Raw genomic sequence first — 56,607 nt, 5'->3', positions numbered from 1 at the left:
ACCCGCGTGACGATGCCCTTGTGGCCCGCACCCAGGGTGTAGGCGGCTTCCACCAAGTCGCGCCTTGCGCTGCCCACGGTGACGGCCACCATCAGCGTGATCTGGAAGACCGAGCCGATGAAGATGACGAGGATCTTCTGCGTCTCGCCAATGCCCGCCCACAGGATCAGCAGCGGGATGAAGGCCGAGGCTGGCAGATAGCGGCAGAACGAAATGAAGGGCTCAAAGAACGCCTCGATGCCCTTGTAAGCACCCATGGCAATGCCCAGCGGCACGGCGATGACTGCGGCCAGGATGAAGCCGCCGAACACACGCCACACCGTCATGCCGATGTCCTTGTGAAAGCCATACTCTGCAAACAGCAGCCAGCCCTCCTTGGCCATGGTGACAGGGCTCGCCAAAAACGTGGGCGACACATAGCCGCCCAGCGTGAAAAACGCCCACACCAGCACAAACAACACAAAAAAACCAAAGCCCAGCAACCAACGGGCGCGGGCACTCACAGGCTCCAGTGGAGCCAGTGAACGCCGCCGCACAGGGGCTTTTGGCGCGGTAACGGACAGGGGTTGCACGGCAGACATGGCGCGTTCTTCTTCCAGTTTCTTACTTGATGAAGCTCGCGTCGAAGGTGACCGCCAGGTCTTCATTCGCCTTGCGAATGATGCCGGCCTCCAGCAGGATGGCCGTGGCGTCCTTCATGAAGGACTGCAGCTCGCCCGCAAAGAACTTCTGGTTGGCGGCCTTGTCCTGCCAGCGCAGGAAGGACGAGGACTTGGCAAACTGCTCGCCCGTCTGCTTGACGGCGGCGCCCATGATTTCGTTGGACTTGGTCGGGTCGGCCTTGATCATGTCCAGCGCCTGGAAGTACGAGTTGGCCAATGCCTGCGCGGCCTTGCCGTTGGCCTTGAGCCAGGTGGGGTCGCAGCCCACGGTGTCCATCACCATGGGGTAATCGAGCGTGGTTGCCAAAATCTTGCCAGCCGCAGGGTTGTCGCGCACGGTGGACAAATAGGGCTCGTAGGTCATGGCGGCGTCGTTTTGCCCGGCCACGAAAGCCTGCGCGGCCGCCTGGGGCGACAGCGTGGTGGTCTTCACGTCCTTGAGGCTCATGCCGTTCTTGCTCAGCATCCAGGCCAGGCCGAAGTACGGTGCGGTGCCGGGCGCATCCACGCCGATGGTCTTACCCTTGAGGTCGGCAAAGCCCTTGATGTCGCCGCGTACCGCAATGCCGTCGGCGCCGTAGGACTTGTCCATCTGGAAGATCTGCACGATGGGCACGCCGTTGGCGTTCCAGGCGACATGCGTCTCGACCGTGGTGGCAGCGCACTGGATGGACTTGGAGGCGAGGGCCAAATGGCGGTCCTTCTGCGGAATCATCTTGATCTCTACATCCAGGCCGTTCTTCTTGAAGATGCCTGCCTTGTCGGCCAAGGTGAGCGGCGCAAAGCCCGTCCAGCCGGACATGCCCAGCACGATTTTGGTGTCTTGCGCCTGGGCCGGTGCGGCCAGCGCCATCATGCATGCCGTTGCCGCTGCCAGCGACGTCCAATTCACAACCGATCGAGTCATCATCTGCTCCTGTTTGAAGAAAGTACCTTGGCCCAGCCCACCGGAACGCACCTGCGTACCGGGTCTCATGATGACAGCGTCAGCATACCTGTATATACAGGGTAAACACTGAAGAATCCGACTCATGCGAGGGGGTGCCGATATTCAGCAAGAACGGGGCCAGGGAGGATGGCGACTTCTCCGGTGGCCCCAAATGACACAAATCACTCCTGATTTAATAGCTGCCGAGGCAATAAATAAAGGCGCTACCGAGCAAAAAGACCATGAATTTTTCGTGGGAGACTGGACATGCCCCCCGACATGGCCACTTCCCCGTTGCACCAGGCCTGTGCGCTGGACTGACCGCACAGGTGCGACACAGCCTGCCAGCACGGAAGCCAACCTGTCTATGCCTCCGACTGGCGACCTATTCCACCACCGGCAACCGCACGGTGACCGACAGGCCAGGCTCTGCATTGCGCATGTGCAACTGCCCGTCGTGCGCCTGTGCCACCAGGCGGCACAGGTACAAGCCCAATCCCACACCACCGGTAGCGCGCTGGCGTGCAGTGTCAGGGCGGTAAAAGGCCTGGGCCAGGTGGGGCAGGTGTTCGGGGGGCACGCCCCGCCCATGGTCACGCACCTCCAGCTCAAGCACCCTCCCCTCATCCTCCAGTCGCAGATGCAGCTCAGGCGGGAAGACGCCTGACTCACTGTGGCGCAGGCTGTTGTCCAGCAGGTTGCGCAGCAGCAGCCGCAGGCGGGACCGGTCGAGCCGCACTGCAGGCAAATCTGGCGCGACATGCAGGGCAATGTCTGCAGCCCCGGCATGGCGCGAACACAGATCAGCCACCACCTCGCGCGCCAGCTCGGGCACGTCGGTGGGCTCGCGGTGCAGCGCTGCATGGCGGCCCGCCAGCCGCTCGCTCTCAAGCAGGTCGGTGATGAGGCCCGCCATTTCACCCAGGTCGCGCATCAGCGCCAAGCGCTGCGGTTGCACATCGGCCGTCTCGGGCAGCAGCTCGGTATTCAGGCGGGCCCGTGTGAGCGGGCTGCGCAACTCGTGGCTCATGGCCAGCAACAAAGCACGCTTGGCCTCCAGCATCTGGTGGATGTCATCCCCCATGGTGTTGATGGTGCCAGCCAGCTGGCCCAGCTCGTCCGGCCGGTGGGCATGCCGCACCGGTATAGGCTGGGCAAAGTTGCCGTTGCCAAACCGCTGTGCTCCTTGACGAATATCGTCCAGCGGCCGCAACAGATGCCGCACATACACATAGGCCAGCGCCGTGAGCAGCAGCAGCACAGTGAGCGTGCCCCACGCAATGCGCGGGCGCTTGTCCCACGACAACGCATTCAGGCCGAACTCTATGTGGTGGCCATCTGCCGTCGTGCGGCGTAGCAGGCTGTGTCCGTTGTCGTCCCCGGCCCAGCGGTCTTCCTGCCGGAACTTGTCGCTCATCCAGTCGGGGCCTTGCTGGTCGGGGTGCGATGTCCACCGGATCTGCGGGCCGTCAATGCGCAATGTCAGCGGCAGGCGGTTGGCAATGGCCTGGGCACGCTCAATGCTGGGCGGGCTGCCAATCTCGGCCGCCAGGCGGTCCACATAGTCCATCAGCAGCGGCCGTGCAGCCTCGCGCCAGCCCACGGATACAGCCTTTTGCACCCCCCCCATGAAGGTCACAGCAACCGCCACCGCCAGCGCCATGAACACCAGCACCAGCCGAATGCGCAGCGAATGCCCAACCGCGTGTCGCGCCCGGCGATGCCAGGGACACTTCGGATCGGGGGGAGGGGAACAAATTCCCTTCATGGGGCGGCGCGGCGCAAAGCCAAGGAGTAGCCCACGTTGCGCAGTGTCTTGATGCAGTCAAGCGGCTCCAGCTTCTTGCGTAATCGGCTCACCACAATGTCCACCGCACGGGTGTACAGCTCAGCCTCATGGCCGCGCAGCTGGTTCAGGATGTCGTCACGGCTGAAGACCTTGCCAGGCTCGCGAGCCAGAAGGTGCAACAGGTCGAACTCCGTACCGGTCAGCTCCACCAGCACACCCTGGCGCTGCACACTGCGGCGGGCCGCGTCGATGGACAGGCCCTCGAACTCCAGCGCGCCCACGGCAACGCCCTGCCCCGGCGCCCTGCGCCGGCGCAACACCGTCTGCAGGCGCGCCACCAGTTCACGTGGCTCGAAGGGCTTGGGCAGATAGTCGTCAGCCCCCAGCTCCAGCCCCACCACCCGGTCCATCACCTCGCCGCGCGCAGTCAGCATCACGATCGGCAGGTCACCCTGCTTGCGGATGGTGCGGCACAGCTCAAACCCATCCATTTCGGGCAGCATCACATCGAGGATGGCAGCGTCGAAGCCGCCCCCTGCCAGTTGGGCCAAGCCGTCGCTTGGCCGAAGGGCATGAACCAATTCCAGTTCAAAACGCTGGAAATACGTGGCCAAGGGGGCGCCCAATTGCGCGTCGTCGTCAATCAGCAATATGCGGTGCATGAGCCATTCTCACACCGTCAGGCGCGCTCCCCATGCGCCGCCTCGCTCGGAGAACCCACCCCGCACAATGCGCGGTGTCGCACGATGAGTCGGCGCAAACGGCCCTGCGCGCCGGCATGGAGCGCATCAAAATGGTCGGCCGCCGCCAGCAAGGCGGGCAAGGTGTGGGCTGCCAAAGCGGGCTGGCGGGCCACCAGCCCCATCGCGTGCTCGCGGTCAAAGCGCGGCCCCCACACGAGCGACATCAGCTCATCATGGGGCTCCGGGATCCCCGACAGCAGCGCAGGTCCGTGCACACGCACGCCCTGGGCCAGGCGGTGGATAGGTTCCAGCGTGGGTGACATGCGATGCTCCTCTCCCATCACCCGCGGGCCATCCAGCCCTTGCGTCGCTGCATGAGCTCACGCACTTTTTGCTGCTGGTCCAGGTTCAGGCTGTCATAAAAGTCGGCCATCGCGTTGACCACTGCGGGGCTATGGGCCTGCACTGCACGGGTCTTGTCTTCGAGCAGCGATTGCGCCCGTTCGCGATCAAACTTTTCGCCCGCCACCATGGCCTGCACCTCGGCACGGGGGTCTGCGGTCTTGCCAATGAACGCCGCACGCTGGGCTTCCAGTTGATCGGCCAGCGCATTGAGCTTGGTCTTTTGCGCCTGGTTCAAATCCAGCTTGCTGCTCACCCGCTCCACCACTTTGCCGCGCACTTCCGCCATCTTTTCCGCAGTCATCGGGCCGCGCTGATGGTGCCCGCTGGAGCAGGCCGTCAGCCCACCCACCGCAATGGACGCACCAAAAATGCCCATCAGCGTTTTCTTGATCCAGGGTTTCATGATGCAGTCCTTTCAAAGACGGTATGGAACATGACCCAGATGGTGCCCGCTGGCGCTTGAGACGTCGTCTCGACCCAGTTTCGGTTTATTTCATTTTGTTTCTTGCCAGGCCTGGCGCGAGGCACTGGCTGGCAATGGAATACGCCGATGGCAGTGCGTTGACCGATCTCGCCGGGGATTGAGGCGTGAGGCCATGGATAGGTGCCATTGCACCTTTCCGGTCCGCAAATAAAGCATGTGTCGCCCGCCTCTTATAGAAAACGCGCAGACGGGGCATCTGGCGATAAAGCAAAAAGTGGCCGACCGGAATCCGGTAGGCGCTGGCCTCAAAGTATGAAGAAGCCTATAGCCCCCCTACCGAAGTACGGCGTAGACTGCGCCCTCATGGAAAAGCCCACCGCCCGTCGATATCGAGGTGACTTCGTCGCCTGGACAGGCGTATGCGGTTTCATTGGCGAAGGCGGTGACGGCGCCGCCATCTCCCCCCATTCGCACTACGCGATACAGCTGGCCATAGGCGCCCCGTCAGGCCTGCGAATTCAGTTTGGTCGCAACGGCGAGTGGCAATCCTGTGTGGCCGCGTTGATTCCCTCCAGAGCGATTCACACGATTGACGTGAATGGCTGCGATATGAGCATCGTTCTCTTCATCGAGCCCGAAACGCCTACCGGGAGGGCCCTGTCTGCCCGGCTGCAGGGTGGACTCGAACTGCTCGATGCCGGGACCGTCGAGGCTGCAGCCAAGAGCCTGGACCGCGCCTGGCGGGTCGAGAAAAGCCACGACGCCGTCAAGGCGGTCTGTATGCAGCTGGTCCAGGAGATTTCACGCACTGAACCTCGTCAGCCATCGGACCCACGGGTGCTGGCAGCCGTGGAGTATCTCCGCCAGCGAGTGGGCGAGGCTGTGACACTTCCGGAGGTCGCAAAGGTTGCGAACCTGTCCCCTGGTCGGTTCAGGCATCTCTTTGTTGAAGAGACTGGCATGCCCCTGAGAACCTACGTCTTGTGGCGTCGGCTGTTGCACGTGTGGACGCTCCTTATGCGAGGCGAAACGTTGTCGGCGGCAGCCCACGCAGCAGGCTTTGCGGACTCCGCACACCTCTCCAGGACCGCGCGAAACATGTTCGGCCTCGCGCCGTCTACCCTCCAGATGACAGGACCGCTCAGTGCACAAACCCGTGGCCCGGAGCATCACTTGGGCTGAACGACCGGGCCTGTGAAGGCATGAAGGAAAGCGGCCAGGTCTTGTATATCGGTAGCCGATAACCGGATGGTCTGGCGCTCAGCATGCTTCTCGCCAGGGCGTGCAAGTTCACTGTGACCAATAGCCGCCTTCGGCGATGTGGCGTAGTGCTGCAGCACCTGGTCGAGGCTCGCGAACTGGCCCGCGTGCATGTAAGGCGCTCTGGCCGCCACGTTGCGCAGGCTTGGTGTACGAAACGCACCGAGTTGGCCTGCGTCGTTCGTGTTGAGAAACTGAAGTTCTCCACACTGCTCCGGCTTTGCGTCGCTATAAGGTCCAAGACAGTTGAATTCATCCTTGAGCAGCTGCTTGAGCCCGTCGATGCGGCCGCGGTCGGGGTTCTTGGGGTCTACCGGTGGCACGCCCGTGTTGTGGAACGCATGGTCTGTCAGCAGCGGTCCGTTGTGACAGGTGACGCATTGCCCCTTGTTGAGGAATGCGCGCAGCCCCCTTACCTCCTGGTGCGTGAGACTTTCCTGACCTCGTGCATCGCCGCGGACAGTAGCCTCTGCGTACTGGTCGAAGCGCGACGCTCCGTAAGCGATGTTGCGCTCGTAGGCGGCGATGGCCTTGCCCATGTTCGCAAATACCCGGTTCACTCCATCCCGCGTCTTCGCAGGCAAGGCCGCCCAGGCTGCACGCTCTGCGTCGCTACCATTGGGAGTAGCATTCTCTGGTAGCTGTCCGAGTGCAGGTGCGGGGCCGAACGCGGCCTGGTATTGGGCCTTGTATTGGCTGAGCACGAGTTGCACGAAGGCCACGCGGTTTCCACCGTGCTCAGCGGGGTCCTCCAAGGGGCCAAGCGCCTGAGACCAGGCACTGTCCTTGCGTCCATCCCAAAAGAGGAATGGCGCGTGCGCTGCGCCCATTACCGGCATGGTCCGACGCTTTCCAGTTCCAACACCTTGGCCGAACTGACGACCGTCTTCGAACTGGCCAGCAGCCGAATGGCAACTGGCGCAGGACACTTGACCGTTCTTGCTGAGCCGCGTGTCATTGAACAACGCGCGCCCCAGCGCAGCCGCCTCGGCCTTTTGCTCGTAGGCGTTAGAAAAATCGGCAGGTCGCTCGCCAGCCACTTTGAGGCGCATGGACGCGATAGTGGCGACTTCGTCAGCCGTCCACTTGTCGCGCAACGGCGCACTCAGTTCCTGTGCAGCGAAAACGGAGGCTGTGAATGCGGCTACCGCAGCAAAAGCCCATATGACACGCGTTTTCATCAGCAACCTCAGCGCGCGCTCGGGTTGTTCACCACGGTGTTGAAGGTGACTTTGTCTGCTCCCTGGGGTCCGTCAATGGACAGCTTCATTTCCCACCAGCCTGTCATGCTGAATTTCATTCCATCCAGCGTGTAGGTACCCGCTTCCCTTTCCCGTGTAACGCGCGGCTGTGTGGGCAAGCCATGACCGTGCTGGGGCATGCCGCCATCGACCAAGAACTTGGCGCCCTGAACAGGCGCGCCGTCGGCTGTGGCCAGCTTCACCGTCCAGCTGTGTATCTGGTTGATGGCAGACGCTTGCACTGGGGGGAGGAGCTCTACGTAGTAGACGCCGCTGGCAGACCTCTTTGCGAGAGACAAGTCCAAGTTCTTGGGCGTTGCCATGCAGCCGGCGGTCATGAGTGCGGCCGTTGCTAGCGCGACCGAGATAGTCATTCTTTTGAGCATGATTTCTCCAGAGTGGGTTGTTTCAGGCCCGCGCAGCGTCGATGGCTTGCTTCAGGTCGTTCGGTACAGGGAGGCGGCGGAATCCACTGACGGTCGTGCCACCGGTATTGCCTTCGGGCACAAGCCCCAGCGCAGTGAAGATGGAAGCGGCAAACATTCGCCAGAACTGGCCACTGGCTTGGCCGTGGAACCGGTTGCGCAGCGCAAACCGAAACATGCGCCAGTGCACGCGTACATGCTCGACGGTCGTTGCTTGGCCGAGCACATGGGCTCTTTCAAGGTGCTCAAAGGCGGTGTAGAACTCGCCGCGTTGCTCGGCTAAAAAAGCAGCGGCCAGTTCTGCTTGCACGGCCGGCTTGATGCGAATTGCGAAGGTGTTCATGAGGTGCTCCGGGTAGATTCCGATTCACTGAATTGTTCGCAAAACGAGGTTTTTTGAATTGAACGCAGGGGCTGGGTTGGCAGCCCTTTCATTCAACACAAGAGATACCTAGCAATGACCGCACGCGGAAGAAATCGATCGACTGGAAGTGAAAACCGGCATGAAAAGGAGTAACTGACGACGACCGCGCCTGGGCAGGCTTGCGTCAGTTAAGACCGGCGAGGCAACATGACCCTTCCATCGCTTCCATCGTGAGAATGCTGCGCGAACTCAAGATGCACGGTAGGGCCCGGCGGTTGCGGAACTGGCTGAGCAAGGTGCGCCTGCCTTCGATGCAGCGCAGCCCATCCTGTCCCGACTGCTCAAGGCTGAGACTGCCGAGCGCGAAGTGCGATCGGTGGCCTACCAGCTCAAAGCGGCCAGGTTGCCGGTGTGCTGAGATTTGGCTGGCTCCCGAGCTAGCGAAGAAGCAAACCGACGGCCCGCAAACCAGCGCCAACACACGACTTCAGGCCTCGAATGCTCAAGAGGGCAGCAGAGAACAAAGAGAGAACAAACGGCAGAAAGCGCGCCGGAACCGCGACTTCCTGAGGCCCGTGCTCAAGAGGCCAAGGCACTAGACCGCCCCGACACTGGGGAAACGGGCAAAAAAAATCCCAACCGGATAAGGGTTGGGATTTCACATTATGGTGGAGCTGGCGGGAATTGAACCCGCGTCCGCAAGCCTTCGTCAGGCAGATCTACATGTTTAGCGGTCTGATTTGGATCTCGCTACCCATGTCGCGCAGTCGCACGCTACATGAGCCGCCAGCACCCTATTTTCTCGCTCCCATCCAAGGTACCCGGATAGAAGCCAGCCCATGTAATTATCCTTGCAGCCGGGAGGCACTGATTGCTCAGAACCCCCTTGCCCAGCCCATCGGCCAACTGTTGCAAGGCTCACTGGCAATTAAGCAGCGAGTGCGAAACGTTCGTCGTTTGCAGTTAGTTTGTTAAATCGAGATTTACGAGCGTGACTCAAGCTCGACATGCACCACACTGATCCCGAACCCACGTCGAAACCAGGACAGCCCCAAGGATTCCTATTTTAGGCGCTAGCGAGTAATTGCAAGAGCTCGCTGGGAGATTTAATTGCAGCGTGCGCGCCCCACTCCGCAGGGTCGGTCTTGACGCCCAAGTAGCCGTAGGTGGCGGCCACTGTACCCATGCCTGCCGCCAGACCTGCCACGATGTCCCGCTCGTCGTCACCCACGTAGATGCACTGTTCCGGCGGCACACGCAACCGCGCAGCCGCTTCCAGCAAGGGAGCGGGATGGGGTTTGGCGTGCGGAGTGGTGTCGCCACTGACCACGGCCAAGGCGGTGGCAAACAGCGGAATGGCCTGGGTCAGGGGTTCGGTAAAGCGGGCCGCCTTGTTGGTTACCACGCCCCACGCCATGTTACGTTCGAGAATCTGACGAACCAATTCAGGCACACCTTCAAATATGGTGGTCTGCTCGGTCATGCGCGTTTCATAGTTCACAAAAAACTCTTCACGCATGACGGCAAAATCAGGGTGGTCCGGCCCCATGCCAAAGGCTTCTGCCAGCATGCCACGTGCCCCTGCTCCCGCCATGGGGCGATATCGTGCCGGGGGCAGCGAAGGCAGGCCTCGGTCGTTGCGCATTTTGTCTGCGGCCGCCCCCAAGTCAGGGGCACTGTCGATCAAGGTCCCGTCCAGATCAAACAGGACTGCGCGAATGCCATGAAAAACGGTAGCCATATCAGCCCAGGCGACGCGCGGCAAAAAGGTAATTGACGCTGGTATTGGCGCTGAGCCAATATCGACGCGTCAGGGGGTTGTACTCCAGCCCCCGCGTGTGCAGAACGTCCAGCCCCGCACTGCGGCAATACCCTGCCAGCTCACTGGGGCGGATCATCTTGGCGTATTCGTGGGTGCCGCGCGGCAGCATGTTGAGCACGTACTCCGCGCCCACAATGGCCAGCAGAAACGCCTTGGCATTGCGATTGATGGTGGAGAAGAAAACCCAGCCCCCGGGTTTGACCAGTGTGGCGCAAGCGCTAACGACCGAGGCAGGATCAGGCACATGCTCCAGCATTTCCATGCAAGTCACTACGTCAAAACCAGCGGGTTGCTCCAAGGCCATCGCCTCAGCGCTGATTTCACGGTACTGCACGTTTTGGGTTCCTGCCTCCAGGGCATGCAACTGCGCCACGCGCAGCGCCTTGGTTGCCAGATCAATACCAAGCACATCTGCACCCTTGCGCGCCATGGAGTCGGCCAGAATGCCACCGCCACAGCCCACGTCCAGCACGCGTTTGCCAGTCAAGGCACTCAACCCGTGAATCCAATCGAGCCGCAGTGGGTTGATCTGGTGCAAAGGGCGAAATTCACTATCGGGGTCCCACCACCGGTGGGCCAGTTCAGAAAACTTGGCCAGCTCGGCCGGGTCTGCATTGACGGTTTCGATCATGTCTCTGATTGTCCATGAAGGCATGGGTACGAAATTCTCCAGACGCAAAAAAGCCCCGCGAGCGGGGCTTTTTTGTGAAGCAATCCGAAGATTACTGAGCGGCGCGGGTGCCAACCACTTCGATTTCCACGCGGCGGTTTTTCGCACGGCCTTCGGCAGTCTTGTTGTCAGCCACGGGTTGCTTTTCGCCCTTGCCTTCGGTGTACACGCGGTTCTTTTCGATGCCCTTGGACACCAAATAAGCCTTCACGGCTTCAGAACGACGCACCGACAGCTTCTGGTTGTATGCATCGGAGCCTACGGAGTCGGTGTGACCCACGGCAATGATCACTTCCAGGTTGATGCCCTTGACCTTGGAAACCAGGTCGTCCAGCTTGGCCTTGCCTTCTGGCTTCAGCACCGACTTGTCGAAGTCGAAGAAGGCATCAGCAGCGTAGGTCACCTTGGTGGCGACGGCTGGTGCTGGTGCTGGTGCGGGAGCAGGAGCAGCAGCAGGTGCGGGAGCAGCAGCTGGAGCAGGTGCGGCGGCAGGTGCGGGGGCAGCGATAGCGCCATCGCAGCCAGCGGCAGCCGTAGCAGGCGTCCAGTTGGCATCACGCCAGCAGTATTCGTTGGTACCGTTCTTCCAGACCAGTTGGCCAGAAGCATCGCGCCAGTTGTCAACGGTTTGTGCGCCAGCGGCGGTTGCGAGCGCTGCAGAGGCAAACAACATCGCCACTTTGTTCAGTTTCTTCATGGTTCTCCTCTTGGGGAAAAAGCCGCAGCCGCGCTGCGAATCAGGACGCCTGGGGTGACCACCACCCTAAGCGTTCAAACGATTGTGCCATACGTAACAGGGCAAAAGCTGCGCCTGCTGGTCGGGGCCCGTAGGACAAAACCTGAATTGCTTCGATATGTTGCGCCGTCGCTACACGGTCTTACGCCTAAAATGGCTCTCCTTTGCCGCCCCCGCCGTCCCAATGACCCAGTTTGCCAAAGAAACCCTGCCGATCAGCCTCGAAGAAGAGATGCGGCGCAGTTACCTCGATTACGCGATGAGCGTGATCGTAGGTCGTGCACTGCCCGACGCGCGTGACGGCTTGAAGCCTGTGCACCGCCGCGTTCTTTTCGCCATGCACGAGCTCAATAACGACTGGAACCGGCCTTACAAAAAGTCGGCCCGTATCGTGGGCGACGTGATCGGTAAATACCACCCGCATGGCGACTCTGCGGTGTACGACACCATTGTGCGGATGGCGCAGGACTTTTCGCTGCGTCACATGCTGGTGGATGGACAAGGTAATTTCGGATCCGTGGACGGCGATAACGCTGCGGCCATGCGATACACCGAAATCCGTCTGGCCAAAATTGCGCATGAAATGCTGGGTGACATCGACAAGGAGACTGTCGATTTCGGCCCCAACTACGACGGCAGCGAGAAAGAGCCGCTGGTATTGCCAAGCAAACTGCCCAATTTGCTGGTAAACGGATCGGCGGGTATTGCGGTGGGTATGGCCACCAACATTCCGCCACACAACCTCAACGAAGTGGTCGATGCGTGCCTGCACATGCTGCGCAATCCCGAGACGACCATCGATGAGTTGATGGAAATCATCCCGGCCCCAGATTTCCCCACCGCCGGCATCATCTACGGCATCAACGGCGTGAAGGATGGCTACCGCACCGGGCGCGGCAAGGTGGTGATGCGTGCCAAGTGCCACTTTGAGGACATCGACCGTGGCCAGCGCCAGGCGATCATCGTGGACGAGCTGCCCTACCAGGTCAACAAAAAGACGCTGCAGGAGCGGATGGCCGAGCTGGTGCACGAGAAAAAGATCGAGGGCATCAGCCACATTCAGGACGAGTCCGACAAGTCGGGCATGCGTCTGGTGATCGAACTCAAGCGCGGCGAAGTACCTGAGGTGGTGCTCAACAACCTGTACAAGCAGACGCAGCTGCAGGACACATTCGGCATGAACATGGTTGCGCTGATTGACGGCCAGCCCCGCCTGTGCAACCTGAAGGATCTGATCAGCGTCTTCCTGCAGCACCGCCGCGAAGTGGTGACACGCCGTACGGTGTTCGAGCTGCGCAAGGCACGCGACCGTGGCCATGTGCTGGAAGGCCTTGCCGTGGCCTTGGCCAACATTGATGACTTCATTGCCATCATTCGCAACGCACCCACGCCCCCCGTGGCCAAGGCCGAGCTGATGGCCCGCCCCTGGGACAGCAAGCTGGTGCGTGAGATGCTCACCCGCACGCGTGCCGACGGTGGCGTGATCAATGCCGACGACTATCGCCCCGACGGCCTTGAAAAAGAATTCGGCATGGGCCAGGACGGCCTGTACCGCCTGTCGGAAACGCAGGCCCAGGAAATCCTGCAGATGCGCCTGCAACGCCTCACGGGCCTGGAGCAGGACAAGATCGTCGCCGAATACAAGGAAGTCATGGCGGTCATCGAAGACCTGCTGGACATCCTGGCCAAGCCCGAGCGCGTGTCGGTCATCATCGGCGACGAACTCACCTCCATCAAGCAGGAGTTCGGCCAGCACAAGCTGGGCGCACGTCGCTCCATCGTTGAATACAGCGCACAGGATCTCTCCACCGAAGACCTCATCACCCCCACAGATATGGTGGTGACGCTCTCTCACACCGGCTACATCAAGAGCCAACCCCTGTCCGAATACCGTGCACAAAAACGCGGCGGACGTGGCAAGCAGGCCACCGCGACCAAAGAAGACGACTGGATCGACCAGCTCTTCATCGCCAACACGCACGACTACATCCTGTGCTTCTCCAACCGTGGCCGCCTTTACTGGCTCAAGGTGTGGGAAGTACCAGCCGGTTCGCGCGGCTCGCGTGGCCGACCCATCGTCAATATGTTCCCGCTGCAGGACGGCGAAAAGATCAACGTGGTGCTGCCACTTACCGGCGACATGCGCAGCTTCCCAGCGGACCGCTACGTGTTCATGGCCACCAGCATGGGCACCGTGAAGAAAACGGCGCTGGACGAATTCAGCAACCCGCGCAAGGGCGGCATCATCGCAGTGAACCTGGATGACGGCGACTATCTGATCGGCGCTGCCCTGACCGACGGCAAGCACGACGTGATGTTGTTCAGCGACGGCGGCAAGGCCGTGCGCTTTGACGAAAACGACGTGCGCCCACTGGGCCGTGCGGCACGTGGCGTGCGCGGCATGATGCTGGAAGACGGGCAAAGCGTGATCGCCATGCTGGTCGCCGAAGACGAAACGCAGAGCGTGTTGACCGCCACAGAAAACGGCTACGGCAAGCGCACCAGCATCACCGAATACACCCGCCACGGTCGTGGCACCAAGGGCATGATCGCCATCCAGCAAAGCGAGCGCAACGGCAAGGTCGTAGCCGCCACCCTGGTGCATGCCGATGACGAGATCATGCTGATCACCGACAAGGGCGTGCTTGTGCGCACCCGCGTGAGCGAGATCCGCGAACTGGGCCGAGCTACTCAGGGCGTGACATTGATCGCACTGGACGAAGGCTCCAAGCTCAGCGGCTTGCAGCGCATTGTCGAGAACGATGCCAATGTGACGGATGCGGAGACCGATGGCGAAGGAAGCACGGACAGCGGAACCCCATCCGCACCCGACACCCCCGACGCCTGACCACTGCAGCGCGTAGGTGCGCGCTGCAAATGCTACGAAAAGAGAAGCATCAGGCGCTTATTGAATAAGCGCCTGATGCATTTTGAGCCCCTATCATGACACGCCCCTACAACTTCTCCGCAGGCCCCGCCGCCATCCCCTCCGAAGTCCTGGAACAAGCCGCCGCCGAAATGCTGGACTGGCACGGTAGCGGCATGGGCGTGATGGAAATGAGCCACCGGGGCAAGGAGTTTCTGTCCATCTACGAGAAGGCAGAAGCCGATCTGCGCGAACTGCTGGCCGTGCCTTCGCATTTCAGGATCCTCTTCATGCAAGGCGGTGGCCTGGCCGAAAACGCCATCGTCCCGCTCAACCTGTCGCGTGCAGGGGTGGTCGATTTTGTGGTGACCGGCAGCTGGAGCCAGAAGTCGCAAAAGGAAGCACGCAAATACGCGTCCGAAGTCAACATCGTCGCCACGGCTGAAGACACGGGCTTTACCACCGTGCCGGACCCAGCTTCCTGGACAGTCAGCCGGGGCGCGAGCTACCTGCACCTGTGCAGCAACGAAACCATCCATGGCACCGAGTTCCACCAGCTACCCGACCTCAAGGCACTGGGCAGCGATGCGCCGCTGGTGATCGATTTCTCCTCGCACGTGGCATCGCGGCCCGTGGACTGGAGTCGCGTGGGCCTGGCTTTTGGCGGCGCGCAAAAGAACCTGGGCCCCGCAGGCCTTACGCTGGTGATCGTGCGCGAAGACCTTCTGGGCCATGCCCTGCCCACCTGCCCCAGCGCCTTCGACTACAAAATCGTGGCCGACAACCAGTCGATGTACAACACACCGCCCACCTGGGGCATCTACATCGCCGGGCTGACCTTTCAGTGGCTCAAGCGCCAGACCGAAGGCGGCCTGACCGGTATAGCCGCCATGGAGCAGCGCAACATCGCCAAGGCCACACTGCTCTACAACGCCATCGACCAATCGCAGCTGTACGTGAACAAGGTGGCGGCCAACTGCCGCTCGCGCATGAATATCCCGTTCTTCCTGCGCGATGAAAGCCGCAATGACGCCTTCCTGGCCGGCGCCAAGGAGCGCGGCCTGCTGCAGCTCAAGGGCCACAAGTCCGTGGGCGGCATGCGCGCCAGTATCTACAACGCCATGCCTTTGGCGGGCGTGCAGGCTCTGGTGGACTACATGCGAGAATTTGAACAAAAGCACGCCTGAGCGCGCACCCCACACGACAGCAACAGAAAACGGCTCCCACAGCACGCATCGCTACCCCACCGTCCATGAACAATCCGCAAGCCTCACCCGACCTCGCCAGCCTGCGCGTGCAGATCGACAGCATCGACCAGCAACTGCTCACGCTGCTGAACCAGAGGGCGCTGGTGGCAGAACAGGTGGGTGAAGTCAAAAAGCGCGAAGGCACGCCCTTTTTCCGCCCCGACCGTGTGGCACAGGTCATCGACAAGATCACCAACGCCAACCCTGGACCGCTCAAGGGTGCACACGTGGCGGCCATCTGGCGCGAGATCATGTCCGCCTGTCTGGCCCTCGAATCGCCCCAACGTGTAGCCGTTCTGGGCCCCGAGGGCACGTTCTGCGAGCAGGCAGCGATCGAGTTCTTTGGCGGCGCGGCCGACCTGATGTATTGCGCCAACTTCGATGAGGTGTTCCACGCCACGGCAGCGGGCAGCGCGCAGTATGGTGTGGTGGGCGTAGAGAACTCTACCGAAGGCGTGGTCACACGTTCGCTGGACCTGTTCCTGCACACCCCCACCCACGTGGTAGGCGAAGTCAGCCTGCTGGTGCGCCACAACCTGCTGCGCACGACCAATTCGCTTGATGGCATCGAAGTCGTTCTGGCGCATCCGCAAGCGCTGGCGCAGTGCCAGGCTTGGCTGTCCAAACACCTGCCGCATGCCGAGCGCCGCCCGGTGTCCAGCAATGCCGAAGGCGCGCGCCTGGCCACCACCAACCCTGCCTGGGCAGCCCTCTCCAGCGAGCGAGCGGCTACCCAGTTCGGTTTGCACATCGTCTCCCACGCCATCCAAGACGACGCCTACAACCGCACCCGCTTCGCCATCATCTGCCTGCCACACACGCTGCAGACGCCACCCCCCTCGGGCAAGGATTGCACCAGCTTGGTGGTATCGGTGCCCAACAGGCCCGGCGCCGTGCACGACCTGCTAGTGCCGCTCAAGACGCACGGCGTGTCAATGACGCGTTTTGAGTCGCGTCCAGCCCGCACAGGCCAGTGGGAGTACTACTTCTACATCGATCTCGATGGCCACCCCGCCCAGCCTCACGTGGCTCGGGCCCTGGAAGAACTGCGCAGCCTGTGTGCGTTCTACAAGGTCCTGGGGACCTACCCTGTCTCGTCATAAGGAGCCATCGCCATGTTCGAACAATTGGGGCTGATCGGCTGTGGACTCATGGGAGGCTCGTTCGCCCTGGCCATGAAAAAGGCCGGATTGGTCAAGCGCGTGGTGGGCTACAGCAAGTCACCCTCCACCACCGACCGCGCCCGCCAGTTGGGCGTTATCGATGTCGAGGCGCCCTCCGCACTGCTGGCAGTGGCGGGCGCCGACGTTGTGCTGGTGGCCGTGCCTGTGGCAGCCACTGAGGCCACCCTCAAGGCCATCAAGCACCTGGTCACCCCGCAGATGCTCATCATGGACGTGGGGTCGACCAAGTCAGACGTGGTCCAGGCCGCGCAGCGCTCGCTGCGCGACCAGGTGGGGTCGTTTGTGCCGGCGCATCCCATCACGGGGCGCGAGGTATCCGGCGTGGAACACGCCGAGGCCGACCTGTACAGCGGGCGCCAGGTGATCCTGACCCCCACCGAGCGCACTTTAACGGCCCAGTTGCAGGACGCCGAAAAGATCTGGACTGCGCTGGGTTGCCGCGTGACCAGCATGTCGCCCGAATCACATGATGCGGCCTTTGCCGCTGTCAGCCACCTGCCCCATTTGCTGGCGTTTGCGATGATGAACGGCATCACGGGCCAGACCCACGGCGACGACTTTTTGTCGCTCGCAGGCCCTGGATTCCGCGACTTCACGCGCATTGCCGCCAGCGACCCCAAGGTGTGGCGCGATATCCTGCTGTCCAACCGGGACGAAGTCATTGCACAGTCCAAGCAGTTCCAGCAGGCACTGCGCAACATCGAGCAAGCCATGGAAAAAGGCAACGCCCAGGCGCTCGAAGACATGCTGACGCTGGCAAGCGAAACCCGCGCGCACTGGCGCATGGGCGCAAAACGCAAGTAACCCCCGACATTGCCCCCCCTTGAGTCGCCTGCGGCGCCTTCCCCTCAGGGGGACGTACCCGATGGCCTGGCAACGCCAGTTCCACGGGAGCACGGGTTGTTGGGGCGCGCCAGTTGCGTAGGCCGCTGGCTGCACGAACGCCCTTTGAGCTGCAATTGGACACACCAAAAAGATGTACAGCACCGCATTCCTCGATCTCCCTCCCCTGCAAGCCGCCGCTGGCGAAGTCCACCTGCCGGGCTCCAAGAGCATTTCCAATCGCGTGCTGCTGCTGGCGGCGCTGAGCAGCGGCACTACCACCGTGCACGACCTGCTGGCATCCGACGACACGCGGGTGATGCTGGACGCGCTGCGCCAGATCGGCTGCGTGGTTGACGAGTCTGGGGGCAGCACGGTACGCATCACGGGCCTGGGTGGCAGCACGCCGCTGTCGCCCGCGAAACTGTTCATGGGCAACGCGGGCACCGCCATGCGCCCGCTGACGGCGGCGCTGGCGCTGCTGGGTGGCGAGTTCGAGCTGTCGGGTGTGCCGCGCATGCACGAGCGCCCCATCGGCGACCTGGTCGATGCGCTGCGCCAGCTGGGTTGCCAGATCGATTACCTGGGCAATGACGGCTACCCACCGCTGCACATTGCGCATGGCCAAGGGGTTCCCGCCCTGGCGCTGGCAGCGCCCATCCGCGTTCGCGGCGATGTGTCCAGCCAGTTCCTGACAGCCCTCCTCATGGCACTGCCGCTGGCCACCGTCCATCAGCCCGTCGTGATCGAGGTCGTGGGCGAGCTGATCTCCAAGCCCTACATCTCCATCACCCTGCAGCTGCTGGCGCGCTTCGGCATCGCGGTCGAACACCAGAACTGGCAGCGCTTCACCATCGCGGCGGGCAGCAGTTACCAGTCCCCAGGAGACATCCATGTGGAGGCAGATGCGTCATCTGCTAGCTATTTCATAGCACTTGGAGCAATCGCAACTAGCGCTACCGGACAAAAAGACGCCAAATCCGGCATCAAGATACAAGGCGTGGGCCTCGATTCGATCCAGGGCGATATTCGCTTTGTCGAAGCGGCCCGGGCCATGGGCGCGGTGATTACCGGGGGCCCCAACTGGCTGCAGATAGAACGTGGCGCGTGGCCCTTGCAGGCCATTGACCTGGATTGCAACCACATCCCCGATGCAGCCATGACCCTGGCCGTGATGGCGTTGTACGCCGACGGCACCACCACGCTGCGCAATATTGCAAGCTGGCGCGTGAAGGAAACCGACCGCATCGCCGCCATGGCAACCGAACTGCGCAAGCTCGGCGCCACGGTCGAGGAAGGTGCCGACTTCATCCGCGTGACCCCACCCGTGCGTGTGCAAGACTGGAAACCCGCCAGCATCCACACCTATGACGACCACCGCGTGGCCATGTGTTTCTCGCTCGCAGCCTTCAACGCCGCTGCCCAGCCAGTCCGCATCGAAGACCCCAAGTGCGTGGCCAAGACATTTCCGGACTATTTCGAGGCCCTGTTCTCGGTGGCCCAGGTTGCAGCACCACAGATTCCCGTGATCTGCATTGACGGCCCCACAGCCTCGGGCAAAGGTACCGTGGCAGCGGCGGTGGCACAGCGGCTGGGCTATGGTTTCCTGGACTCAGGTGCGATGTATCGCATCACCGCCCTTGCAGCGCTGCGGGCGGGCCTCGCCATCGACACAGACCACGAAGCCCGTATCGCCACCCTGGCCCAGACGCTGCCGGTGCGGTTTGAGGGCGGCAAGGTGTGGCTGGGCAGCGACGACGTAACCGAGGCCATCCGCACCGAAGAAGCCGGTATGAACGCATCCCGCGTGTCCGCTCTGCCTGCCGTGCGCACGGCGCTGGTAGACCTGCAACACAGCTTCCGGCGCCTGCCGGGGCTGGTGGCCGATGGCCGTGACATGGGCACGGTGATCTTCCCGGACGCTCCTTTGAAGGTGTTTTTGACCGCCAGCGCCGCCTGCCGCGCCGAGCGTCGTTATAAACAGTTGATTTCAAAGGGTTTTTCGGCTAATATCGAAGACCTTCGCGCAGATTTAGAGGCGCGCGACGCCCGGGATAGCTCCCGCAGCGTTGCACCCCTCAAGCCCGCGCAAGAAGCTCTGGTCCTGGACAACTCCGATTTGACGATTGAACAAGCCGTCGAAAAGGTGCTTTCATGGTGGCAGGAGCGCCAGCCCTTCGCAGCATCTGCGCAGCGCTGACAACGTGGGGCCCTCGGGCTCCAGGCAGTGCCGAAAGGCATTGCCACAGGCCCACGCAGCCCCCCTCGCGCGCCAGCGCACAGGTTGTGTGGATCGATAACCTAACCCGCGGTCGTACCGCAAAAAACCACCGCAAGCAGCTATAAAAACAGTAGCAATGGTGCTACTGGAATCCTGTTTGTGGCAAGGAAACACATGTCCGAATCTTTTGCCGCCCTTTTTGAAGAATCCTTGCAGCGCACGGAAATGCGCCCAGGCGAAGTCATTACCGCTGAAGTCGTGCGCGTTGAGCACAACTTCGTGGTCGTGAACGCTGGCCTCAAGTCCGAAGCCTACGTGCCGCTGGAAGAGTTCAAGAACGACAAGGGCGAAGTCGAAGTCCAAGTGGGTGACTTCGTGTCGGTGGCCATTGGCTCCATCGAAAACGGCTACGGCGACACCATCCTGTCGCGTGACACCGCCAAGCGTCTGGCCTCCTGGATGAGCCTGGAAAAGGCCCTGGAATCTGGCGAATTCGTCACTGGCACGACCAGCGGCAAGGTCAAGGGCGGTCTGACCGTTCTGGTCAACGGCATCCGCGCATTCCTGCCCGGTTCGCTGATCGATACCCGTCCGATCAAGGATCTGACGCCGTACGAAAACAAGACCATGGAATTCAAGGTCATCAAGCTGGACCGCAAGCGCAACAACGTGGTGCTGAGCCGCCGCGCTGTGGTGGAAGCCTCCATGGGCGAAGAGCGCGCCAAGCTGATGGAAACCCTGAAGGAAGGCTCCATCGTTCAAGGCGTGGTCAAGAACATCACCGAATACGGTGCGTTCGTGGACCTGGGCGGCATCGACGGCCTGCTGCACATCACCGACATGGCATGGCGCCGTGTGCGTCACCCTTCCGAAGTGGTGACCGCTGGTCAGGAAATCACCGCCAAGATCCTGAAGTTCGACACCGAAAAGAACCGTGTCTCGCTGGGTCTGAAGCAAATGGGCGACGACCCATGGATGGGCGTGAACCGCCGCTACCCACAATCGACCCGCCTGTTCGGCAAGATCACGAACATTGCCGACTACGGCGCGTTCGTCGAACTCGAACCCGGCATCGAAGGCCTGGTGCACGTGTCTGAAATGGACTGGACCAACAAGAACATCGCTCCCGCCAAGCTGGTTTCGCTGGGCGACGAAGTCGAAGTCATGGTTCTGGAAATCGACGAAGACAAGCGCCGTATCAGCCTGGGCATGAAGCAGTGCAAGGCCAACCCATGGCAAGAATTCGCACAGGACACGAAGCGCGGCGACCGCGTCAAGGGTCCTATCAAGTCGATCACCGACTTCGGCGTTTTCGTGGGCCTGGCTGCCGGCATCGACGGCCTGGTGCACTTGTCCGACCTGTCGTGGAACGAACCCGGCGAAGCCGCAGTTCGCAACTATAAGAAGGGCCAGGAAGTCGAAGCCATCGTGCTGGCTGTGGACGTGGACCGCGAGCGCATCTCCCTGGGCATCAAGCAGCTCGACGGCGACCCATTCACGACCTTCGTGACCGTGAACGACAAGGGCCAGACGGTGACCGGCAAGGTCAAGACCGTGGACGCCCGTGGCGCTGAAATCGACCTCGGCGAAGACATCGTGGGCTACCTGCGCGCTTCGGAAATCTCCCGCGACCGCGTGGAAGATGCCCGCAACGTGCTCAAGGAAGGCGACGAAGTCACCGCTGTGGTGGTCAATGTGGATCGCAAGACCCGCAACATCCAGCTGTCGATCAAGCAAAAGGACATGGCTGACGAACAAGGCGCCATGGCCAACCTGAGCCAGCAATCGAGCCGCGAAAGCGCCGGCACGACCAGCCTGGGCGCCCTGTTGCGCGCCAAGCTGGACAACTCGGAAAAGTAAAGCGCTGACCCGTTAAACGGTCAGACAGCGGGCGCCTCGGCGCCCGCTCTTTTTTCAGCCAAGACTGCCTATGTCCCAAGATTCCATGACCCGCTCAGACCTCGTCGAAGAACTGGCCGCCCGTTTCGGCCAGCTCACCCACCGAGATGCCGAATACGCCGTCAAGACCATTCTGGACGCCGTGGGCGAGGCCCTGGTGCGCGGGCATCGCATCGAGATCCGGGGCTTTGGTAGTTTCTCGGTCAATCACCGCCCACCCCGCATGGGCCGCAATCCGCGCAGCGGCGAGGCTGTGGCCATTCCCGAAAAACGCGTCCCCCATTTCAAGCCAGGCAAGGCACTGCGCGAAGCCGTGGACAAACGCACGGCCGAAATGGAAGAAAAGACCCAGCCCACGACGGGCGGCGCGGGCAGTTGATATCAAATTGATAGCTGCAGGTGCATGATTTACGAGCGCCTGCTGCCTTTTTTTGCCTGTTGGTCGGACTGCAGACACACGCGGGGCCGCAGCGCCAAGCTCTTAGAATCGCCCCACCACTGGGGAGACCGATGAAATACCTCCTGTGGCTGCTCAAGGCAGCCATTTTTTTTACGCTCTTCGCCTTCGCGCTGAACAACCAGCAGGACGCGACCGTGCATTTCTTCTTTGGCACGCAATGGCGCGCGCCCTTGGTGCTGGTGGTGCTGACCGCCTTTGCTGCAGGGCTGGTCGTCGGGGCGCTGGGCATGGTGCCGCGCTGGTGGCGGCACCGCACCGCTGCCCGCCGCGCGCAGGCGGCGGTCGTTGCTCCCGCTCCCGTGGCGCCACCTGTCGCCAGCGCCACACCCACAGCGCCCCCACCACCTCCTGACCTGCCTTCGATCCATGGAATTTGACCTGAGCTGGATACTGCTGGGCCTGCCCCTGGCCTTTGTGCTGGGCTGGCTGGCTTCGCGTTTTGACCTGCGCCAGCTGCGCGCCGAGAACCGGCGGGCGCCCAAGGCGTACTTCAAGGGCCTGAACTTTCTACTCAATGAGCAGCAGGACCAGGCCATCGACGCCTTCATCGAGGCCGTGCAGAACGACCCCGACACCTCCGAACTGCACTTCGCACTGGGCAACCTGTTTCGTCGCCGGGGCGAATACGACCGCGCCGTGCGTGTGCACGAGCATCTGCTCTCGCGCGGCGACCTGAGCCGTACCGACCGCGAGCGCGCCCAACATGCGCTGGCGCTCGACTTCCTCAAGGCCGGGCTGCTCGACCGCGCAGAAGACGCGCTGCAGCGCCTGGAGGGCACTCCGTTTGAGGCCCAGGCCCGCCTGGCACTGCTGGCCATTTACGAACGTTCGCGCGACTGGCCCCATGCCGCCACCATTGCCCGCAAGATGCACGATGCCGATCAGGGCGACTTCAGCACCCGGCAAGCCCACTACCTGTGCGAGCAGGCACTGGCGCTGAGTGCGCAAGGCGACCTGCCGGGCGCGCAGGCCCTGCTGGATCAGGCTGTGGCCGCCGCCCCAGAGGCTGCACGCGCGCGCATCGAACTGGCACGCCTGCAACGCCTGATGGGCCAACCCGCAGCGGTGCTGTCTACTCTCAAGGTCCTGGGCGAGCGCAACCCCGCAGCGCTGCCCCTGGCCGCCCCGCTGATGGTCGAGGCTGCCACCGCTACCGGCCGTACACAGGAAGTCCACGCCCTGCTGCAGGCCCACTACGCACAAGCGCCCTCGCTGGACGTGATGGAAAGCATCGTGGCCATGGAAGCTGCCGACGAGGCCACCCGCCCATCCGCCCGCCAGCGCTATGTGGAGCACCTGGACAAGGAGCGCTCCCTGGTCGCTGCGGCCAAATGGCTGGCCACCGAAAAGCTGGAACACGAAGAATTCCACCCCCAGGTTCAACGTGCGCTGGACCATGCCGTCAAGCCCCTGACCCGCTACCGCTGCGCGGCCTGCGGCTTCGAGGCTCGCCAGCATTTCTGGCAATGCCCCGGCTGCCAGACCTGGGACAGCTACCCCGCGCGCCGGGTCGAAGAACTCTAAGAGCCTTCATCCTCAACACCGTAAGACCCTTGCCATGCTGAAGAAACTGCTGACCCTGCTTGTTGCCATGCTGCTCGCGACCGCCACCTGGGCTGCCGTGGACGTGAACACCGCCACCGAGGCCGAACTCGACGGCATCAAGGGCATCGGGCCCGGCCTGTCGGGCCGCATCCTGCAAGAGCGCCAGAGCGCGCCCTTCAAGGACTGGGCGGACTTCATCGGCCGTGTGGGCGGCGTGGGCAATAAGAGTGCCGTCAACTTCTCCAAAGAGGGCCTCACCGTCAACGGCAAGAAGTACAGCGCAGCAGCAGCCGCCAAGGCAGAAGCCAAAAACAACAAAAAACACAGCAGCTCCCAGACAGCAGACCGCAAGGCCCGTGGCAGCGCTGACAAGGAGGCAGCAACGGCAACCACGCCAGCCACACCACCCGCCACGGCGACTGCGGCACCGGCCGCGTCAGCACCAGCCCCATCAGCAAGCGCTAGCAAAAACTAAGCACGCTTCACAAGCAGCAAGCCCGCTCCAGCGGGCTTGTTTTTTTGCGGCAGGGGATGCGCGACAGCAAGGGGCGGGCAGGGTTTTTAGGAGCTGCCCCTAAAATCAATCGCGCATGCCCCTGATCACGCTCATCCTTCTCCCCTTCATCGGCAGCCTGCTGGCAGCGGTTCTGCCCTCCAACGCCCGCAATACCGAGTCCACCCTGGCAGGACTCATCGCCCTGTTCTGCACCGTGCAGGCGGCGCTCTACTTCCCGGAGATTGCGGACGGCGGCGTGATCCGGCAAGAGCTGACCTGGCTGCCTGCGCTGGGCTTGAACCTCGTCATCCGCATGGATGGCTTTGCCTGGATGTTCTGCATGCTGGTGCTGGGCGTGGGCAGCCTGGTGGTGCTGTACGCGCGCTACTACATGTCGGCGGCCGACCCCGTGCCGCGCTTCTTCTCGTTTTTTCTGGCGTTCATGGGCGCGATGGCGGGCTTGGTGCTCTCGGGCAACATCATCCAGATTGCATTCTTCTGGGAGCTGACCAGCCTGTTCTCCTTCTTGCTGATCGGCTATTGGCACCACCGCAAGGATGCGCGGCGCGGTGCGCGCATGGCGCTGACGGTGACTGGCACGGGCGGGTTGGCGATGCTGGCGGGCATGCTGGTGCTGGGTCACATTGTGGGTAGCTATGACCTCGACCATGTGCTCGTCGCGGGCCAGCTCATCCAGAACCACCCGCTGTACACCACCGCGCTCGTCCTGATTCTGCTGGGGGCACTCACCAAAAGCGCACAGTTCCCGTTTCACTTCTGGCTGCCCAACGCCATGGCGGCGCCTACGCCCGTGTCGGCCTACCTGCACTCGGCCACCATGGTCAAGGCCGGTGTATTCCTGCTGGCGCGCCTGTGGCCGGCGCTCGCGGGCACGGAGCAGTGGTTCTGGCTGGTGGGTGGAGCGGGCCTGGCCACGTTGCTGGTGGGCGGCTATGCGGCCATGTTCCAGAACGATCTCAAGGGCCTGCTGGCGTACTCGACCATTTCGCACCTGGGCCTCATCACGCTGCTGCTGGGCCTGAACAGCCCGCTGGCCGCCGTGGCCGCCGTGTTCCACATCATGAACCACGCCACCTTCAAGGCCTCGCTGTTCATGGCCGTGGGCATCGTGGACCATGAAAGTGGCACACGCGACATACGGCGCCTGTCGGGCCTGCGCACCATGATGCCGATCACCGCCACCCTGGCCATGGTGGCCAGCGCGGCCATGGCGGGCGTGCCACTGCTCAACGGCTTCCTGTCCAAGGAAATGTTCTTTGCCGAGACGGTGTACGTGAACACCACGCCGTTGCTCGAATGGCTGCTGCCCGTGGCGGCCACGGTGGCCGGCATGTTCAGCGTGGCGTACTCGCTGCGCTTCACGGTGGATGTGTTCTTTGGCCCGCCCGCTACCGACCTGCCACGCCCACCCCACGAGCCCCCGCACTGGATGCGTGTGCCAGTGGAGCTGCTGGTGCTGGCCTGCCTCGTGGTGGGTACGCTGCCCGCATGGTCGGTGGGGGCCTACCTGGCCGCTGCCGCGCGGCCCGTGGTGGGGGGCGAGCTGCCCACGTACAGCCTGGCGGTCTGGCATGGGTTCAACACCCCTTTTGTGATGAGCTTGGTGGCCCTGGGCGGGGGGATAGCGCTGTACGCGTTGCTGCGCTGGCAGCGCGAAAAAGGCGCTATCGATGCGCCACCCGTCATGCAGCGCATCAGCGGCCAGCGGGCCTTTGAGGCCACGCTGGCCGTGCTGAGCCTCACCGGCCGCAATGGCCGCCGGCTGCTGAGTACCGGCCGCCTGCAGTGGCAGATGCTGTGGCTGGTTTGCGCCGCCCTGGTGGCAGGCACCCTGCCCCTGTGGGCGCGAGGCTTTCCAATTGGCGACCGGGTGCAGTTGCCACTGTCGCCCGCCTTTGCGCTGCTGTGGCTGCTGGGTGCGGTGTGCGCCGTGGCAGCGGCGTGGCAGGCCAAGTACCACCGGCTGGCGGCCCTGACACTGCTGGGCGGCTCCGGGCTGTGCGTGTGCCTGACCTTCCTGTGGTTCTCGGCGCCCGATCTGGCGCTCACGCAGATCGTGGTGGAGGTGGTGACCACCATCCTCATCCTGCTGGGCCTGCGCTGGCTGCCCCGACGGGACGAAAGCCTGCGCGTGCCCACGCTGGCCGAAGAGCGGCGCACCCAGCTGCGCCGCTACCGCGACCTGGCGCTGACGCTGGCCACAGGCGGTGGCATGGCCCTGCTGTCGTTCGCGATGATGAGCCGCCCGTTCCCCGACAGCACCTCCACCTTTTTCTTGGAACACGCGCTCACCGACGGCGGTGGCACCAACGTGGTCAACGTGATGCTGGTGGATTTCCGGGGCTTTGACACCTTTGGCGAGATCGTGGTGCTAGGCATCGTGGCGCTCACCGTGTATGCGCTGCTGCGGCGCTTTCGGCCCGCACGCGAGGTGATGGACCTGCCACCCCAGCAGCGCGCCGTGCCCGCCGATGTAGCAACGGACCTCTCCAACCCGCGCCAGACCACCGACACTGCCGTCGGCTACCTCATGGTGCCCGCCGTGCTGGTGCGCTTGCTGCTGCCCTTTGCCACACTGGTGGCGGTGTACCTTTTCATGCGCGGGCACAACGAGCCTGGCGGCGGATTTGTGGCGGGGCTGGTGTTCTCGGTGGCGCTGCTGCTGCAGTACATCGTCTCGGGCACCTCCTGGGTCGAGGCCCACCTTCCGCTGTACCCGCGCCGCTGGATCGGCATGGGCCTGCTGGCAGCGCTGGCCACAGGCATGGGCGCGCTGGCCTGGGGCTATCCGTTTCTGACCAGCCACACCGCGCACTTCTCGCTGCCCGTGGTGGGTGAGATCCATGTGGCCAGCGCGCTGTTCTTTGACATCGGCGTGTTCACCCTGGTGGTGGGCTCCACCATGCTCATCCTCACCGGCATTGCCCACCAGTCGGTGCGCAGCCACCGCTACAACAACGCACGCGCGGCCGACGAGGCCGAGGCCGCCGCCACACCCGGAGAAGGTCCATGGAACTGATACTGGCCCTGGCCATTGGCGTGCTCACCGGCTCCGGCGTATGGCTGCTGCTGCGCCCCCGCACCTTCCAGGTCATCATGGGCCTGTCGCTGCTGTCGTACGCCGTCAACCTGTTCATATTCAGCATGGGGCGCCTGGGCCTCGCGATTGACAAGGAGCCCGTGCTGCAGCCCGGGGTGCCGCAGGACTTGGCCCACTATGCCGACCCCATGCCCCAGGCCCTTACCCTCACGGCCATCGTGATCGGCTTTGCCATGACCGCCCTCTTCCTCGTGGTGCTGCTGGCATCGCGTGGCATGGCAGGCACCGACCATGTGGACGGTACCAAGGGTAAAGAAGTGCAGGAAATGCCATGACGGGAGGTACCAGCGTCACCGCCTCGGTCACCGCGTGGTTGATGCCGCACCTGATCCTCGCGCCCATCGCTCTGCCCTTGCTCACGGCCGGGCTCATGCTGCTGCTGCGCGAGGAGCGCCAGCGCACCAAGGTCACGCTCAACATCGCCTCGACCCTGGTGGGCCTGGTGGTGGCCGTGTTGCTGCTGGTGCAGGCCAAGGAGCCCAGCGTGCAGACCAGCCTGGGCGTGTACCTGCCGGGCAACTGGCCGGCGCCGTTCGGCATCGTGCTGGTCATCGACCGCCTGTCGGCCATGATGCTGGTGCTGACGAGTACGGTGGCGCTCGCCACGGTACTGTTCTCGGCCGCGCGCTGGCACCGGGCGGGCGTGCACTTTCACCCGTTGTTCCAGTTCCAGCTCATGGGGCTGGCGGGGGCGTTTCTCACCGCCGACCTGTTCAACCTGTTCGTGTTCTTCGAGATCATGCTGGCCGCCTCATACGGCCTGCTGCTGCATGGCTCGGGCCGCCCGCGCGTGTCGGCGGGGCTGCACTACATCGCCATCAACCTCGCCGCCTCATCGCTGTTCCTCATCGGGGTGTCGATGCTCTACGGTATCACCGGCACGCTCAACATGGCCGACCTGGCGCAGAGCATTGCGGGCGTGGCCGCCGCAGACCGGGGGCTGCTGCATGCGGCCGCCGCCATTATGGCGGTGGCCTTCCTCATCAAGGCCGCGGTGTGGCCGCTCAACTTCTGGCTGGTGCCCGCCTACAGCGCGGCCACCGCGCCGGTGGGAGCCCTGTTTGCGCTCATGACCAAGGTGGGCGTATACAGCGTGCTGCGGCTGTGGACGCTGCTGTTCGGCTCCGAGGCCGGCGATTCCGCCCAGTTTGGCAGCCAGTGGCTCATTGGCGGCGGCATGCTGACCATGGCCTTTGGTGCGATCGGCATGCTCGGCTCGCAGCGGCTGGGGCACCTTGCGGGCTTCAGCGCCATTCTGTCGTCGGGCACGCTGCTGGCGGCCGTGGGCTTTGGGCAGAACCTGCTCACGGGCGGTTTGCTGTACTACATGCTCAGCTCCACCCTGGCCGTGAGCGCGCTGTTTTTGCTTACAGACCTGATCGACCGCTGGCGCAACAACGGTGCCAACCTGGCTCCGTATGAACAGACGGACGACGCGCCGTTCCTGTCGGCCGATCTGGTGCCCACAGAAGGCATGAACCTGGACGACAAGGAACAGGCGCTGATCGGCCAGGTCATCCCCGCCGCCGCGGCGTTTCTGGGCTTGGCGTTCATGGCCTGCACGCTGGTCATTGCAGGCCTGCCACCCTTGCCCGGCTTTGTGGGCAAGTTCGCCATGATCCATGCGCTGCTCAACCCGCTGGGGCTGGGCGCGGCCCAGGGCTTTCGCCTGGGCGCTGCGGGCTGGATGCTGGTGGCGCTGCTGGTGGGCTCGGGGCTGCTAGCGCTGCTGGCCCTGACGCGCGCAGGCATCCGCCACTTCTGGTCGGCCCAGGGTCGGGCTTCTCCCCAGCTCCTGGTGCTGGAGGGACTGCCCATTGCCCTGCTGCTGCTGGCCTGCGTGGCGCTGGTGTGGCAGGCCGGTGCGGTGATGCGCTACACACAAGCCACCGCCAATGCCCTGCATGCGCCTGCCACCTATGTGGGTGCCGTGATGACCGCCGCGCCCGTCGCACCTTCGCCTGCGGCAACGCCTGAAACTACGTTACCGGGGGACAAGCCATGACCCAACCAGGCCCATCGGCGGCATCCAACGCCCCAGACATTCCATCACGCCCTGGTCTATTGAGGCGCCTGGTGCCAGCCCCGCTGCTATCGGTGGCGCTGCTGGGCCTGTGGCTGCTGCTCAACCGCAGCCTGAGCGCGGGCCACTTCGTGCTGGGCACGGTGCTGGCACTGGCCATCCCGCTGCTCACCGCCGGGCTGCGCCCGCTTCCGGTGCGTATCCGCAAGCCAGGTGCCGTATTGCGCCTGGCGCTTGCGGTGGTGGCAGACACCACCCGCTCCAACCTGGCCGTGGCGCGCCTGCTGCTGACGCCGGGCCGCAGGCGGTATCCGGCGGGCTTTGTGCATATCCCCCTGGACGTGCGGGACCCCAATGCATTGGCCGTGCTGGCGATGATCGTGTGCATCACGCCGGGCACCGCGTGGGCAGAGATTTCGCTGGACCGCAGCATGCTGCTACTGCACGTGCTGGAGCTGGACGACCCCGCCACGGTGATCGCTGACGTGAAGCAGCGCTACGAAGCCCCCTTGATGGAGATTTTTGAATGACCCCCGTGCTGGACTGGGCCCTGCCGGCCGCCCTGCTCATGCTGGCACTGGCCATGGGCTGCGCGCTGATCCGACTGCTCAAGGGACCGTCCGCACAAGACCGCGTGCTGGCGCTCGACTGCATGTACCTGAGCGGCATGCTGGTGATGCTCGTGCTGGGCCTGCTGTATGGCAGCAAGAACTACTTCGAGGCCGCCCTGCTGCTGGCGCTGTTCAGCTTTGTCGGCTCCATGGCCATGGCCAAGTTTTTGCTGCGCGGCGAGGTGATCGAATGACCGAAGCCGCCACCACCGCTGTTCTTCCGCTGTGGCTCGAAATCATCGTGGCCGTGCTGGTGCTGGCCGGTGCCGCGCTGGCCCTGCTAGGCTCCATCGGCCTGCTGCGCCTGCCGACCTTTTTTGAACGTGTGCACGCACCCTCCATCATTGCCACGCTGGGCTGCTGGCTGATCGTGCATGCCACGGTGCTGTACTTCTCGGTGGCCGATGGTAGCCTGGCGTTGCATGCGCTGCTGATCGCCGTGTTCGTGGCGATCACGGTGCCGGTGATGTCGATCTTTCTCATGCGCGCGGCGCTGTTCCGCGCACGGCAAGCCGGGCGCGACGTGCCGCCCAGCCTGAGCCAACCCAAGGTGGATGGGAGCACAGAAGCCAAAGACTCCTGATCAGTTACTCCTGATTTGATAGCTTCAGGCGCATATAAAACAAGCGCCTGCAACAGTTTTGGCTCTTATTTCGCCCCAGGCACACCAAACCCGCCACCGCCGGGGGTGTGAATCTCGAACACATCGCCCGGCTGCATCTCTGCCTGGCCGATGTGATCCAGCAGCTCCACCCGGCCATCGCTGCGCACCACCTTGTTGATACCCACGGCGCCCGGCTGACCGCCCGCCATGCCAAACGCGCCATGGTGGCGGCCGTTGGACAAGATGCTGGCCGTCATGGGCTCCAGAAAGCGCACACGGCGCACGCCGCCGTCGCCACCTTTCCACTGCCCGGCACCGCCCGATCCCTTGCGGATCTCGTAACCCTCCAGCCGCACCGGAAAGCGGAACTCCAGCACCTCGGGGTCCGTCAGGCGCGAGTTGGTCATGTGGCACTGCACAACGCTGGTGCCACCAAACCCGCCCACCAACTGCCCGTTGGCATTCCACACACCACCCGCGCCGCTGCCGCCCGAGATGGTCTCGTAGTACTGGTAGCGCGTGCTGCCAAACGTGAAGTTGTTCATGGTGCACTGCCCCGCCGCCATCAGGCCCAACGCGCCATACAGCGCATTGGTGATGCAGGTGGAAGTCTCCACATTGCCCGCCACCACTGAGGCTGGCGGGTTCGGGTTGAGCATGCTGCCGGGCGGGATGATGACGTTCAGTGGCTTCAGGCACCCCGCGTTCAGCGGAATGTCGTCATCCACCAGCGTGCGGAACACATACAGCACCGCCGCCATGCACACCGCCGTGGGCGCGTTGAAGTTGTTCATCTGCTGCGGGCTGGTGCCGGTGAAGTCGATGGTGGCGCTGCGGCTCGCTGCATCCACCTTCACGGCCACACTGATCTGCGCGCCGTTGTCCAGAGGCAGCGTGAACGCACCATCCTTGAGCCGTGTGATGACACGGCGCACGGACTCTTCGGCGTTGTCCTGCACATGGCGCATATAGGCCTGCACCACGTCCAGGCCAAACTCGGCCACCATGCGACGCAGCTCCTGCTGGCCTTTCTCGTTGGCGGCGATCTGCGCGCGCAGGTCGGCCATGTTCTGCTGGGGGTTGCGGCTGGGGTATTCGCCGCTTTCCAGCAACGCAATCATCTCGCGTTCCCGCAAGGTGCCGCATTCCACCAGCTTCACGTTGTTGATCTGTACGCCCTCTTCTTCAATGCGCGTGGAGAACGGCGGCATGGAGCCCGGCGTGGTGCCGCCCACATCGGCGTGGTGGCCCCGGCTGCCCACATAGAACGTGGGCTCGGCCTCGTTGGCGATGTAGACCGGCGTGATGACCGTTATGTCCGGCAGGTGCGTGCCACCGTGGTACGGGTCGTTGAGCACGAACACATCGCCGGGCTGCATGCGGCCCGCGTTCTCGCGGATCACGGTCTTGATGCTCTCGCCCATGCTGCCCAGGTGCACGGGCATGTGGGGCGCGTTGGCGATCAGGTTGCCGGCGGTGTCAAACAGCGCGCAGCTGAAGTCCAGGCGCTCTTTGATGTTCACCGAGTACGCCGTGTTCTGCAGCTGCAGCCCCATCTGCTCGGCAATGTTCATGAACAGGTTGTTGAACACCTCCAGCAGCACCGGGTCCACCGTGGTGCCCACGGCATGCTGCACGGCGCGCGCCACGCGGCGGTTGAGCAGCAGGTGGTCCAGGTCGGTCAGCGCGGCCTCCCAGCCGGGCTCCACTATTGTTGTAGCGTTCTTCTCGGCAATGATGGCCGGGCCGGGGATCACGTCACCCGGGCGCAGATCCTCGCGCACCACCAGGGCGGCGTCGTGCCATGCTGCAACGCCATCGATGCCACCGGTGTACATGCGCACGGTGCTGCGGCGCGGCACCTCGCGCGCGGGCTGCAGCGTGTGGCGTGGCTCCACGGGGGCATCGCCGGGCACCACGGCCTCGACCGACACAGCCTCCACCACCAGGCCCTTGCCCTGCATGAGGAAGGCAAAACGCTGGCGGTAGGCGTTCTCGAACGCGGCGGTGATTTCGGCCAGCGAGCCGAATGGCACGATGAGCGCGGAGTCGCTGCCCTCATAGCGCACATGCACGCGGCGGTGCACCACAGCAGTGCCCGCGCCCACCTGCTGGCGCTCCAGCTCGGTGCGCGCGGTGGTGGCCAGTTGCTCCAGCGTGGCCTCGATGCCGGGCAACGCGTCCGGCACGAGCTTGGTTTCCACCGCCTGTTCGCGGATCACGTTCTGATCCGCCAGGCCCATGCCGTAGGCGCTGAGTACCCCCGCCAGCGGATGCACAAACACGCGCGTCATGCCCAGCGCGTCGGCCACCAAACACGCATGCTGGCCGCCCGCGCCGCCAAAACACTGCAGCGTGTAGCGCGTCACGTCGTAGCCGCGTGCCACGCTGATCTTCTTGATGGCATTGGCCATCTGCTGCACGGCGATCTGAATGAAGCCATGGGCTACGTCTTCGGCCTTGCGACCGGTTTGGGCGGCGAGATCCCCAAACTTCTGTGCCACCGCATCGCCATCGAGCGCCTCGTTGGCCGCGTGGCCAAACACCTTGGGGAAGTGTGCAGGCTGGATCTTGCCCACCATCACGTTCGCATCCGTCACGGCCAGCGGGCCGCCCCGGCGGTAGCTGGCGGGGCCAGGGTTGGCGCCCGCGCTTTCGGGGCCGACGCGGAAGCGTGCGCCATCAAAGCCGAGGATGGAGCCGCCGCCGGCCGCCACGGTGTGGATGCTCATCATGGGCGCCCGCATGCGCACGCCCGCCACTTGGGTCTCGAACTCGCGCTCGAACTCGCCTGCATAGTGGCTCACGTCGGTGCTGGTGCCCCCCATGTCAAAGCCGATGACCTTGTCGTGGCCCGCCAGGCCTGCCGTGCGCGCCATGCCGACGATGCCGCCTGCGGGGCCTGAGAGGATCGCGTCCTTGCCCTGGAAAACCTGCGCATCGGTGAGGCCGCCCGACGACTGCATGAAGAACAGCTTCACGCCCGGCATTTCGCTCGCCACCTGGTCCACATAGCGGCGCAGGATGGGCGACAGGTACGCATCCACCACCGTGGTGTCGCCCCGGCTCACCAGCTTCATCATGGGGCTGGTGGCGTGCGATGCGCTCACCTGCGTAAAGCCGATTTCGCGCGCGATGCGGGCGGCGGCTTCTTCGTGCGCTGTGTAGCGGTAGCCGTGCATGAACACGATGGCCGCGCTGCGCAGGCCCGCGTCGTAGGCCGCCCACAGGCGTTCCTTCAGGTGGGCTTTATCCAGCGGCTCGATCACTTCGCCCTGAGCACCCATGCGCTCCTGCGCTTCGACGACGCGCTCATAGAGCAGCTCGGGCAGCACGATGTGGCGGTCAAACAAACGGGGGCGGTTCTGGTACGCAATGCGCAGCGCGTCCTTGAAGCCCTTGGTGGTGATGAGCAGCGTGGGCTCGCCCTTGCGCTCCAGCAGGGCGTTGGTGGCCACGGTGGTGCCCATCTTCACGCACTCCACCAGCGCAGGGGTCACCGGCTCGCTTGGCGCCAGGCCCAACAGGTGGCGAATGCCGGCCACCGCAGCGTCCTTGTACTGCTCGGGGTTCTCGGACAGCAGCTTGTGCGTGACCAAGGTGCCGTCCGGGCGCTTTCCCACCACGTCGGTGAAGGTGCCGCCCCGGTCGATCCAGAACTGCCAGCGGGACAAAGGAGAAACTTGTTGGGACATGATGATGCTATCTAATCAATAGCTGACAGCGCATTCAATACCTGCACTACAGCTGCATTTCATTCAAAAAACCAGAAACCAGGGGCAGGTTGTCACAGCGACGCTGCGGAGCGCGCTGCCTGGTCATACATGCCCGAGAGCACACGCAGCAAACGGGCCAGTTCGCCGATGTCGCGGTTCAGCGCGTCATCGGCATTCAAGGCATCGATGAGGCAGCTCTCGCGGATCTCGCGGTAGCGCTGCACATAGGCGCGGCCGGTGTCGGTGGCGGCGTAGGTGACTTCCTTGCCGTTCTTCTGAGAGGCGACCACGCCCAGGGTCTGCAGCTTTTTGAGTGAGTAGTTCACCAGGTGCGTGTCTTCCACGTTCATGATGAAGCAGATGTCGGCCAGTCGCTTGTCGCGGGCACGGTGCGTGACGTGGTGCAGCACCACCACGTCGAGCGGCGTCAGGTCCTTGAGGCCCGCCGCCGCCATGCAGTGCACCACCCAGCGGTGGAACGCGTTGCCCGCCACGATGAGGCCGAACTCGAACTCGCTCATCTCTGCACTCTGCGCCGACACCAGATGCGCCGACGACACGATGGGACCGGAGTCGGTTTTGGCCTTGGGCTTGGCGTCAGATTTCATGGCGGGTTCAGGCCTGCGGGTTCTGTCATTGGCACGGGATATGCATGGGGCATTGTAGGCAAGTCGATGGTAATTTGTTGGCAATTTGTCAGCGTTTAGGCAAAACACCTATCGCAATCGGATCGGCTTCCGATACAGTGATTTGTTACATCCAATCTTGTACATACAACCCTGCGGAGCAATATCCATGAAGCGTCGAATCTTCCCCGTGACCGCACTCGCCCTGACACTGGCTGCGGGCCTGTCTGCCACCTCGGCATTCGCCCAGACCAAGTGGGACCTGGCCGCCGCCTACCCTGCCACCAACTTCCACACCGAAAACATGGTGCAGCTGGCCGGCGATGTGGACAAGGCCACGGGCGGCAAGCTCAAGATCACGGTGCATGCCAACGCCGCGCTGTTCAAGGCCCCTGAAATCAAGCGCGCTGTGCAAGGCGGCCAGGCGCAGATGGGCGAGATTCTGCTGGCCAACTTCCAGAACGAATGGCAGCTGTTTGGCGTGGATGGCCTGCCCTTCCTGGCCGACAGCTACGACGCCTCCAAGAAGCTCTACGCCGCGCAAAAGCCCTTCCTGGAAAAGAAACTGGCTGAGCAGGGAATGATGCTGCTGTACGCCGTGGCCTGGCCTCCACAAGGCATCTACACCAAGAAGCCGTTGGCCTCTGCCGCTGACCTCAAGGGCATCAAGTGGCGCGCCTACAGCCCTGCCACCGCGCGCATTGCCGAGCTGGTCGGCGCACAGCCTGTGACGGTGCAGGCCGCAGAGTTCTCGCAAGCCCTTGCCACGGGCGTGGTCGAATCGACCATGACCTCGGGCGCCACCGGCGTGGACAGCAAGCTGTACGAGCACCTCAAGTTCTACTACGACACCCAGGCCTGGCTGCCCAAGAACGCCGTGCTGGTGAACAAGAAGGCGTTTGACGCGCTGGACAAGCCCAGCCAGGACGCGCTGCTGAAGGCCGGTGCCGACGCCGAAGCACGCGGCTGGGCCAACAGTGCCAAGGTCAACACCGACACCGTCGCCAAGCTCAAGGCCAATGGCATGGACGTGGTGACCCCACCGGCCGCGCTGAAGGCCGACATGGCCAAGGTGGGTGACACCATGCTCAAGGAATGGCTGGACAAGGCCGGCCCCGAAGGCAAGGCGCTCATCGACGCCTACCGCAAGTAAGCCCAGGCGCCCACGCACATGCGTCGTCTGCTGGACTTTCTGTACGACAGCGCCGCCGCCCTGGCGGCGCTTTTCATGGTCGGCTTGTTGGGGATGGTGCTGCTGTCCATCGCCAGCCGCCAGTTCCACTTCCACGTGCCGGGCACGGATGCCTATGCGGGCTATCTGATGGCCGCATCGGGCTTCTTGGCGCTCGCCCACACCTTGAAGCGCGGCGAGCACATCCGCGTCACGCTGCTGCTCAACTTTCTGAAGGGCGGCGCCAAGAAGGCGTTCGAGATCTGGGCTTTGGCAATTGCCACCCTGCTGGCCGTGCTGTTCGCGGTGTACAGCTGCAAGCTGGCCTGGCAGTCGCACGAGTTTCACGACATCTCCACCAGCAGCGACGCCACGCCTCTGTGGATTCCGCAGATCGCCATGGCCTTGGGCACGGTGATTCTGGCGATCGCGTTCCTGGACGAGCTGGTGCTGGAGATGATGGGCAAGCGTGTGGATGCCTCCTCTGGCGAAGCATTGCGCAATGAATAAACCCGGCACAACCTACCATGAGTGACCTCGCCATAACCGGCCTGCTCGTACTGTCGCTGTTCCTGATTCTGGGCAGCGGCGTATGGATCGGGCTCACCCTCTCAGGCGTCGCCTGGATCGCCATGCAGCTGTTCTCCGCCCGCCCGGCGGGCGATGCGATGGCCGTGACCATCTGGGGCAGCGCCTCCAGCTGGACCCTCACCGCCCTGCCCCTGTTCATCTGGATGGGCGAAATCCTGTTTCGCACCCGTTTGTCGCAAGACATGTTCAAGGGCCTTGCCCCATGGGTACAGGCGCTGCCCGGCCGGCTGCTGCACACCAACGTGGTGGGCTGCACCATCTTCGCCGCCGTGTCGGGGTCGAGCGCCGCCACCTGCGCCACCATTGGCAAGATGACACTGCCCGAGCTGACGCGCCGCGGCTACCCCGAGCACATGGTGGTGGGCACGCTGGCCGGGGCCAGCACTCTCGGCCTGCTGATACCCCCGTCGATCATCATGATCGTTTACGGCGTGTCAGCCGAGGTGTCCATCTCGCAGCTGTTCATTGCGGGCGTGCTGCCGGGCATCTTGCTGGCCGCCTTGTTCTCGGGCTACATCATGGTCTGGGCACTGCGCCACCCCGAGCAAGTGCCTGCTGCCGACGTGCGCATGACCTTCATGCAAAAGCTGTCGGAGTCGCGCAGCCTGATCCCCGTAGTGCTGCTGATTGCAGCCGTGTTAGGCAGTATCTACACCGGTTTTGCCACCGCCACCGAGGCCGCGGCCGTGGGTGTGGTGGGCTCGCTGGTGCTGTCGGCCGTGCAGGGCTCGATGACCTGGGGCACGTTCAAGGACTCGCTGATGGGCGCCACGCGCCTGTACTGCATGATCGCGCTGATCCTGGCCGGAGCCGCTTTTCTCACGCTGGCCATGGGCTACATCGGCTTGCCACGCCACCTGGCGGAATGGATCGCGTCGCTGGGCTTGAACCAGGCGCAGCTCATCGTGGCGCTGGCGGTTTTCTACATCATCCTGGGCTGCTTTCTGGACGGCATCTCGATGGTGGTGCTGACCATGGGCGTACTCATGCCCACGGTGCAGGCCGCCGGCATCGACACCATCTGGTTCGGCATCTTCATCGTGCTGGTGGTGGAGATGGCGCAGATCACTCCTCCCGTGGGCTTCAACCTGTTTGTGCTGCAGGGCATGACAGGCCGCCAGCTGCCCTGGATCGCCAAGGTGGCCATGCCCATGTTCTTCCTGATGTGTGGCGCTGTGGCGTTGATCTATGTCTTCCCCGGCATTGTGACCTGGCTGCCGCAGCAGATGTCGGCACGCTGAACGCACCTGCCGCCAGCAGGCACAGCCAAGCGGGGCGCCCCCACCGGGGACGCCCCGCTTGGCGTTTTGAGGGATGGAGAGGAGCCAGTCCGACGCTCCAAAAATCCGGCGACAATGGCCCGATGTTGAACGTTATTGCCATCTGCATCGGCGCCTGTGTGGGCGCACTGGCGCGCTGGCGCCTGGGTCTGTGGCTCAGCCCCGGGGGGCTCATTCCCTGGGGCACGGTGGCCGCCAATCTGGTGGGTGGCTACCTCATCGGGGTGTGCGTCGCTGTGTTCCACGCAATGCCGCAACTCGACCCTGTGTGGCGACTGGCACTGGCCACAGGATTCCTGGGCGCTCTCACCACGTTTTCCAGCTTCTCGGCCGAAGTCGTTGAGATGCTGATGGTGCAGCGCTACGCCCTGGCGCTGGGCACCACCGCACTGCACCTGCTGGGCTCCCTGGGCCTCACGGTGCTTGGCATGCAAACTGCTTCGTATTTCATAGCATCTCGCGCTTGATATTCCTGCACTAGCACGTCATTTCGTCATCAATCCACGCCACGCTGCATGGGCCCATACCCGCTGCTACCGCTGCTGCCGGTGCCGCCCCTTTCTTCTCTGTTCATCTACCGATACGCGAGCCCCTCATGGAATCCAACACCCAACTCAACGAACGCCGCCTGGCCGATGCCTGGGCCGAGCTGCACAACCACGCCCACAACGGCAACCCCCTGCAGGCCGACGCCAACCGCATGGCCTTTGCGGACCCCGAATTCATGTTTCGCCGCGAAACCCGGGGCATCCGCTTTCAGCTCGAAATGCTCAAGCCCGACCTGGGCCAGGCCGAACAAGGCATTGAAAGCACCGTGGTGGTGTATGGCAGCGCTCGCTTCGTCGCACCCGACGAAGCCGCAGCACAGCTGGCCGAGGCCGAAGCCAGTGGCGACGCCGAACGCGTGCGCCGCGCGCGCCTGGCTGTGCGCAACGCGGGCTATTACGACCTGGCCCGCCAGTTCGCCAAGCTGGTGGCCGACTACAGCGAACGCCAGCGCCCTGCCGACCGCATCTACATCTGCACCGGTGGCGGCCCAGGCATCATGGAGGCCGCCAACCGGGGCGCCCACGATGCGGGTGCGCTGAACGTGGGCCTGAACATCGCCCTGCCCCACGAGCAAAGCGGCAACCGCTTCATCTCGCCCTCACTGTCCTTCAAGTTCCACTACTTCGCGCTGCGCAAGATGCATTTCATGATGCGCGCCAAGGCGCTGGTGGCCTTTCCTGGCGGCTTTGGCACGCTGGACGAGCTGTTTGAAGTGCTGACCCTGGTCCAGACCAAAAAGGCCAAACCTGTACCCATCGTGTTGTTCGGCACCGACTACTGGAAACGCCTCATCAACTTCGACGTGCTGGTGGAAGAAGGCACCATCTCCGCGCAGGACCTCAACCTGTTTCACTACACCGATGACCCACAGGAGGCCTGGGACCTGATCCGGGCGTTTTACAAGCTCTGAAAGTTAACCCTCCACCGACGCACGCACGTGTCGGTGGAGTGTTGAGGCCTATTTCTGCTACCTGATGACAGGCGGTGGCGGCGGAGGTGGCGGGCGCAGGATGATCGGCAGGACCGGGATGAACACGATAGGCGGCCGCACTGTCGGCGGCGGTGGCGCCGTCGTGGCAGGCGGCGGTGCCGTTGTCACCGGCGGTGCCGTAGGCCGCGTGGGTGGCGGTGGCGGTGGCGTAGTCGGCGTAGGTGCGGGTGGCGCCGGCGTGCCCGGCTGCGGTGTGCCAGTGGGAGGTGGTGGTGAAACCGGCACGGGCGCTGGCGGCGGCGCGGCTTCTGGCGGCGGTGGAACGGGCACAGGGACCGGCGCCGGAACGATGTAGACAAAGGCGCGGCGCCCCTGCACATCCAGCTGGTCGCCCGCCAGTAAGGGTGTCTGAACCTGGGGCACCGGCAACAACGCACGGGTATGGGTATAGACAGGCAAGTCCCGGTCTGAGACCACCAGCACGGCCTCGCCCGCCGTCACACCCACACAGCCCGCCTGGGTGCAGACCTCGATCTCGTCCTGCTCCCCTGAGACGAACACCTGGCCGTTGGCATCGATGGCCAGTAAGAAAGCGGAACCCCGGATGCCCACCACCGCCGTCGGTGTGACCACCTTGTAGTTGGCGGGATTGCGTTTGCCGATGAGCCCCGTGAGGGCGCGCATCCCCCCCCGCAGCAGGTTCACCACAAAGTGGTCTTCGCCCGCTCCTGCACCGTCGGCATATCGGGTGACGGTGAATTGCGAGTCTGGGTACAAGGCCACCAGCCCCCCGTCGGAGAACCGTATCTGTGCCCTTCCTTCGGTGCCGGTGAGCACCACGTCTCCACCATCGAGTTCGGCACCTTTGGACAGGCGGGACAAGGTCTCGCCCCGCCGCAGCTGCACATCTCCCACGGTGAACTGCACCAGCCCCGCAGCGGCCAGCCCGGTCAGCGGCCACGCCGCCACCATGCTCATCAGCAGCGCCAGCCGCGCGTATTTTTGGTCTGACGTCATAGACAACTCCCAGGTGCATCGGCACAGGACCAGCGACGTAACAGCATTCAGAACTCCCGGCGCACGGTGATGGAGAACACCCGGCGCTCATAGTCGGTGATGGGCAGCGTGGATGCGTTGCGCGTGAACGACCATTGCGGCGTGACCCGCCACCCAGGCGATGGAGTCCAGTTCAGCCCCAGAGCCACCTGGGCCTGCCGGTCGGTACGGGTGACCGCAAAAAACGGGTCCTGCCCGCCGTAGCGCCGGTGTTCCCAGTCCGCACTGGCAAATACCGACCACTGAGGCGCCAGGGGCCACTGCCCCCCCGCCCGCAGGCCCCACAGCCGATGGCCCAGCGCGTCAGCACCACTGGCCTGCGCGCGCTCCTGGCCACCGTACACGCCCCCATAGGCCGATGAGCCATTGCGAAACAGATGGGAGTACGAGGTGCCCACCACGCTGCGGCGCACATTGCGCAAGGCCTGGTCGGGGTAACGCACGTCGAGCACCTGCACAAAGCTGCCCCACTGGCGAAAACCGTCTATGCGGTAAATCCATTCACCCAGCACCCCGCCCATGGTGCGCAACCGCGTGCCGTCCAGCGCGTAGTAAGACCCTTGGCCAGACGCAATCAGCTCATGGCGCTCGGCCCGCCATGCCAAGCTCAGGGTGCCATCCAGTGCTGTGTGGTCGAACCGGTCAGCGGTGCCCCCGTAGTGCCGGGCAGCCCCCACGGCTGTGCCCACCACCGACCAGCGCGAATTGAGCACCGCCCGCCCCCGCAGCCCCGCTTGCGCCACCACATAGTTGCCCGAGGTCGCCAGGGCCTCGGGCAGCAGCGCCCACGCCGGGGTGCCAGGCACTGGAGACTGCAGTTCGCCCACCACGGGCGCTGCGTTGGCATTGGAGTCATGGCCGACGCCCAACTCCACGTAGCCCTTGAGCGAGGAGCGCCCTCCGGCATCCAGGCGATCGTAGGAATACAGAAACTGATCCAGCGTGTGCCCGGCATCCACCGGAATGAGTGCGGCCTGCACCGGCGCGGGCAAGGCCATCACGCCCCGGCGGTCGCCCACAGCCTGCAAGGATTGCCCGAGCGCCACTTGGGCTTCCGTGCTGTCGGGTTGCGCAGCCAGCCAGCGCTCTCGCGCCATGATGGCGCGCGTGTATTGCCCGGCGGCATGCGCAGCATCGCCCATGGCGGCATCAAACACCGGGTCGCCAGCGCGCTGGGCCTCCTGCGCATCCAGCAAGCGGAACGCCTGAAGTGCCTGGCCCTGCTGAACCAGCGCCAACGCTTGCTGTACAAGGTCATCAGCCCGCGCCACGCATGACAGACTGCCTCCCCAGGCCAGAACCGCGCACCATGGCAACACGCGCCGTGACCAAATTCGCAGGTACATGAACGCCCCCTCTCGAAACCCGCTTCCGGGTGGGGGCAATTTACACCTGTTTACCCTTTTTGGGGGGACTCTGCGGGGTGGTTTTCGCCCATGCGCCACGCCGTCCGTGCACCGCCCCCCACAGCGCAGCCCACCACCCAGAACAGCCCTCCCACCCCAATCACGGCCCCGGCGGAGCCGAACAGCATGGGCATGAGCACGCTGGATGCGTTGATGGCCATGAGCCGCAGGCCCAGTGCTTCGCCATGGCGGGCCGGCGGCGTGATCTGGTGCAGCAGGCTCATCACCATGGGCTGCACCGAGCCCAGTGCAAACCCGAGCAGCACCGAACACGCGCCCATGGCCAGCGCGCTGTGCAGCAGCGGGTAGACGCCAAACAGCACGGCCGTAGCGACCATGGCGCCCGCCACCACCACCCGTTCGCGCAGGCGCTCTGCCACGATGGGCATGAGCACGCGGATGACGGCAGCGGCAATCGCAAACGCCCCCAGGATGGAGCCAATGACGGACGCCGACAGGCCCCGCTCGTGCCCCAGCAGCGGGACCACGAAGGTGTGCACGTCCCAGCACGAGGACAAGATCCAGTTGACCAGCAGCAAGCGGCGAAACGGAGGTTCGTTCATCAGGTCCCACGCGCGCTGCGGGGGGCCGCCCGCGGCGGCAATCACGGGCGGTAGCTCTACCGTGTCTCGCACCCAGAACCAGGTGAGCAGGGGCAACACCGCCATCAGGGCAAAGGCGGCGCGATAGCCCTCGGTGCTGCCCGCAGCACTGCCCGCGTTGTCGATCATGAGCCCCGCGCAGAAAGGCCCGATGAAGTTGGACACCGCAGGCCCGATGGCCAGCCAGCTGAACACCTGCTTGAGCTGCGTGGCGTCGTGCGCAGCGCGCCCCACATGGCGCTGCAGTGCAATGGTGGCGGCCCCGGTGGCGCCACCGGTCATCAACGCAGCCACGCACAACACCGGAAAGACGGGGAACACCAGCGCCAGCGCAGCCCCTGCCGATGCAAGGGCCACCGCGTAGCCCACGGGGCGCTTCAAGCCGTGCCGGTCCGCATAGCGCCCTGCGGGCAAGGCCAGAAAAACCTGCGTGAGTGCGAACAATGCCAGCAACACCCCCACGGCTGCTGCACTGTGGCCCTCGCGCAGCGCCAGCAGTGGCGCTGCCAGTCGCATGCCTGCCATGCAGGCGTGCACGCAGATCTGCCCCGCAATCAGGCGCGCCAGGGCCCAGTTCACGGCAGGTCGTCCTCGGAATCCAAACCAGGCAATGCCGATGGACCGGCCCCTGCCAGCGGCACGGCCGTGTCGGGCGCAGGCAGGTCCTGCACATCCCGCAGCTTGCGCTGGATGGCGCGGGTGCGCACCCCCACCTCGTCAAACTTCTTGGCGGCGGCATCGATGGATTTTTTGGTGGCCTCGACCACATCGCCAAACTTGGCGAACTCGGTCTTGACCATGCCCAAGAGGCTCCACACCTCGGACGAGCGCTTTTCGATCGCCAGCGTCTTGAAGCCCATTTGCAGGCTGTTGAGCATGGCGGCCAGGTTGGCCGGGCCGGTGATCATCACGCGGCACTCGTTCTGCACGGATTCGACCAGGCCGGGGCGGCGCATCACCTCGGCAAACAGGCCCTCGGTGGGCAGGTAGAGCACGGCGAAGTCGGTGGTGTGTGGGGGCGACACATACTTGGCAAAGATCTTCTTGGCCTCCAGCTTGATCGACGTCTCGAACGCATTGCCTGCCGACTGAATGGCTGCCTTGTCGGCCGCGTCCTGCGCGTCTAGCAGGCGCTGGTACTGCTCCACGGGGTACTTGGAGTCGATGGGCAGCCACACCGGATGCTCGTCGCTCTTGCCGGGCAGGCGGATCGCAAACTCCACCAGCTCATCGCTGCCCGGCACGGTCTTGACGTTGCGCGCAAACTGGTCGGGCGTGAGCACGTTGTCGATGATGGCGCCCAGCTGCATTTCGCCCCAGGTGCCGCGCGACTTCACGTTGGTCATCACGCGCTTCAAGTCGCCCACGCTGCCCGCCAGGGTCTGCATTTCGCCCAGGCCCTTGTGCACTTGTTCGAGCCGGTCGCTCACCAGCTTGAACGACTCGCCCAGGCGCTGCTCCAGCGTGGCATGCAGCTTTTCGTCCACCGTGCGGCGCATTTCTTCGAGCTTGGTGGCGTTGTCGGCCTGGATAGCGGCCAGGCGCTCGTTGAGGGCGGTGCGCAGCTGCTCGGCGTTGTGCTGGCTGCCCTGCACCAGCCCGGTAAGCTGCTGCGACACGGCGTCTTGCAGCACCGCAAACTGGTTCTTGATCTGAAAGCCGTTGGCTTCGAGCTGGTCCTTGAGCGCTTGCGACATCACTCCCAGCTGCGACTGGGTGTCGCTCTTGAGCGAATCGAGCGTGAGGCGTGTGGCCGCATCCAGGGCCGTGAGGCGCTGCTCCAGCCGCGCCTCGAATACGCCAAAGGCAGCCAACAGCTCGGCGCGGCCGTTGCGGGATTCGGCCACGGCCTGGGCCAAGCGTTCGTCCACGGCATGGCGCAGTGTCTCCAGCGTGGACTGCGTGGTCTGGGTAAAGCCGCGCAGCTGCTGCCCCATACCGTCCAGCGCGCCATCATTCTTGGCCACCGCAATCTGCGTCGCCTGTGTGGTTTGCTCCAGCGACTGCAGGCGTGCCAGCCACTCGGGCGGCAGGTCCACGCGGGGACGGCGCAACAAGAGCACCACGAGAAGGACCAGCGCCAGTGCCAGCGCCGCCAAGAGAACAAGTGTGTCAGTGGCCAAGGTTTACTATGTTTTTGATAGCTATCAGCGCATGATTGACTAGCGCATCCGGTCGAATGGGCCCAAAATCCCGCATCAGCGCAGGGTGGAGGGCTGATTCACCGGCGTGAGCGGCCCCCGCCCGTCAAAGAAGGCAATCAGGTTATCCGCCGCCAGGTTGGCCATGGCGCGACGGGTAGGCACCGTGGCGCTGGCAATGTGCGGCGTGAGCACCACGTTGGGCACTGTCAGCAGGTCGGGGTGCACGCTGGGTTCACCCTCAAACACATCCAGCCCCGCCGCCGCAATGCGACGCTCGCGCAGGGCCACAGCCAGGGCCGCATCGTCCACGATGCCGCCGCGCGCAATGTTGACGAGCGTGGCCGTGGGCTTCATCAGCGCCAGCTCGGCCGCGCCGATGGTGTGGTGCGACGCGGGCGTGTAGGGCACCACCAGCACCACATGGTCTGCGGTGCGCAGCAACTCGTCCTTGCCCACGTAGGTGGCCTTGCATTCGGCCTCCAGTTCGGCCGACAGGCGCGAACGGTTGTGGTAGACCACCTTCATGCCAAAACCATGCGCCCCGCGCTTGGCAATGCCCTGCCCGATGCGGCCCATGCCGATGATGCCCAGCGTGCTGCCGTGGATGTCGCTGCCCGCGAACATGTCGTAGCTCCACTTGGTCCACTTCCCGGCACGCAGGTAATGCTCGCTCTCGGTCATGCGGCGGGCCGTGGCCATCAGCAGTGCAAAGCCAAAGTCGGCCGTGGTCTCGGTCAGCACATCGGGCGTGTTGGTGCCCAACACACCCGCGGCGGTCATGGCATCCACGTCAAAGTTGTTGTAGCCCACGGCCATGTTGGCGCAGACCTTCAGGCGAGGCGCAGCGGACAGCAGCGCAGCGTCGATGCGCTGGCTGCCGGTGGTCAGCACACCGTCCTTGTCGGCCAGGCGCGCGGCCAGCTCTTGCGGGGTCCAGATCACGTCGTCAGGGTTGGCCTCCACGTCAAAGTGCTCGCGCAGGCGGTCCACGACGTCAGGAAAGATCGCGCGGGCGACCAAGATGCGGGGTTTGCTCATAAGTCTTCAATCTCCAAACTATTCGCAACGCACGTCGGCCTATGAAACTGGCGTGGTCCAAGCCAGTGGCCGCCGAGCAAAGGCCGCCCTGCAGCGAGGGCGGCGTCCCCCTTCCCGCAGCGCGCAGCGGTGCGAGAGAAGGGGGGAGCGGCGCAGCCGCTCAGGGGGATGTTCACTATCTAAACCAGATGAAAGTCATGACGATAAAGAGCGGCACCAGAATGCCCCCCGACCACAGCATGTAGCCGAAGAAGCTTGGCATCTTCACGCCGCGGTCTTCGGCAATGGCCTTGACCATCATGTTGGGCGCATTGCCGATGTAGCTGTTGGCACCCATGAACACAGAGCCCGCCGAGATAGCGGCCAGCGTGGGGGCCAGGGTGGTCATCAGCACGGCCGGGTCGCCCCCGGCGGTGTTGAAGAAGACCAGGTAGGTCGGCGCGTTGTCGAGGAACGAGCTGAGCAGCCCGGACGCCCAGAAGTACATGGCCGGGTCAGGTGTGCCGTCCGGCCGCGTGACGGCGGACACCACGGCACCAAAGGGGCCATTGACGCCCGCCTTGAGCATCGCGATCACCGGGATGATGGTGAGGAAGATGCCCGCAAACAGCTTGGCCACTTCCTGCATGGGGCCCCAGCTAAACTGGTTGTCTTCATGCACCTGCTTGGGCGTGATGCGCAGGGAAACCAGCGCCACGATGATCAGGCCCACGTCCCGCACGATGCCGGGCAGCCCCACCTCGGCCCCGGCGATGGTGAACGCCACCTGCGACTTCCACAGGCCACTCAGCAGCACCAGCGCCACCACCACGCCCAGCAGCGCAAAGTTGGCCTTACCGTCAAAGCCGATGGCTTTGGTGTCGGGCGTGGGGTCGGCCCTGAGCACCTCTTCGCGCCGGTGGTAGTACCAGGAATCCATCACGAAAAAGATGGCCAGCAGCGAGCCCACCAGAAACAGGGTCTCGGGGAAGATGTGGCTCACCGTCCAGAAGAAGTCCACCCCCTTCAGGAAGCCCAGGAACAGCGGTGGGTCACCCAAGGGCGTGAGCGAGCCCCCGGCGTTGGACACGATGAAGATGAAAAACACCACCACATGCGCTGTGTGCTTGCGGTTGTCATTGGCGCGGATCAACGGGCGGATGAGCAGCATCGACGCCCCCGTGGTGCCCATGACGCTGGCGAGCACCGCGCCAATGGCGAGGATGGCCGTGTTGAGCGCCGGGCTGCCATGCAGGTTGCCCCGGATGTAGATACCCCCCGCCACGGTGAACAGCGCGGTGAGCAGGATGACGAACGGAATGTATTCGGCCACCAGCGCATGCAAAAAACTCGCGCCCGCCGCGCCGGGGCCAAACACCAGCGCAAACGGCACCAGAAAAGCCAGCGCCCAACCGGCTGCGACCTTACCAAAGTGGTGGTGCCAGAAGATGGGCGCCAACAGCGGCATCAAGGCAATCGACAGCAGAATGCCGGCAAAGGGCACGCCCCACAGCACTGACAACGCACTGCCATCAATATCGGCCGCCAGTGCCAGTCCCGGCAACGCCGCCAGTAGGCCGGCCACTGCCAGCCCGCGCGAAAATTTCATGGTTCTTGTCTCCGTCTCATTGCTAAAAATCAGGGGACGCAGGGCCATGGCACCTGCGGGGCACGGTCACACCGGCGAAGGGATATCAAACACCTGGCGCAGGTAGGCCAGGTACTTCTCGTCATCGCACATGCCCTTGCCGGGCGTGTCTGACAGCTTGGCCACCGGCTGGTCATTGCAGCGCGTCATCTTGATGACCACCTGCAAGGGCTCGTGGGCTGGCGGACTACCGAGGTCGTTGGTCAGGTTGGTGCCGATACCAAACGCGAGCTGGCAGCGTCCACGAAACTGTTGGTACAGCTCGATCGTGCGCGGGATGGTGAGCGCATCGCTGAAGATCAGCGTCTTGGTCAGCGGGTCCACGCGGTTCTTGCGGTAGTGGTCCAGCAAGCGTTCACCCCAGGCAAACGGGTCGCCGCTGTCATGGCGGGCGCCGTCGAACAGCTTGCAGAAGTACAGGTCAAAGTCGCGCAGGAAGGCGCTCATGCCGTACACGTCCGACAGCGCAATGCCCAGGTCACCCCGGTATTCCTTGGCCCACATCTCAAAGCCAAACACCTGGCTGTCGCGCAGCCGCGGGCCCAGCGCCTGGCAGGCCTGCAGATATTCGTGCGCCATGGTGCCCAGGGGGGTCACGCCCAGCTTCATCGCGTACAGCACGTTGCTGGTGCCTGCGAACTGCCCGGGGCCTGCGGGTGCACCTGGGCGGCGGTCCCCGGTGCCGAGGCGTGCCACCAGTACGCGCAGCACTTCCTCGTGCCAGGCGCGCGAGAAGCGGCGGCGCGTGCCGTAGTCGGCGATCTTGAGGTCGGACAGGCCCTCGCCCTGCAGCAGCGCAATCTTGGCATCCAGGCGGCGGCGGCCTTCCGGAAAGTCGGGCACCTTCTGCGTGTTGCGAAAGTACACCTCGTTGATGATGGCCAGCACCGGGATCTCGAACAGGATCGTGTGCAGCCAGGGCCCGCGGATGGTGATGTCGATTTCACCGTTGTGCTGGGGCACTACGGTGATGTACTTTTCATTGAGCTTGAACAGGCCCAGAAAGTCTACGAAGTCGCTCTTGATGAATCGCAGCGATCGCAGGTAGGCCAGCTCTGCATCCTGAAACTGCAGGCTGCACAACGAACGGATCTCGTCGCGGATCTCGTTGGCAAACGGTGCCAGCTGCACGCCGGGGTTGCGGCACTTGAACTTGTACTCGACCTGCGCCCCGGGAAACTGATGCAGCACCACCTGCATCATGGTGAACTTGTACAGGTCGGTGTCGAGCAGGCTGGTGATGATCATGGACAGGGCACGCCTCAGAAACCGCGCACGCTGGGCACGCGATGCTCCGGCCGCAGACCGGACAATAAAGCCGCAAAGTGTAGGCCATCACGGCACTCGGTGCTCGGCCTGGGGGCGGCTTCAGCCGATGCTCTGCCGCCACCCGCTATTCAGGCTGTTCAGGGCTCGGGGGCACATTCCAACTGCGCCTTTTGCTATCAAATCAGTGGCAACGGTATGCAACCACTCATGAGCTGGGTACGGCCAGCGCCTGCAACACCTTGCGCAACGCGTCTGGCACGGCCACTGGGCGACGGCTCTCGCGGTCCACATACACGTGGATGAAGTGCCCCGCCGCCGCCGTCAGCGGCTCGCCCTGCGCAAACAGGCCCACCTCGTAACGCACACTGGAGCCGCCCAGCCGTGCCACGCGGATGCCCGCCTCCACTGTCTGCGGGAACGCCAGTGGCGCAAAGTAATTGCATTGGGTCTCGATCACGAGGCCGATGGTTTCACCCGCATGAATGTTGAGCACGCCCTGGTCGATCAGGTGGGCATTCACGGCGGTGTCAAACCAGCTGTAGTACACGACGTTGTTCACGTGGCCATAGACGTCGTTGTCAGCCCAGCGTGTGGTGATGGGGCGGAACACGCGGTAGGCGCTGCGCGGCTGCGGAGCCGGGCGGACCGGCGCGGAAGAAGCGACAGGAGAGGAGCTGGCGGCAGAGGTCATGGCCGCACATTCTGCCAGCGCTGGTGGTACTGCCAGGCCACGCGCCAGGTGGTGAACTGCGCCTGCAGCGTGTCCTCCAGGTCGTTGCCGTAGCCGCCCGCCATCACGAACACCGTGGGAATGCGCCGCTGCCAGGCCCAGTCAAACACGCGCCGGTCGCGTGCCTCCAGCCCATCGTGGGTGACGGCGAGACGACCCAGGCGGTCGCCCACGTGGGGGTCGGCCCCCGCGAGATAAAACACCAGGTCCGGTTTGCAGCGATGGTCCAGCGCCTCCAGGGCCTGGTCCAGGGCGTGCAGGTAGTCGTCGTCAGCGCATCCGTCTGGCAGTTCCACGTCCAGGTCACTCGGCTCCTTGCGAAAAGGAAAGTTGCGTGCACCATGCAGCGACAGGGTGAACACGCTGTCGTCGCCCTGAAAGATATGGGCCGTGCCATTGCCCTGGTGCACATCCAGGTCGATGACCGCCACCTGCAGCGGCCAGCCCGATCCATCATTCAGGTGATCGGCCTGTGCCTGCCGGGCAGCCACCGCCACATCGTTGAACACACAAAAGCCACTGCCCTTGTCGGCATACGAGTGGTGGGTGCCACCAGCCAGGTTGCCAGCCACGCCCTCGCGCCAGGCGGCGCGGGTGGCCGCCAGAGTAGCGCCCACCGAGCGGCGAGCGCGCTCTGCCATGGCAGGACTCCAGGGAAACCCGATCTCCCGCTGCGCGGCGGGCGCCAGCGTGCCCTGGGCGATGGCGTCGATGTACTGCGGGCTGTGCACGCGCACCAGTGCCTCATCCGATGCTGGCAGGGCTTCTTTCAACAGCACGTCAGGCAGGTGCCGGGCGATCCGGTCGCGCAGCATGCGGTACTTGGCCATGGGGAAGCGGTGACCATCCGGCAAAGGCAAGACGAAGTGGTCGGCGTAGTAGGCGTGCATGACGCAATTGTGGCAAGCCGGGGATTTCTGGGTGATCGTGTCTAATTTGCTGCAGTGCAGCAAAAAGCCCTTGCAATAGCGCTGCAAGTCCCTAAAATTCAAACCATGCTGCACTGCAACATGATCCAACAGGTCAAGGTCAGCGCAGATGTCTGTGAACCACCCGGCCCCCTGGGCCCTCATTTTTAGGAGATATGACATGTCGCTGACCGCAGAACAAATCCTGGCATCCCACAAGGCCAACATCGAAACCCTGTTTGGCTTGACCACCAAGGCTTTCGAAGGCGTGGAAAAGCTGGTCGAACTGAACGTGACCGCTTCGCGCGCTGCCCTGTCCGAAGCCGCCAACCACACGCAAGCCGTGCTGGGCGTGAAGGACGCACAAGAACTGCTGGCCCTGCAAGCTGGCCTCTTCCAGCCCCTGGCTGAAAAGACTGCCGCATACAGCCGTCACCTGTACGACATCGCTTCGGGCACAGGCGCCGAGTTCGGCAAGGCTTTCGAAGCCCAGGCCACTGATGCTCAGAAGGCTTTCACCAATCTGGTGGACAGCGCCGCCAAGAACGCCCCTGCCGGTTCCGAAACCGCCGTGGCCGTCATGAAGAGCGCCGTGTCTGCCGCCAACAATGCATTTGAGTCGGTGCAAAAGGCTGTGAAGCAAGCGTCTGATGTGGCTGAAGCCAACTTCAATGCCGTGGCTAACACCGCCGCCAACGCTGCCAAGACGGCCGCTCCCCGCAAGCGTTAATCGCCATGCCTGCGGTCTGGAGTGAAACCTCTAGGCTGCTTTCAGGGATTACCCTGATAATTCAACCCATGCGCTGCTGACTCTGTCTACAGCGCCTCAGTTGTCTCCTTGGATCCTCTCGAAACCCCCGTTTCAGGGATCCTTTTAAAGCCCGGTTTTACGACCGGGCTTTTTTTTGGCCTGACCACCGCACAAGCAGCCGCAACCGGGTCCGCGGCTGCACGATGAACCCACGCACTGGTGGGCTGCCAAGCCCGCCCCCCGGCGCCCCCCCCTTGCTCCACCTCAAACCCAGGCCCTAAATCCGGCCTTGGCGCAAGACATTGATCAAGAATAATTCGCGTTTGCTTTATCATTGGCGCAGTTTCAACACCGAAAGATGCAACCCATGTCGAAGACTGTGAAAGCCTTGCTGAGCGCTTGTGCCCTGGCCGCCGCTGCAGGCGCCGTCCATGCCCAGGAACAAGTGGTCAACCTCTACTCGGCCCGCCACTACTCCACCGACGAAGCGCTATACACCGGCTTTACCAAGGCCACCGGCATCAAGATCAACCGCGTAGACGCGGACGACGCCGGTATCCTGGCCCGACTGAAGGCAGAGGGCGCGGCCTCTCCCGCCGACGTGATCCTTCTGGTGGACGCAGCCCGCCTGTACAAGGGCGAGGTTGATGGCCTGTTCCAGCCCATCCAGTCCAAGGTACTGAACGACGCCATCCCCGCCAACCTGCGCAGCCAGCCTGCGGCGGACGGCGGCATCTCCTGGTTTGGCCTGTCCACGCGTGCGCGCGTGATCGTTTACAACAAGGTCAAGGTGCAAAAGGCCGATGTGGACACCTACGAAGAACTGGGCGACCCCAAGAACAAGGGCAAGCTGTGCATCCGCTCCGGCTCGCATCCCTACAACCTGAGCCTGTTCGGCGCCGTGACCGAGCACCTGGGTGAACAAAAGGCCGAGGCCTGGCTCAAGGGCATGGTGGCCAACTTGGCCCGTCCACCCAAGGGTGGCGACACCGACCAGATCAAGGCCGTGGCCGCTGGCGAATGCGACATTGGTGTGACCAATACCTACTACCTGGCGCGCATGATGCGCTCGACCAAGCCCGAAGACGTGGCCGTGGTCAACAAGGTGGGCGTGGTGTTTCCGAACCAGGAGTCCTGGGGCACGCACCTGAACATCGCCGGTGGTGCGGTGGCCAAACACTCCAAGAACCAGGCCAATGCCATCAAGTTTCTCGAATACCTGGCCAGCCCGGAAGCACAGAACTACTTTGCCAATGGCAACAACGAGTGGCCTGCTGCCAAGGGCGTGTCATTGGACAACCCGGCCCTCAAGGCCATGACCGGCGGCAAGCCGTTCAAGAGCGAGACCATCCCGATCAGTGCCGTGGGCGCCAACACCACCAAGGTGCAGCAGATGCTGGACCGCGTTGGGTTCCAGTAAGCCACGCCACTGCACTCACAAACCACAAGCCCGGCCTGGTCCGGGCTTTTTTTCGCCTGCGGTGTGGGCGGGAGATGCGACATAATTGACGTTTACGTTAACGTCACTTACTGGAGACAACCATGGAAATCCAAGGCAAGGTATTCATCGTCACCGGCGGCGCTTCGGGCCTGGGCGAAGGCACGGCACGCATGCTGGCCGCCCAGGGCGGCACCGTGGTCATTGCCGACATGCAGGCAGAAAAAGGCGAGGCCGTCGCCAAGGAAATTGGCGGAGCCTTCGTGAAGTGCGATGTGAGCAACGAGGCCGATGGCCAGGCCGTCGTGGCCAAGGCTGTGTCGCTGGGCAAACTGGTGGGCCTGGTGAACTGCGCTGGTATCGCACCCGCCGAGAAGACCGTGGGCAAGAATGGGGCGCATGCGCTGGCCCTGTTCAGCAAGACCATCACGGTCAACCTGATCGGCAGCTTCAACATGATCCGCCTGGCTGCCGAAGCCATGAGCAAGAACGAGCCCGAGTCCACAGGCGAGCGCGGTGTGCTGATCTCCACGGCCAGCGTGGCCGCGTATGACGGGCAGATCGGCCAGGCCGCCTACGCAGCCTCCAAGGGTGGCGTGGTCGGAATGACCTTGCCGATTGCCCGCGACCTCGCGCGCAACGGCATCCGCAACATGACCATTGCCCCCGGCATTTTCGGCACGCCCATGTTGTTCGGGATGCCCCAGGAAGTTCAGGACGCGCTGGCCGCTGGCGTGCCCTTCCCCAGCCGCCTGGGCACCCCCCAGGACTACGCCAAGCTGGTGCGCCATATCCTTGAAAACGACATGCTCAATGGTGAGGTGATTCGCCTGGACGGAGCCATTCGCCTGGCCCCGCGTTGAGCTTACGCCGGGGTCAAGGATACCCCAAAATGCTATCTATTTGATAGCAATTCAGGCATATTCATCTAGCGCATCGGGCCTGTTTGGCATAAACCCTGTCTACACAGAGCCTGGAGAGGCTGCGGGCCTGCTTAAAGCCAAACACCTTGCCGATGCCCGCCCCACTGCCGCGCTCACAACGCGGCGGTTCTGTTTTGGCGGGGGGGCTTGCGTCGGCCTCCCGGCCCCTCAACCCAATACCGCATGGCCTTGGGCCAAAAGACCATCCAAGTCGGCTGCTGGCACGGGGCGGCGGAAGTGGTAGCCCTGCCCCGTGTCGCAGCCCAATCCCAAAAGTACATCGCTCTGCGCGGCCGTCTCCACGCCCTCGGCGATGATTTCCAGGTCCAGGCTCTTCGCCAGGCTAATGATGGCGCGCACGATGTGAGGGGCGCTAGGATCGTCGCCCAGATGGCGCACAAACGACTGGTCAATCTTGAGCTTGTGCACCTTGAGGCGCTGGATGTAGCTGAACGACGAGTATCCAGTCCCAAAGTCGTCGATGGACAGCTGCACACCCAGGTCATACAGCTGCTGCACGATGGCAATCACTTGCTCTGGCGCATCCATGGCGATGCTCTCGGTCAGCTCCAGCTCCAGCATCTGCGGCGGCACCTCGCTGTCGGCCAGCGCCCGGCTCACCATGTCCACCAGGCCCGGATGGCGAAACTGCACCATCGACAGGTTCACCGCCACCACCAGCCCGGTGTGGCCAGCATCGCGCCACCGCCGTGCCTGGCTCAGCGCAGTGCGCAGCACCCATTCGCCCATGCGCAGAATCTGGCCGCTGCTCTCAGCCACCGGTATGAACTCAGCCGGACTGACGGCACCCAGCTCCGGGTGGGTCCAGCGCAGCAAGGCCTCCACCCCTACCAGTTGACGGTCCTTCAGGCGAATTTGCGGCTGGTAGTGCAGCGTCAGCTGTCCCAGCACCAATGCGCTGCGCAGGGCATTCTCGATCTGCAGCACCCGGAGCGACCGCGCCTGCATGTCCGCCGAGAAGAACCGGTAGGTGTCGCGTCCAGACTCCTTGGCGCGGAACATGGCCGCGTCGGCGCGCTGGGCCAGGGTTTCAAAGTCACCACCGTCTTCGGGGTATATCGCAATCCCGATCGAAGACGTCACCACCAGCTCGTGGTGCTCCAGCTTGCAGATGCGGCGTATCTGCGCCTGCAGCTCGTCGGCCACGTGGGCCGCCTGTTGTGTATCGGTCAAGGGCAGCACGATGACGAATTCGTCCCCGCCCTGTCGGGACACCGTGTCCTCGTCGCGCACCACCGACTTCAAGCGGCGCGCAATCTCGATCAGCAACTCATCGCCCACCTGGTGACCCAGCGAGTCGTTCACGTTCTTGAAATGGTCCAAGTCCAGGTACAGCAGGGCCAGCTGCTGGCCGCTGCGCTGCGTCAATGCCAGTGCCTGGCTGAACCGGGAGGCGAACATCGTGCGGTTGGGCAAGCCGGTCAGCGCATCAAAGTTGATCAGCTTGCGAATGCGCTCCTCGTCGCGCCGGCGTTCCGTCACATCCTCCTGCACGGCCAGGTAGTGGGTGATGCGGCCTTGCTCGTCGTGCAGGGGCGAGATGATGGCGGACTCGTTGTACTCGCCACCGCCCTTACGACGGTTCACGAACTCGCCGCGCCACGGACGGCCTGACGTCAGGTGCGCCCACAGGTCGGCATACACGCTGGCAGGTGTGCCCCCCGCGCTCAGCAGGCGCGGGTTGCGGCCAATCACCTCCTCGGGGCTGTAGCCCGTCGTGGCAGTGAACGCAGGGTTCACATATTCGATGTTGCCGTCAGCGCCTGCGATGAAGATGGAGTTGGGCGCCTGCTCCACGGCATGGCGCAGCTTGCGCAAAGTATCGAGCGTCTGTACGCGCTGGGTGATGTCACGCGACAGCACCACAAAGCTATCGTCCGCTTCATCGTCCATTACCTTGCGCGCCACAGACAGTTCAAACCAGTGCGGCCCGTCGGGCAAATCCAGCGCGTACTGGAAGTCGCGGGCCAGGCCGTGCTCAGCCGCTGCATCGATCGCAGCCTGCATCACGGCTGCGGCTGCTGGGGGCAGGATGTCGTGGATCGAGCGGCCAATCACCTCGCTGGCAGGCAGAAAGAGCAGATCTGGCTGCCGCGTGTGGATCTGAACGTAGTGGCCATCCCTGGTCACCTCAAACATGAGATCAGGCACAGCATCCAGCACAGCGCGCATGGCTTTGTCGGACTCCTTGAGCACCCGATACGGCGCCTCGATAGTGCCCACGAATATCGCCCGGTAGAGGTAGTAATACCCGATTACCTTGTACAGATGGCCCAACAGGTTGAAGAGGTCAGTGGCGACGACATAGAACGTGAAAAAAATCTCGCTCAAAGCCATCACCCATACGGCGGCGAACAAGCGTGCCACATCAAACGCGGCACGCTCGCGTGACCGGCGCAGTAGCAGCGCAAGCGATACGCCGTACAAAGCCACCACGCCATATTCAGCCCCAACCTTGAACCACGTCAGCCCTTGAGCATCGTAGGTCTGTGGGTACCAATGCGGGAACCAGAAGGCCACCACATGCACGCCCCCCACCAGGCCCAACACCAGAGCCAAAACTCCAAAACGACGAGGGCTTGGGGTGGCCACGTCGCCCGGCGCACGCCAGTGCATCGCCACCGCCCACAATAGTGTCAATGCCCCAAGATAACGAGCAGGCAACCAAAAATTAATGGCTTTAGATAACGAGTTGGGCGTGATGTAGTCTGGCATGCCGTCAAACGACAGCATGTGCGAAAAATCCACAATCCCTACCCCCAAAAAGCCGCAGGCCAGAATGAGGACGTTACGCTGGGGATTCAGGCTGTGCGCCTTCCACCCCACCGCAAACACCAGGACCGACACGGTAATAGACAGTGTCTCCAGCACTTGGTGGAGCGTCAGGTAATGACCCACCCGCTGTGGACTGGCCACCGAAAAATAGGCCCAGGCTACAACCACCCAGCTGGTCAACAAGTAAAGCACCGGCGCCACCGCTTTGAAACTGGCCAGGTGCTGTGGGTGAATCTGCAACCGAAAAAGGTTCATGGACGGCTGTGTATCGGTGAGGCACGCGGTTGAGATATGGCGGTGCGGCAGGCTGTGGACGATTCTTGCACAAGCGCAACCCCTTGTAACAAGTCAAAACCCGATGCCAGTTGCCCAGTCAGCAAAGCTTGCAATGCCCGCACAGGTGCATATACGGACAACCGTGAAGGGCATAAAAAAACCGCTGCAGCCTTGCGACTGCAGCGGTTGATATCTGGCGGAGTGGACGGGACTCGAACCCGCGACCCCCGGCGTGACAGGCCGGTATTCTAACCAACTGAACTACCACTCC

General features: G+C 63.6%; 49 protein-coding genes, 1 tRNA gene, 1 other RNA gene and 1 pseudogene (1 of these 52 cut by a window edge). 26 read left to right on the top strand and 26 right to left on the bottom strand.

The annotated features are described in order from the left end of the window. From AC1Q64_RS19305 to AC1Q64_RS19280, 6 genes are all read right to left on the bottom strand, one after another. Positions 1–581 carry the 5' portion of an ABC transporter permease gene (locus AC1Q64_RS19305; RefSeq protein WP_492252454.1) on the bottom strand. It extends 256 nt beyond the left edge of the window, so 581 of the gene's 837 nt are visible here — the first part of the coding sequence; the start codon lies at positions 579–581; its stop codon lies beyond the left edge, outside the window. A gap of 22 nt (positions 582–603) precedes the next feature. Next, positions 604–1,569, bottom strand: coding sequence for an ABC transporter substrate-binding protein (locus AC1Q64_RS19300; RefSeq protein ID WP_492252453.1), 966 nt, complete (start codon positions 1,567–1,569; stop codon positions 604–606). Between the two features lie 406 nt (positions 1,570–1,975). Then, the gene (locus tag AC1Q64_RS19295) at positions 1,976–3,358 is read right to left on the bottom strand and encodes a sensor histidine kinase (RefSeq protein WP_291436092.1); all 1,383 of its coding nucleotides are present in this window, start codon (positions 3,356–3,358) and stop codon (positions 1,976–1,978) included. Then, the gene (locus tag AC1Q64_RS19290; protein ID WP_492252452.1) at positions 3,355–4,041 is read right to left on the bottom strand and encodes a response regulator transcription factor; all 687 of its coding nucleotides are present in this window, start codon (positions 4,039–4,041) and stop codon (positions 3,355–3,357) included. The genes AC1Q64_RS19295 and AC1Q64_RS19290 overlap by 4 nt, the downstream gene beginning before the upstream one ends. Positions 4,042–4,058: 17 nt before the next feature. Continuing rightward, on the bottom strand, positions 4,059–4,385 hold the full coding sequence (locus tag AC1Q64_RS19285; protein ID WP_291436096.1) for a hypothetical protein: 327 nt from the start codon (positions 4,383–4,385) through the stop codon (positions 4,059–4,061). A gap of 17 nt (positions 4,386–4,402) precedes the next feature. Then, complete coding sequence (locus AC1Q64_RS19280; RefSeq protein WP_492252451.1) at positions 4,403–4,870, bottom strand: Spy/CpxP family protein refolding chaperone; 468 nt, start codon at positions 4,868–4,870, stop codon at positions 4,403–4,405. 384 nt (positions 4,871–5,254) lie between these two features. Here AC1Q64_RS19280 and AC1Q64_RS19275 point away from each other — a divergent pair, with 384 nt between their 5' ends. Then, a complete protein-coding gene (locus AC1Q64_RS19275; RefSeq protein WP_492252450.1) occupies positions 5,255–6,073 on the top strand; it encodes a helix-turn-helix domain-containing protein in 819 nt (272 codons plus the stop codon). Here the strand turns inward: AC1Q64_RS19275 and AC1Q64_RS19270 are convergent. The 3 genes from AC1Q64_RS19270 to AC1Q64_RS19260 are packed head-to-tail and all read right to left on the bottom strand — an operon-like array spanning position 6,061 to position 8,160. Further along, positions 6,061–7,332 carry a cytochrome-c peroxidase gene (locus AC1Q64_RS19270; protein ID WP_492252449.1) on the bottom strand — a complete coding sequence of 424 codons (1,272 nt, stop codon included), beginning with the start codon at positions 7,330–7,332 and terminating at the stop codon, positions 6,061–6,063. The two genes, AC1Q64_RS19275 and AC1Q64_RS19270, sit on opposite strands and share 13 nt — an antisense overlap. An 8-nt stretch (positions 7,333–7,340) precedes the next feature. Continuing rightward, entirely contained in the window at positions 7,341–7,778 is a 438-nt protein-coding gene (locus AC1Q64_RS19265; protein ID WP_492252448.1) for a FixH family protein, read from the bottom strand. A 22-nt stretch (positions 7,779–7,800) separates the two neighbouring features. Next, entirely contained in the window at positions 7,801–8,160 is a 360-nt protein-coding gene (locus AC1Q64_RS19260; RefSeq protein ID WP_492252447.1) for a DUF3703 domain-containing protein, read from the bottom strand. A 257-nt stretch (positions 8,161–8,417) separates the two neighbouring features. Here AC1Q64_RS19260 and AC1Q64_RS19255 point away from each other — a divergent pair. Beyond that, positions 8,418–8,590, top strand: a pseudogene (locus tag AC1Q64_RS19255) (ATP-binding protein); the annotation flags it as partial. A 257-nt stretch (positions 8,591–8,847) separates the two neighbouring features. Here AC1Q64_RS19255 and ssrA read toward each other — a convergent pair. The 4 genes from ssrA to ompA all read right to left on the bottom strand — a co-directional run bounded on the left by ssrA (position 8,848) and on the right by ompA (position 11,370). Then, positions 8,848–9,234: a transfer-messenger RNA gene (gene ssrA / locus AC1Q64_RS19250) on the bottom strand. Positions 9,235–9,247: 13 nt separating this feature from the next. After that, positions 9,248–9,922 carry an HAD family hydrolase gene (locus AC1Q64_RS19245; RefSeq protein ID WP_492252446.1) on the bottom strand — a complete coding sequence of 225 codons (675 nt, stop codon included), beginning with the start codon at positions 9,920–9,922 and terminating at the stop codon, positions 9,248–9,250. Position 9,923: 1 nt separating this feature from the next. After that, the gene (gene ubiG / locus AC1Q64_RS19240; protein WP_492252445.1) at positions 9,924–10,634 is read right to left on the bottom strand and encodes a bifunctional 2-polyprenyl-6-hydroxyphenol methylase/3-demethylubiquinol 3-O-methyltransferase UbiG; all 711 of its coding nucleotides are present in this window, start codon (positions 10,632–10,634) and stop codon (positions 9,924–9,926) included. 91 nt (positions 10,635–10,725) lie between these two features. Next, complete coding sequence (gene ompA, locus AC1Q64_RS19235; protein ID WP_056645400.1) at positions 10,726–11,370, bottom strand: outer membrane protein OmpA; 645 nt, start codon at positions 11,368–11,370, stop codon at positions 10,726–10,728. Positions 11,371–11,593: 223 nt separating this feature from the next. Here ompA and gyrA point away from each other — a divergent pair, with 223 nt between their 5' ends. The 16 genes from gyrA to mnhG all read left to right on the top strand — a co-directional run bounded on the left by gyrA (position 11,594) and on the right by mnhG (position 30,487). Then, a complete protein-coding gene (gene gyrA, locus AC1Q64_RS19230) occupies positions 11,594–14,257 on the top strand; it encodes a DNA gyrase subunit A (protein WP_291437432.1) in 2,664 nt (887 codons plus the stop codon). Between the two features lie 95 nt (positions 14,258–14,352). Then, the gene (serC, locus tag AC1Q64_RS19225) at positions 14,353–15,462 is read left to right on the top strand and encodes a 3-phosphoserine/phosphohydroxythreonine transaminase (protein WP_492252444.1); all 1,110 of its coding nucleotides are present in this window, start codon (positions 14,353–14,355) and stop codon (positions 15,460–15,462) included. A gap of 65 nt (positions 15,463–15,527) precedes the next feature. After that, positions 15,528–16,625: a prephenate dehydratase gene (gene pheA / locus AC1Q64_RS19220; protein ID WP_291437428.1), complete on the top strand. Its 1,098-nt coding sequence runs from the start codon at positions 15,528–15,530 to the stop codon at positions 16,623–16,625. A gap of 12 nt (positions 16,626–16,637) precedes the next feature. Next, complete coding sequence (locus AC1Q64_RS19215; protein WP_291437427.1) at positions 16,638–17,510, top strand: prephenate dehydrogenase; 873 nt, start codon at positions 16,638–16,640, stop codon at positions 17,508–17,510. A 172-nt stretch (positions 17,511–17,682) separates the two neighbouring features. After that, positions 17,683–19,728: a bifunctional 3-phosphoshikimate 1-carboxyvinyltransferase/cytidylate kinase gene (locus tag AC1Q64_RS19210; RefSeq protein ID WP_492252443.1), complete on the top strand. Its 2,046-nt coding sequence runs from the start codon at positions 17,683–17,685 to the stop codon at positions 19,726–19,728. 180 nt (positions 19,729–19,908) lie between these two features. After that, complete coding sequence (gene rpsA, locus AC1Q64_RS19205) at positions 19,909–21,609, top strand: 30S ribosomal protein S1 (RefSeq protein ID WP_291437425.1); 1,701 nt, start codon at positions 19,909–19,911, stop codon at positions 21,607–21,609. 85 nt (positions 21,610–21,694) lie between these two features. Continuing rightward, a complete protein-coding gene (locus AC1Q64_RS19200; protein ID WP_492252442.1) occupies positions 21,695–22,027 on the top strand; it encodes an integration host factor subunit beta in 333 nt (110 codons plus the stop codon). Positions 22,028–22,158: 131 nt separating this feature from the next. Then, positions 22,159–22,485, top strand: coding sequence for a LapA family protein (locus tag AC1Q64_RS19195; protein WP_492252441.1), 327 nt, complete (start codon positions 22,159–22,161; stop codon positions 22,483–22,485). Continuing rightward, positions 22,475–23,632, top strand: a complete 1,158-nt coding sequence (gene lapB, locus AC1Q64_RS19190; protein WP_492252440.1) for a lipopolysaccharide assembly protein LapB — start codon at positions 22,475–22,477, stop codon at positions 23,630–23,632. Before AC1Q64_RS19195 ends, lapB begins: the two co-directional genes overlap by 11 nt. Positions 23,633–23,666: 34 nt before the next feature. Continuing rightward, the gene (locus tag AC1Q64_RS19185) at positions 23,667–24,128 is read left to right on the top strand and encodes a ComEA family DNA-binding protein (RefSeq protein ID WP_492252439.1); all 462 of its coding nucleotides are present in this window, start codon (positions 23,667–23,669) and stop codon (positions 24,126–24,128) included. Positions 24,129–24,243: 115 nt separating this feature from the next. Next, positions 24,244–27,189 (top strand): monovalent cation/H+ antiporter subunit A, encoded by a 2,946-nt coding sequence (locus tag AC1Q64_RS19180; RefSeq protein WP_492252438.1) that lies wholly within the window; start codon positions 24,244–24,246, stop codon positions 27,187–27,189. Next, positions 27,180–27,545 carry a Na+/H+ antiporter subunit C gene (locus AC1Q64_RS19175; RefSeq protein WP_291437417.1) on the top strand — a complete coding sequence of 122 codons (366 nt, stop codon included), beginning with the start codon at positions 27,180–27,182 and terminating at the stop codon, positions 27,543–27,545. Before AC1Q64_RS19180 ends, AC1Q64_RS19175 begins: the two co-directional genes overlap by 10 nt. Continuing rightward, positions 27,542–29,275, top strand: a complete 1,734-nt coding sequence (locus tag AC1Q64_RS19170) for a monovalent cation/H+ antiporter subunit D (RefSeq protein ID WP_492252437.1) — start codon at positions 27,542–27,544, stop codon at positions 29,273–29,275. The genes AC1Q64_RS19175 and AC1Q64_RS19170 overlap by 4 nt, the downstream gene beginning before the upstream one ends. After that, complete coding sequence (locus tag AC1Q64_RS19165; RefSeq protein WP_492252436.1) at positions 29,272–29,823, top strand: Na+/H+ antiporter subunit E; 552 nt, start codon at positions 29,272–29,274, stop codon at positions 29,821–29,823. Before AC1Q64_RS19170 ends, AC1Q64_RS19165 begins: the two co-directional genes overlap by 4 nt. Continuing rightward, positions 29,820–30,098, top strand: a complete 279-nt coding sequence (locus tag AC1Q64_RS19160; RefSeq protein WP_056063664.1) for a K+/H+ antiporter subunit F — start codon at positions 29,820–29,822, stop codon at positions 30,096–30,098. Before AC1Q64_RS19165 ends, AC1Q64_RS19160 begins: the two co-directional genes overlap by 4 nt. Continuing rightward, positions 30,095–30,487, top strand: a complete 393-nt coding sequence (mnhG, locus tag AC1Q64_RS19155; protein ID WP_492252435.1) for a monovalent cation/H(+) antiporter subunit G — start codon at positions 30,095–30,097, stop codon at positions 30,485–30,487. Before AC1Q64_RS19160 ends, mnhG begins: the two co-directional genes overlap by 4 nt. A gap of 65 nt (positions 30,488–30,552) precedes the next feature. Here mnhG and AC1Q64_RS19150 read toward each other — a convergent pair whose 3' ends face one another. Together AC1Q64_RS19150 and AC1Q64_RS19145 are read right to left on the bottom strand one after the other, a co-directional pair. Continuing rightward, the gene (locus tag AC1Q64_RS19150; protein WP_492252434.1) at positions 30,553–34,203 is read right to left on the bottom strand and encodes a hydantoinase B/oxoprolinase family protein; all 3,651 of its coding nucleotides are present in this window, start codon (positions 34,201–34,203) and stop codon (positions 30,553–30,555) included. Between the two features lie 92 nt (positions 34,204–34,295). Further along, entirely contained in the window at positions 34,296–34,832 is a 537-nt protein-coding gene (locus AC1Q64_RS19145; protein ID WP_056063673.1) for a winged helix DNA-binding protein, read from the bottom strand. Between the two features lie 187 nt (positions 34,833–35,019). Here AC1Q64_RS19145 and AC1Q64_RS19140 point away from each other — a divergent pair, with 187 nt between their 5' ends. From AC1Q64_RS19140 to AC1Q64_RS19120, 5 genes are all read left to right on the top strand, one after another. Next, complete coding sequence (locus AC1Q64_RS19140) at positions 35,020–36,003, top strand: TRAP transporter substrate-binding protein (protein WP_492252433.1); 984 nt, start codon at positions 35,020–35,022, stop codon at positions 36,001–36,003. Positions 36,004–36,021: 18 nt separating this feature from the next. Next, complete coding sequence (locus AC1Q64_RS19135; RefSeq protein WP_056746372.1) at positions 36,022–36,531, top strand: TRAP transporter small permease; 510 nt, start codon at positions 36,022–36,024, stop codon at positions 36,529–36,531. Positions 36,532–36,548: 17 nt separating this feature from the next. Then, a complete protein-coding gene (locus tag AC1Q64_RS19130; protein ID WP_492252432.1) occupies positions 36,549–37,853 on the top strand; it encodes a TRAP transporter large permease in 1,305 nt (434 codons plus the stop codon). Positions 37,854–37,975: 122 nt separating this feature from the next. Continuing rightward, on the top strand, positions 37,976–38,359 hold the full coding sequence (gene crcB / locus AC1Q64_RS19125) for a fluoride efflux transporter CrcB (RefSeq protein ID WP_492252431.1): 384 nt from the start codon (positions 37,976–37,978) through the stop codon (positions 38,357–38,359). Positions 38,360–38,487: 128 nt separating this feature from the next. Beyond that, a complete protein-coding gene (locus AC1Q64_RS19120; protein WP_108499224.1) occupies positions 38,488–39,351 on the top strand; it encodes an LOG family protein in 864 nt (287 codons plus the stop codon). A 57-nt stretch (positions 39,352–39,408) separates the two neighbouring features. On the opposite strand, the gene AC1Q64_RS19115 is transcribed toward AC1Q64_RS19120, so the two are convergent. The 9 genes from AC1Q64_RS19115 to AC1Q64_RS19075 form a co-directional block, all read right to left on the bottom strand. Beyond that, complete coding sequence (locus tag AC1Q64_RS19115) at positions 39,409–40,389, bottom strand: FecR family protein (protein WP_492252430.1); 981 nt, start codon at positions 40,387–40,389, stop codon at positions 39,409–39,411. A gap of 47 nt (positions 40,390–40,436) precedes the next feature. Further along, positions 40,437–41,666 carry a surface lipoprotein assembly modifier gene (locus AC1Q64_RS19110; RefSeq protein ID WP_492252429.1) on the bottom strand — a complete coding sequence of 410 codons (1,230 nt, stop codon included), beginning with the start codon at positions 41,664–41,666 and terminating at the stop codon, positions 40,437–40,439. A 158-nt stretch (positions 41,667–41,824) separates the two neighbouring features. Continuing rightward, a complete protein-coding gene (locus tag AC1Q64_RS19105; protein WP_444824419.1) occupies positions 41,825–43,015 on the bottom strand; it encodes an MFS transporter in 1,191 nt (396 codons plus the stop codon). Continuing rightward, positions 43,012–44,559, bottom strand: a complete 1,548-nt coding sequence (locus tag AC1Q64_RS19100; RefSeq protein WP_099730484.1) for a DNA recombination protein RmuC — start codon at positions 44,557–44,559, stop codon at positions 43,012–43,014. Before AC1Q64_RS19100 ends, AC1Q64_RS19105 begins: the two co-directional genes overlap by 4 nt. A gap of 75 nt (positions 44,560–44,634) precedes the next feature. Further along, positions 44,635–45,618 (bottom strand): 2-hydroxyacid dehydrogenase, encoded by a 984-nt coding sequence (locus AC1Q64_RS19095; protein WP_056063702.1) that lies wholly within the window; start codon positions 45,616–45,618, stop codon positions 44,635–44,637. 175 nt (positions 45,619–45,793) lie between these two features. Next, positions 45,794–47,206 carry a sodium:proton antiporter gene (locus AC1Q64_RS19090; protein ID WP_492252428.1) on the bottom strand — a complete coding sequence of 471 codons (1,413 nt, stop codon included), beginning with the start codon at positions 47,204–47,206 and terminating at the stop codon, positions 45,794–45,796. A 66-nt stretch (positions 47,207–47,272) separates the two neighbouring features. Further along, the gene (gene pncB / locus AC1Q64_RS19085; RefSeq protein WP_056063706.1) at positions 47,273–48,493 is read right to left on the bottom strand and encodes a nicotinate phosphoribosyltransferase; all 1,221 of its coding nucleotides are present in this window, start codon (positions 48,491–48,493) and stop codon (positions 47,273–47,275) included. A gap of 226 nt (positions 48,494–48,719) precedes the next feature. Beyond that, positions 48,720–49,205: an acyl-CoA thioesterase gene (locus AC1Q64_RS19080; RefSeq protein WP_492252427.1), complete on the bottom strand. Its 486-nt coding sequence runs from the start codon at positions 49,203–49,205 to the stop codon at positions 48,720–48,722. Further along, entirely contained in the window at positions 49,202–50,134 is a 933-nt protein-coding gene (locus AC1Q64_RS19075) for a histone deacetylase family protein (protein WP_492252426.1), read from the bottom strand. Before AC1Q64_RS19075 ends, AC1Q64_RS19080 begins: the two co-directional genes overlap by 4 nt. A gap of 199 nt (positions 50,135–50,333) precedes the next feature. Between AC1Q64_RS19075 and AC1Q64_RS19070 the strand changes: the two genes are divergently transcribed. The 3 genes from AC1Q64_RS19070 to AC1Q64_RS19060 all read left to right on the top strand — a co-directional run bounded on the left by AC1Q64_RS19070 (position 50,334) and on the right by AC1Q64_RS19060 (position 53,204). After that, positions 50,334–50,882: a phasin family protein gene (locus AC1Q64_RS19070; protein ID WP_056063715.1), complete on the top strand. Its 549-nt coding sequence runs from the start codon at positions 50,334–50,336 to the stop codon at positions 50,880–50,882. Between the two features lie 388 nt (positions 50,883–51,270). Then, positions 51,271–52,323: an extracellular solute-binding protein gene (locus AC1Q64_RS19065; RefSeq protein ID WP_492252425.1), complete on the top strand. Its 1,053-nt coding sequence runs from the start codon at positions 51,271–51,273 to the stop codon at positions 52,321–52,323. Positions 52,324–52,445: 122 nt separating this feature from the next. Further along, complete coding sequence (locus AC1Q64_RS19060) at positions 52,446–53,204, top strand: 3-hydroxyacyl-CoA dehydrogenase (RefSeq protein WP_291437736.1); 759 nt, start codon at positions 52,446–52,448, stop codon at positions 53,202–53,204. 228 nt (positions 53,205–53,432) lie between these two features. Here AC1Q64_RS19060 and AC1Q64_RS19055 read toward each other — a convergent pair whose 3' ends face one another. Both AC1Q64_RS19055 and AC1Q64_RS19050 read right to left on the bottom strand, forming a co-directional pair. Further along, the gene (locus tag AC1Q64_RS19055; RefSeq protein ID WP_492252424.1) at positions 53,433–56,315 is read right to left on the bottom strand and encodes a bifunctional diguanylate cyclase/phosphodiesterase; all 2,883 of its coding nucleotides are present in this window, start codon (positions 56,313–56,315) and stop codon (positions 53,433–53,435) included. Positions 56,316–56,530: 215 nt separating this feature from the next. Next, positions 56,531–56,607: transfer RNA gene (locus AC1Q64_RS19050), tRNA-Asp, on the bottom strand.

This window comes from Acidovorax sp. GW835-FHT14G06, assembly GCF_058793595.1.
This window is presented reverse-complemented; position numbering and strand designations above follow the sequence as displayed.

What these genes read in the sequence shown, in the direction of transcription:
- AC1Q64_RS19060 (WP_291437736.1), top strand. Translation starts at nt 52,446, where the DNA reads ATGGAAATCCAAGGCAAGGTATTCATCGTCACCGGCGGCGCTTCGGGC.
- AC1Q64_RS19295 (WP_291436092.1), bottom strand. Translation starts at nt 3,358, where the DNA reads ATGAAGGGAATTTGTTCCCCTCCCCCCGATCCGAAGTGTCCCTGGCAT.
- pncB (WP_056063706.1), bottom strand. Translation starts at nt 48,493, where the DNA reads ATGATCATCACCAGCCTGCTCGACACCGACCTGTACAAGTTCACCATG.
- AC1Q64_RS19300 (WP_492252453.1), bottom strand. Translation starts at nt 1,569, where the DNA reads ATGACTCGATCGGTTGTGAATTGGACGTCGCTGGCAGCGGCAACGGCA.
- AC1Q64_RS19175 (WP_291437417.1), top strand. Translation starts at nt 27,180, where the DNA reads ATGGAACTGATACTGGCCCTGGCCATTGGCGTGCTCACCGGCTCCGGC.
- AC1Q64_RS19245 (WP_492252446.1), bottom strand. Translation starts at nt 9,922, where the DNA reads ATGGCTACCGTTTTTCATGGCATTCGCGCAGTCCTGTTTGATCTGGAC.
- AC1Q64_RS19280 (WP_492252451.1), bottom strand. Translation starts at nt 4,870, where the DNA reads ATGAAACCCTGGATCAAGAAAACGCTGATGGGCATTTTTGGTGCGTCC.
- AC1Q64_RS19150 (WP_492252434.1), bottom strand. Translation starts at nt 34,203, where the DNA reads ATGTCCCAACAAGTTTCTCCTTTGTCCCGCTGGCAGTTCTGGATCGAC.
- lapB (WP_492252440.1), top strand. Translation starts at nt 22,475, where the DNA reads ATGGAATTTGACCTGAGCTGGATACTGCTGGGCCTGCCCCTGGCCTTT.
- AC1Q64_RS19095 (WP_056063702.1), bottom strand. Translation starts at nt 45,618, where the DNA reads ATGAGCAAACCCCGCATCTTGGTCGCCCGCGCGATCTTTCCTGACGTC.
- AC1Q64_RS19290 (WP_492252452.1), bottom strand. Translation starts at nt 4,041, where the DNA reads ATGCACCGCATATTGCTGATTGACGACGACGCGCAATTGGGCGCCCCC.
- AC1Q64_RS19070 (WP_056063715.1), top strand. Translation starts at nt 50,334, where the DNA reads ATGTCGCTGACCGCAGAACAAATCCTGGCATCCCACAAGGCCAACATC.
- AC1Q64_RS19075 (WP_492252426.1), bottom strand. Translation starts at nt 50,134, where the DNA reads ATGCACGCCTACTACGCCGACCACTTCGTCTTGCCTTTGCCGGATGGT.
- AC1Q64_RS19275 (WP_492252450.1), top strand. Translation starts at nt 5,255, where the DNA reads ATGGAAAAGCCCACCGCCCGTCGATATCGAGGTGACTTCGTCGCCTGG.
- AC1Q64_RS19185 (WP_492252439.1), top strand. Translation starts at nt 23,667, where the DNA reads ATGCTGAAGAAACTGCTGACCCTGCTTGTTGCCATGCTGCTCGCGACC.
- AC1Q64_RS19215 (WP_291437427.1), top strand. Translation starts at nt 16,638, where the DNA reads ATGTTCGAACAATTGGGGCTGATCGGCTGTGGACTCATGGGAGGCTCG.
- ubiG (WP_492252445.1), bottom strand. Translation starts at nt 10,634, where the DNA reads ATGATCGAAACCGTCAATGCAGACCCGGCCGAGCTGGCCAAGTTTTCT.
- AC1Q64_RS19120 (WP_108499224.1), top strand. Translation starts at nt 38,488, where the DNA reads ATGGAATCCAACACCCAACTCAACGAACGCCGCCTGGCCGATGCCTGG.
- crcB (WP_492252431.1), top strand. Translation starts at nt 37,976, where the DNA reads ATGTTGAACGTTATTGCCATCTGCATCGGCGCCTGTGTGGGCGCACTG.
- AC1Q64_RS19260 (WP_492252447.1), bottom strand. Translation starts at nt 8,160, where the DNA reads ATGAACACCTTCGCAATTCGCATCAAGCCGGCCGTGCAAGCAGAACTG.
- AC1Q64_RS19055 (WP_492252424.1), bottom strand. Translation starts at nt 56,315, where the DNA reads ATGAACCTTTTTCGGTTGCAGATTCACCCACAGCACCTGGCCAGTTTC.
- AC1Q64_RS19285 (WP_291436096.1), bottom strand. Translation starts at nt 4,385, where the DNA reads ATGTCACCCACGCTGGAACCTATCCACCGCCTGGCCCAGGGCGTGCGT.
- gyrA (WP_291437432.1), top strand. Translation starts at nt 11,594, where the DNA reads ATGACCCAGTTTGCCAAAGAAACCCTGCCGATCAGCCTCGAAGAAGAG.
- mnhG (WP_492252435.1), top strand. Translation starts at nt 30,095, where the DNA reads ATGACCGAAGCCGCCACCACCGCTGTTCTTCCGCTGTGGCTCGAAATC.
- AC1Q64_RS19210 (WP_492252443.1), top strand. Translation starts at nt 17,683, where the DNA reads ATGTACAGCACCGCATTCCTCGATCTCCCTCCCCTGCAAGCCGCCGCT.
- AC1Q64_RS19180 (WP_492252438.1), top strand. Translation starts at nt 24,244, where the DNA reads ATGCCCCTGATCACGCTCATCCTTCTCCCCTTCATCGGCAGCCTGCTG.
- AC1Q64_RS19130 (WP_492252432.1), top strand. Translation starts at nt 36,549, where the DNA reads ATGAGTGACCTCGCCATAACCGGCCTGCTCGTACTGTCGCTGTTCCTG.
- AC1Q64_RS19135 (WP_056746372.1), top strand. Translation starts at nt 36,022, where the DNA reads ATGCGTCGTCTGCTGGACTTTCTGTACGACAGCGCCGCCGCCCTGGCG.
- AC1Q64_RS19160 (WP_056063664.1), top strand. Translation starts at nt 29,820, where the DNA reads ATGACCCCCGTGCTGGACTGGGCCCTGCCGGCCGCCCTGCTCATGCTG.
- AC1Q64_RS19265 (WP_492252448.1), bottom strand. Translation starts at nt 7,778, where the DNA reads ATGCTCAAAAGAATGACTATCTCGGTCGCGCTAGCAACGGCCGCACTC.
- AC1Q64_RS19165 (WP_492252436.1), top strand. Translation starts at nt 29,272, where the DNA reads ATGACCCAACCAGGCCCATCGGCGGCATCCAACGCCCCAGACATTCCA.
- AC1Q64_RS19170 (WP_492252437.1), top strand. Translation starts at nt 27,542, where the DNA reads ATGACGGGAGGTACCAGCGTCACCGCCTCGGTCACCGCGTGGTTGATG.
- ompA (WP_056645400.1), bottom strand. Translation starts at nt 11,370, where the DNA reads ATGAAGAAACTGAACAAAGTGGCGATGTTGTTTGCCTCTGCAGCGCTC.
- pheA (WP_291437428.1), top strand. Translation starts at nt 15,528, where the DNA reads ATGAACAATCCGCAAGCCTCACCCGACCTCGCCAGCCTGCGCGTGCAG.
- AC1Q64_RS19065 (WP_492252425.1), top strand. Translation starts at nt 51,271, where the DNA reads ATGTCGAAGACTGTGAAAGCCTTGCTGAGCGCTTGTGCCCTGGCCGCC.
- serC (WP_492252444.1), top strand. Translation starts at nt 14,353, where the DNA reads ATGACACGCCCCTACAACTTCTCCGCAGGCCCCGCCGCCATCCCCTCC.
- AC1Q64_RS19270 (WP_492252449.1), bottom strand. Translation starts at nt 7,332, where the DNA reads ATGAAAACGCGTGTCATATGGGCTTTTGCTGCGGTAGCCGCATTCACA.
- AC1Q64_RS19090 (WP_492252428.1), bottom strand. Translation starts at nt 47,206, where the DNA reads ATGAAATTTTCGCGCGGGCTGGCAGTGGCCGGCCTACTGGCGGCGTTG.
- AC1Q64_RS19145 (WP_056063673.1), bottom strand. Translation starts at nt 34,832, where the DNA reads ATGAAATCTGACGCCAAGCCCAAGGCCAAAACCGACTCCGGTCCCATC.
- AC1Q64_RS19200 (WP_492252442.1), top strand. Translation starts at nt 21,695, where the DNA reads ATGACCCGCTCAGACCTCGTCGAAGAACTGGCCGCCCGTTTCGGCCAG.
- AC1Q64_RS19140 (WP_492252433.1), top strand. Translation starts at nt 35,020, where the DNA reads ATGAAGCGTCGAATCTTCCCCGTGACCGCACTCGCCCTGACACTGGCT.
- AC1Q64_RS19080 (WP_492252427.1), bottom strand. Translation starts at nt 49,205, where the DNA reads ATGACCTCTGCCGCCAGCTCCTCTCCTGTCGCTTCTTCCGCGCCGGTC.
- AC1Q64_RS19115 (WP_492252430.1), bottom strand. Translation starts at nt 40,389, where the DNA reads ATGACGTCAGACCAAAAATACGCGCGGCTGGCGCTGCTGATGAGCATG.
- AC1Q64_RS19195 (WP_492252441.1), top strand. Translation starts at nt 22,159, where the DNA reads ATGAAATACCTCCTGTGGCTGCTCAAGGCAGCCATTTTTTTTACGCTC.